Source organism: Neobacillus sp. DHD-1R, assembly GCF_057747995.1.
The window spans coordinates 2701618-2759288 of record NZ_CM173232.1 but is presented as its reverse complement, the minus strand read 5'-3'; the positions used below and the strand labels follow the sequence as shown (position 1 = coordinate 2759288).

Below are 57671 nucleotides of genomic sequence, written 5' to 3'. Positions count from 1 at the left end.
TGGAAAAAGGCGGGTTTTATGCAGATTTGTATAATAGTCAATTTACTCGTAAAAATGTAGGATAATTATAACTCAAGACTGTTCATATTGTTGAGGCGCTTAAGGAACATTTGAGCTACTAAGCGCTTTTTTTAGTTTAAAATCGTCGCTGAAAGAAAAATACATACAGAGGTGGATCTAAAAAGATTTAAAACGCTCTAAAATTAAAATTTTTTAATTCGTCTCAATATCTTAAGTATACTTAGATATTGAGACAATTCGCATTTTTGTTACCATAATATTATTATGTAAACTGATTTAAAATAAAAGCTGCCATATTTATGACAGCTAATTACCAGTTGGGATAGGTTTATTCCATTTGTTCTTTTGGCATATCCATCTTATCAACGGCAATTTTTAAATCATCATTCTTAATATGCGTGTATATCATTGTTGTTTGTATAGAGGAGTGGCCTAATTGCCGTCTTAATTTCGGTACATCATTAATCTCAGCATGATATCTAGTCGCAAATGAATGTCTCAGTTTATGTACAGATAACGCTGGTTTACCGAATGCTGCGGCATATTTTTCTATAAGTTTCTCCACAGATCTGGCCGTTAATCTTCGCGTTTTTCCTTTAGGACCCACCGGAGCAGAAATGAACAGCGCCTTATTTGACTTATCGACCTTGTATTTTGTCGTTCTTACAGCAAGATATTCCTGCAAGTCAGCCATCGCAACCTGGCTAAAATAAACGAATTGTTCTTTATTTCCTTTTCTAATTACTCGAACACAATACTTACTAAAATCAATATCATCTAATTCAATCCCAACTAACTCCGAAAGTCGAAGTCCAGAACCTAAGATTAACGAAACAATGGCGGTATCACGTTCCTTATTAAGTTGATAAAAGTTAGAGATTTTTTTGTTATCTTTATTTAATTCACCATAATCATTAGCAACAAATAAGCGAAATTTCTCATATTCATCGCCGAGAAGGATTTTTCCTTCCATTTTATTTGCTTTTGTTTCCATGCTATCCTTTACTTCGTTAAATTCAATTTTTGCCATGACATTTCGATTCATATAGGGCTTTAAATCAGGTGTTTCGGCAATGTTTTGCAGGTAATTAAACAGTGATTTTAGCGCAGATAACTTCCGATTGATGGTCAATTCTTTATTATTTAATTGATAGTGCAGGTAGTTTAAAAAATTCTCAACTTCCATTACAGTCATTTGTTCGAGTCGTTCTAATGGGATATCCTTGATCTGACCTTTATGTAATTGCTCGTTGATCATCCAATTGAAAAAGATTTTATAATCATGGCAATAATTAAATAAGGAAGCTGTCGAAAGTTTTCGTAATTTATGATTGATATATTCATCAACATACCAGGGTAATTCATTAAGGATCGCTTGCAGTTTTTTAAAATTTTGTTGTTTTTCCTGATTTACCATAAAATCACCTCACTTCTACATATTATCTGATCAACATAATTACGTCAAATTTATATTTTACGTAATTATGTAATAAGCATGACTCATGATCTTCTTCTGGAGATTTAGCTTAGTGACGAGTGACACAAAAGTCCATATTAACTAACATTTCGGGACGAAATATTAGTCCTTCCCTCTTTTATTCTTAGCCCCGAATAGAATTTAGTTTTATCCACTTTGAAGACTATAACCCAGAGTATATCATGGACTGGACTAATTATCAGACTGTTTTACATATGTACACGCACCGATACTGCTCCCATGAAATAAACCATCATGGGAGTTTATTCCCTTGAAAATTAAACGTATCGAAATCAATAAATCCTTTTTGGAACGTATGTCCATTTTATTCTTCAACTATCCTCCCTCAATGAAGAAAGGAAAATCTCCCGTTTTCTCCTGTTTTCTTAGATTTTCATAGTAGTTTACCTTACGGTAAATGTTTAATAGTTGGGGAATAATCACTGGAAAGGATAAAATTGGACTTCAAAAGAAAAAAGAGCCGTTACCCACTAACCAGCCAATTACAAAAATTGGTGGGTGAGTCAAAATATGATTGCACTGGTAGATGTCCACATTTCTCATGGAGGTCAACCCTCCCATGTCTCACAGAGTCTTCGCTCTCAAATTCCTTCGTCCAACCTTACCATGAGGATGTCGGCCATTCTGCCCCACAGGGTCTTAGCCCGTAATTTAGTTGCTTTGCCGACTAATCCGTGCTTCGAATGTCCCCAAAACCATAAAACAATAACTATTATTTATCTAAACAAAAAACAAAATTAAGCGGCCAATTCTGCCTTCTTTAATACTGACAAATGAGGGATGTCTTTTAACATCTTTTCTTCACTAAACTCAAATTTCTTTTTACCTATACTAAAGAAGATACGGATCAGTTTATTACATAAAGCGATAAGAGACTGCATCTTCTTTAATGGATTATCTGTACGTTGAGTATAGTAAGCATGTAATGTCTTAAATGCAGAATTTTTGGCGACGAGAATCATACAAACCCTGTATAACAGAGCCCTCAGTTTCTTTCGTCCTCTTTTTGTGATGGTCGTTTTTCCTTTGTGCTTACCAGATGTATTTTCTTTTAAGCTTAAGCCGGCCAGCTTAATAATTTGCCGGGGATGAGAATATTCTCTAAGATCACCAACCTCCGCAAAGAAGTCGGCAATTGTATCCCTTCCCACACCTTTTATGGCTAACATTTGTGGTACACCTGGTATTTCATCGAGTAAACCATCTATTTTTGCATCCAATTCTTCGAATTTTAACTGAATTAATTTATATTTAGCCAGAATCGTTTTTAGCTCTAATTTAGCCATTTCGGAGCCTTGTCGAAGTCCGATGGACTTACTGGCTGCTTGCTTTAACTCCCGAATCTTACTTAATCCCACACTCCGTGTTACGGATTTTCTTAAATGGGAAAGCAGTTCATGTTCAGAGAAATTTACGATTTCATGAGGTAAGGCATAGAGCTTTAAAAATTGTAACGCTGCCTTGCCCTCCCACTTCTTAAAGACTGTTAGAAATTCAGGAAAGTACCGATCAATCCAGTTGTGAACCTGCCCTTGGACCGTTTGGAGATCCTCTGTTAAAAGATCGCGTATTTTCTTTGCCACACGGAGTTCGGCATAAACACCTTGTGGTATCGTAGGTTCGGCGTATCTTCCGTCTTTGACCAGCTGGGCTATAACTTTAGCGTCTTTCAAATCATTCTTAGTAGGTGAGTTATCATCCAACACCTTGCTTTTCTTGACGTGCAAGGGATTTACAGCCACAAATTTAATCCCGTTTTCTTTTAAAATATGAGCGAGATTAAACCAATAGTGTCCTGTTGGCTCCATGCCAACCATGACTTTATCCATATTCTGTTCTTTTTTGATTTCCGAAATCCATTGTAGAAAAAGCTCAAAACCTTCTTTTGTATTTTCGAATTGACATGGTGATCCAAACTCTATACCTCTAAAATCCTGGGCACGTGCCACATGCTTAAATTTAGCAATATCGACTCCTATAATAAGAGTTTGAGAAGTTATTTGAGCAATCTTCTTATTCTGGTTATAATTCATTTTAAAGCCTCCTGGTATTTTGAGAGATTTGTCCTTTTTGCTGGCCAGCGTCAGGACTCTTTCATTCTACCAAGAGGTTGTTTTTTTGTTCAAACTCCATTTTCCTTAATTACAGGAATGCTGCCCCTTTAGTTCAATAAAAAAGAAGGCTGCCGCAGCAACCCTTTGTTCCACTAAAGAATTACTATAAACCATTAAAAACCTGTATTGATTTATAAATCGATACAGGTTTTTTAATAATGTTTATTGTCAATTTGATTTCCTATTATTTTTTTCTTCCGTTCGAATACATTTTATAAAGGACTTTTTTTTGAAAATATTTAACTCAGACGAAAGGTGATGATATGTTTTCCATTCTTACATTTCCAAACCCAATTTTGTTTCAAAAAGCAATGGATGTTGAACACATTTATAGTGTAACTCCACTTTTGAATGAAATGAAAACGTTCGTGGAAAATTCGCCACATGTATTAGGAATTTCATTACCGCAAGTCGGCGTATCAAAACGGGCTTTTGTTGCTCGATTTACAACAGGAACAGAAATTTTAATCAATCCAAGTTTTGATATACTTGATCCAACACCCAACTCATTACCATCTGGCGAAGGATGTATCTCTCTCCCAGGGATTATAGGGATTGTTCAGCGCTACCTCATGATAAGGATTTCCTATTTATCAATCTTTGGTGAAAGGATATTCCGTGAGATGGGAGGTATGGATTCGATTATATTCCAGCATGAATTTGATCATTTGGAAGGAATTCTTTTTACAAGCAAAACTTTGCAGGCATTTTAAAAAGGCAACGGATTTTGGGGCTGTTGACAAAAATAATAGGATTTTCTAAAACCTGAATAGAATTTTTTCTATACAGGTTTTTTATTAGGGGAATTTTTTCGGTCGTAAAGATGAATATCAAAGTAAATTTGAATTTATTGATTTAAATATGTTTGTTCCTTCAAATCATATTCTTCGTTAAATTAATGAAAAAATAGATTTCTGCCACGGTAGTGGAACAAGAAAAAAGGCTGCCGCAGCAACCTGGTCTTATTCAACTCTAGCACCCGATAGTTTAAGTACAATCCTTCACAAATTCATAAATCGTGAATAAGAAAAAGGCATTACCTCTTGTAAGAGTAATGCACAGTTAGTTAAATAAGGATAATAATATACTTATTCATCATTATTTATTTTCATCTGTATAATTTCTTCTTTACCATTCCACTTTACGATTACCTTAATTACTTCTTCTTCACTTTGTATATCACCACCACTACCTTCTGAACTGGTCCGAATATACTTTGTACCAGGAGGGCTTTCAGACCCACGTTCTGACCCTCCGCAAGATTTATAAGAATAGCTTACAACTGAGTTGGAGATATCCGTATAATCACCTTTGTATTCAAGTACAAAATCTTTTTTATATTCACCATAATGGGTAGAATTACCCCCTCTACCTGAAAAATTTAAATTTGCCGTCCAGTGGTTTCCTTCACCATAAAACTTATAATTATGTGTAACACTTATTGTTTCTTTGCTATTACACCCTACTAAAAGTGAACAAAAAATTATTATTAATAAAACCATTCTCTTCTTCATTTAATCACCCAACCATAATGAAAACCCCGAACCAAAGCTAATACATTTGGGTACATATTACTTTTAAAATCAATCATTCTTTCCAATTCCTCCGACTTCTCTATAACCATTTTGGTAACTTTATTCTAACATAACCACAAATCATTTGGTCTTTATTTCCATTCTCTCTTACTCTAACCTGCCCCTTTAGTTCAACAAGAAAAAAGCCGCCTAGTTCGGCAGCTGGTTCTTCCAACTCTTACACCCGTTACTTGAAAAAAAAATGAATTAATTATAAAACCTATTATGATTACAAGGATAAGTATCCCTGTCCCTTTCCAACCTAAACTTCCTACTAAATCCACAAGACCTCCGCTGTTTGCTCTATTAAAAGCATCGTTTATATTACCTGTTGGGCTGCTTTTCAATTCTTGTTGTCTTAATCTCTCTCTTTTTTGTTCAGGAGTTTCTTTGTTATCTTGCATTTAAACACCTCCAGTAAATTAAACAATCATTCCTCTTAAATTCTATAATGAAAGTCCATTATCCTTGTTGAACTAAACTGCCACGTTAGTGTAAGTACAACAATTCACAATCTTTTTCAAAAATATAAAAGCGACCTCATCAAATGAAGAATCACCCCGATAATTGAATAAGTTAAACCTTTAACGAAAATGGATTACCAAGATAACGATTCGTTCTTATTGTTTTGTTAATGAATTGCCTTTTCTTATTATTTAAGTCTCTCTAAAAAAAAATAACCCAGTAAAATGAATTTACTGGGTTTATCGATTGCCTCTTATTATTCAGGAATATACGCTAATTCCCCTTTTTTAGGTATATTGATGACATGTGTATCAGTGTAAGCAAGAAGGCCTTCCTTACCATATTCGCGGCCAATACCGGATTGTTTCACTCCACCAAATGGGAAGCGTACATCTAGACCTTGAACAGCTGCGGTATTAATCATAGTTGTTCCAGCCTGAATCTGTTTCGCTACCTTAATAGCATGTTCTTCCTTGCCCCAAACAGAGCTTGTCAATCCATAGATGCTGTCGTTCACTAGTGAAATCGCGTGTTGATCATCATCAAAAGGTAGAATTGGAAGAGTTGGTCCAAATTGCTCTTCTACAACGATTCGATCGTTGTAATCTGCGCCTAAAACAAGTGTTGGCTGCATGAAATAGCCTGTATTAAATACGTCCTCATCCAAAACTTTACCTAATTTGATGACTTTAGCACCTTTACTTTCCGCATCATCAATTAAGCTTTGAACATATTCAACTTGTCTACGATTGTTTACAGGCCCAATGGTTACATCTTTATTAAATGGATCTCCGACTCGAATCCATTTATTGGCTGCTTCAATATATTTTTCAACAAACTGATCATAAATAGCACGATGAACGTATACTCGTTTTGCAATCATACAAATTTGGCCAGCTGTTAAGAAATTAGAGATTACTAGACGACGCATCGCTCTTTCATCGTTCACATCGAAATCTTCTAAAATAACCGCCGCATCGTTACCGCCTAATTCCAGTGTCATGTTTTTGATGGTGTCAGCTGCAGCTTTCATGATATGTTTCGCAGTTTGAGTTCCACCTGTAAAGGCGATCTTGGCTACTTTTGGATTAGAAGTTAATTCTATACCCACATCACTTTCACCATGAACAAGGTTGAGAACACCGTTTGGAAACTCTTCTGCAACAATTTCAACTACTTTGCTGACAGCTAATGGTGCTAATGGACTTGGCTTTAAGACCATGGTGTTTCCTGCTAATAGCGCAGGTGCTATTTTGATAGTAGAAAGTGACAATGGATAGTTCCAAGGTGTAATCGCTGCAACCACGCCAAGGCCATCTCTGGCAATAATCGTTTTTCCACTTTCATGTTCCTGAACTTCGTCTTTTAATACTTCAACCGCATTGTCGCAAGCAAATTCCATCCAAGCTAATGAAACACCAATTTCACCCATTGCATCATATAGAGGTTTACCGTGTTCTCTTGATAACAATTTAGCGATTTCTGTTGTTTGATCTTTGATTTTTTGGATTGCTTTTCTCATCCGTTCCACTCGTTCTTCAATGGATGTTTGGGTCCAACTTGAAAATGCATCATGAGCCGCATCGATTGCACGAATGGCATCTTCCCTTGTATTTACTGGTGCAAATCCAACAATCTCATTTGGGCGTGTTGGATTTGCACGAGGTGCTTGTTTTTCTGATTTTACTTTTTCGCCATTAATAATGGCATCAATAACTACTTGTTTTTCTCCCATTTTAATGATCCCCTTTTTTATTTAATAGATTTATTCATACAGTTGCTATAGCAACTGTTGACATAACAACTATACTCAAACTGATTTATTGGGTCAAATAAAATGCTTCACTTCACAAATTCATCTTATTTACTGAAATAAATGGTCAATACTGATTGTATCTTGCAGAATCTTCAACTAAACTAGTTTGTATAGCAACTATTGAAATAAGGCGTGTGAATCCATTGAATTTATCTTTTCAGGATTTTATTAGTATTAAACTTCATCAAACCGATCTCAATCTAACGAATTATATAAAGGCCCAATTGGAGCCCTATCATCTAGCCCCTGAACAAAATTTAATTATGATGCTGCTGTGGGAAAAAGAAGGCTTAACGCAAAACCAACTGGCAGAATTTCTTAATAAGGATAAAACAAATATCACGAGAATGGCGTTTAGTCTTGAAAAAAAAGGACTTGTAAATAGAATGAATTGTAAAGATGACCGCCGTTCCGTACGTCTTTATCTGACTGAAATGGGAAAGAAATTAGGTGAGGAAGTCCTTCCCATCATTGAACAGTTTAATGAGACTGTCTGCAACGGGATAACGAAAGAAGAACTCTCCCTTTTGGAAAAAGTCCTTGCGAAAATCAATCAAAACGTACAGAAATAAGATTAGCGTTTGTTAACATTTCAAGCTCTCTTTAAAATGGCCATTATGTAAAACAATATACAAACATTAGCCTTTTAATATTTAGGCTCTGTTAAACGATAATGTTGATTTTTGTGCAAAAGAAAAGAGACCTCTTATATGAGGTCTCTTTTCCTCATTCCTTGTTAAACTAACGCACCCGTTAGTTTAAGTGTACCACTTCACAAAGACATCGATTTTAACATATATACATTAAAACTTTTCTTACTCACATTTCATTTTATATCATAAAGAGTACCTCCCAGAACAGAAGGTACTTTATACACACGAATCACTCATTCATTTTTTTCTAACTAGTAGTGAACAACACTCAACATGTGTTTTGGCTGTGAAGTGATACTGAAGCGCGTAATTATTGTGCTCATACCCAGTGGGTCTTTGTAGGGGGCGGGGGTCGCGGAATTAAACAATTTTGAAAAATAACCTATCCTTAAATTATAAAGTATAAATCTTTGGAGTTGATAGAATGAAACAGCTTATTGAGAAGGTTAAACTACCCGTTGTAATCGAATTTTTCTTCTGGTTCTATAACGCTGTGTTGAACTCCTTGTTATTCTTTTCCACTAAACTCTAAAATATTTAAACCCTCGGTTGCTTCTGGTGCTTCAAAAAATTTAGTAACATGAATAAACACCGCTTCCGTGTCAAAAGCTGCTCTTTCGGGTTGTTCGTTACGCCTTTGTGCAATTTGACGTAAGCATTTCTCGTTATTAAAATTAAGGAAAATTAGTTGATGGTTTGCATTGACCTCTGACGCCATATCCAAAAACCACTTTCGCAGTTTTTGAGTGTTAGCTGGAAAATCCATCACTACATCTGTACCGACACTTAATATGTTTTGGACATGCTTTTTCACCAACGGCTTGAGCTGCGCTGAGAATTTTAGATAGTCCTCAAATGATGTGATCTGATTGGGATAAAGAGATGAAAGCCATTCATCCTCAGACAACAGTACCGCATGTTTATCTATAGCCAATTGTTTTGATTTAGTTGATTTTCCTGCTCCAATTTTTCCACAGAAAAAGTATAGCGTCCCCAATTGTTTCATATACTTTTAACCCCCCGGGCTTATTTTAGTGGTTGTTGCCCCACCTTGTAAAACTATAATTTACAACCTAGGTTATTAGTAATAGTAACTGTCTTCTTTAAATAAATTTATTCAGTTTCAAATTCAATGTCTAAATCTGGTCTTTTAAGTTTGAATTTAATTTTTTTATGTTTTAGGATATAAAGACCCCCTAAGACCCCACCTATACCTAATGCTTTTTCAGGGTGTTTCCTTATCGCATCCCCCAACGGCTACCCCTACTTCTTTCATCTTTTCAACATTAGGAAAAAACTTGTCTCATCAACTAAACCAGATGATATAATATTCAGTTACTATCTAGAGGAATTGAATTGGTTATCAAATTACGAGGTTGCTTTATTTAATAGACCGAAATCCAAATATGTTTCCGTTCACCTAAAAGAGGTCTTCTTCAAAGATTTCTTTAATTAATTTTAATTGTGTTATCCATGTACCTTTGACTTAAACGTGGGATCACTAATTTAGTGGAACTCTATCATTAGTTTGAGGACATTGTTTTTTTATTGCCAAAAGTGCTAAAAATATAATTGTGCAGTGACCTTTACATGATTCTACATTAAAGTTGGAGCTAAAATTCTAGACCTCTTATATAGGTGTGAAAGGACAATTTAGTAAACTTTATGGGATAGATATTTAAAACCATGATACTGATAGTTTTGTCTTCTATACATTTCTCTAGGTGTATCTTCACCATCCGCAACTAGAATGATGGTCTTATTAGAAAATTTCTCCATAACAAACTTCTGCAGCCTGCTTCCTATCCCTTTTTTCTGAAAGCTTTCTTCCACCACTAAACCATCAATTTCAGCTGTATGATTGGCAATAATAATATCAACTATACCAGCAGGAGTTCCTTTATATGTAGCAAGCAGCTGCTCTATATTCCGATTTTTAAAATTTCGTTTAAGTAATTCTTGCTTTTGATTGGCAAATTCACTACCATTTATTAAATCTAGCTGATACTGAAATGTAAGAAATGTCTCAAGATTCTTTTCAGTCACAGCATGAATCTCAATATCTGGGTTTTCTTTGACAAAAGGAAATTGATTGGGTTGAATCGCATATAGTTCGTGAAAACCAATCTCATAGTCTGAATGCTTCATATAATCAATCAGTTCCACTCCAGGTTTTTCAATTGCGGGAAAATAAAACCTTACATGGTCTTGCCCCTGTTTTAAATGGAATTCTCTTAAGTAGCTTTCAGTATTTTTAAATTTACTTAGCGTCGGCATTTTTTTAAACTCAATAAAATTACTATCATATCTAGTTAACATTTCCGGATAATGGATATGTTTGTATTGATCATCTTCAAATACAACATGGCCAAGTGTATAAATATTTTCAAATGTTATTTGCATTATTGATCGTTTCTCCTTTAGTCAATCACTCTTGCCACGTTATGACCATATTTTTTTACATTTCCCTTCCAATACAATTCCACTAGAAATTTCTTTGACTGTATAGTTTTCAATCTTCACAACATCACTACAAGAACCGCACCAAACATTTTGTTCTAATTTTCTACGGATATCTACAGGAATCGAAAGCCATTGTTTATTTGCAGAAAAAGAGATCACTTCTTGATTTGGTATTTTTACCTGTTCTTCTACTTTTTCCAACCGATCGAAAACTTCTTGAATCCTCGTCCTAACTTTTTTATATTCAATCGTATGCCATGCATCTAGGATTGTGATTAACTCTTTATTGTCTGATTCTGCAATTTTATCTAATAAACGTAGAATCAAACCACGATTCCGATCTTTTAAGGATTCAACAAACTCATAAGATCTATTTTCGGCAGCATCAATAAGCTTTTCCAATAATTCATCCGCATAGGTCTCACGTTCAATTTCCCAGCCTTTATCCGTAAAGACTAGCAATGGAAGTCTGCCGTTATAATCGATGGCTAAATAATGATGTAGAATCAACCAATCTATTTTTGCAAGTATCTCTTTTTGCGATACACCGTTAAATGCTCCGTATACCGGGCTGTAGTTCAGTTATAGTTCTAATAACTTTTTATCCTTCGATCCAGCAAGAATTTTGGCAAGCATAGCCCGGCCACCACTCATGATCAAGTCGTCTGCCCCACGCAAAATGGTTTTAATTTCATTGATTGGCAAAGACTTAATTCCGTTTGGATTAAGCTCATATTTCACTTGCCTTCCTTTTTTAACCATCGTCATCCCTCATTTACATATAACTCATTACAAGTATAACCATGAATAAATTTATTTAAAGGATGGGATGTCAATCTACTCATCCAATTCATCCATGCGATAATTCTAAAGGAGTTACCTCCTTATACTTCCCTTATTAAATTAACCAAATTGCTATTACTACTATTATCCCATTATAGTCATATGGTGAAAATAGGGAAATGAAACAGACTGTACATGGATGTATGAATGTGCGGCTCAGCAATAGAAAGCAAGATTAGGGGAGGAATTTTCATTCAATTCGGTTAAAATTAAAATAAGTATTGAATAGATAAAAAAGAACGAACATGCAGCAACATGTTCGTTCCAGCAATATACAGTTTCCTCAAAAGGGTCGGCTATTGTGAGGTTTTAATCCACCCGAGACTCTAAACTCAATGGAGGATTATTTTTGATTAAATGACTGTGCAGCAAAGGATAGACTAACAAAGGCCATGCTCTTTCCCTGTTTATTAATTTAATTTTCAGCCTATCACTTTTGTTTTGATTTCTCTCGATCAAAATCTGTTCCAAATACTGTGTAAATTCCGATTCACCAGAGTCCGATAAGCATAGATATTCCTTAGCTCTAGTCATCCCTATATAAAACAAGGACACTTTTCTCTCTTTGTCATCTTCTATCGGAAATGGCATAGAATCAACAGTGACAATAAAAACCGATTGAAAATCAAGTCCTTTACTGCTATCAATCGTGTTTATTTTCATCTTGACATCTTCATTTTCAAATGAACGTTTTGTAACATCATTTTCGGAATCCAATAATAAGGTAATCTGTGTTCTCTTCAACCTAAAAGGTTTATACCTCATCAAGAGGAACCTTTCTCTCCTCATGCAGCTTTTTTATCTGTCTGGAAACTACTCTCATCTCATCATAGAAATTCGCAGCTTTGATGATACCTAGTTCAAGCCCGTTCCGTTTCGTACTTTGCGGTGCAATAATATCTCCTACAAGGTTACGATTCACGACCTTGGTTCTTTTAGCCGACTCATACAATCCAAAAGTTTATTATAAATGATCTCCAGAATCTGCTTGATAATTCGCAAATCAGCGGGGTTGGTGTTTTTGTGTTGTATAACTTAATTTTTTGTAAAACTAAGAAAAATGTAATGGTAAAATTAGCCTAATAAGGGTATAATTTACCTGTTTTTATGACTTTTAAAATAGGGGGATCTTTTATGACTTGGTTTACCAAATGGGCATTGCGGAACAAAGCGGCATTGGTTTTCGCAGTAATTGCCTCGATGATTTTTGGCATTTTTAGTTACAGTACAATTCCAATGGAACTGATGCCATCTGCCGACCAGCCATACGTAACCATATCAACAGTTGGAAATGGTTTGGATGCCGTAAGCATGGATGAACAAGTAACACAGCCAATTGAAAAGGCATTGAACGGTGTCAGAGGAAAACAAAATGTAGTTGCACAAACAGGAAATAATTTTAGCCAGTTGACAGTCACCTTTGAATCTAAAATTAATGTAAAAGAGGCTAAACAGCAAATTGAAGAAAGAATTTCAATGGTTCATCTCCCCAATGGGGTTATGAAACCATATGTTATTAACCTTAACACTTCTGAAATTCCGATTGTTGAATTAGGTCTCACCTTTGATAAGGAAATTGGCAACCATGAACTAAATATCGTAGAAAACGAGATTATGCCGATGTTTAAAGACCTAAAGGGTGTCGGCAATGTCATTACCAATGGCGAAAGTAATAAACAAGTGATGATTAAAGTCGACACGAATAAATTAGCGTCAGCAAATTTCCCGCTTGAAAAACTATACACGCTCCTTCAAGGGAAAGCGGCTTCCGTTGCGGTGGGCGAACAAACGATTAACAACGAAGCAACAAGCATAATCGTAACAGGAAAATTAGAAACGCTCGATGAACTCAAAAACATTCAGTTAAACAGTAAGACAAAATTACAGGATGTTGCTGATATTTCCTTGCAAGAAGATACCGAAAATATCATCCATCTGAATGGAAAGACCTTTATCGACGTTGTCATTCAGAAGGATTCCACCTCCAATGCGGTAACACTTGGAAAACAGGTGGAAGACACAGTAAAAAAAATGAATAAGGATTACAAGGGAACCCTTCAAGCAACGATCATGATGAATTTAGGAGATACTGTTCTTGATTCCATTAATTCGATGACAAGAGAAGTATTGACCGGAGCATTATTTGCCACCCTTATTATCTGGTTATTCCTGCGCAGTTTCCGAATGACCCTGATCACGATTATCAGCATACCATTGTCCCTTTGCATGACGATGATTCTACTCTCCTTCTTTGGTGTTACCTTAAACATCCTCACACTTGGAGGTGTTGCAGTATCGGTCGGACGGCTAGTGGATGACAGCATTGTGGTAGTAGAGAATATTTACCGAAGAAAGCAAAATAATGAATTAACCCCTGCCTTTCTTATCGAATCAGTAAAAGAAGTGGGATCAGCCATCACGTCATCCACTCTCACAACAGTAGCAGTATTTCTTCCAATGCTAATTGTTTCGGGAGGATTGAGAGACTTAGTTGCTCCGTTTGCCATTACGATTACTAGTTCATTACTTTCTTCACTGCTTGTTTCACTGACAGTGGTCCCAGCACTCAGCGCCCGGATGATGAAAAAGGTAAAAGTGAAGGAACACAAGCCAAAATCATTCTACCCTTCTTTGTTGAAATGGTCACTGAATCATAAATGGCTGCCAATCACGATTGCGATTCTGGTTGTAGCCGGGTCTGTTGGGTTATTTATAAGCATGCCTAAAGGTTCTGTCGATCAGAAAGATTCCGCCTACATAGCAATCGGCCTTCACTATGATAACGGAACGCCATTTAGCAAAATAAAAGACGGTGTTGCGAAAATGGAGAGCATTCTTTCAGAAAAAGAAGGGGTAAAAACCCATATTACTGTGGCAGGTGTCAATAAGGAATCTGCGCAATATGGCAACCTGCAAGATGCAAACGTTGTTCGATTTATGATTTTTCCTAAAGAAGGGATCGATTCTGCCAATTTTGTAAAAGACATCCGAAAAACAAAAGACCAGTTTCCAAATGCGGAGCTGACGGCTGAAACAGCAGGCCTGCTCGGAACCAATACAACGACTGTTTCCATTGATGTCATCGGAAAGAACGACGACGACATCAAAAAAGCGGCTGATATGGTTAAGAAGGAAATAAGCAGCATGGATGGCGTGGAAAAAGTAGAAAGCAACGATCAAAATACAAAACCAACCTTTACCATTCAGGTAGATTCAACATTATCAAATGCCCAGGAAGTCGCCCAATCTATTACTGCAATGATAAAGCCTGCAGTGATTGGAAACATTCAGATTGACGGACGGACCACTGCCGTACAATTGGGAGCACTAAAAGAGATTCAAACGGTAGACGATTTAAAAAATCTGCAACTGATGACGCCAGATGGGCCTGTTGCTTTATCAAGTATTGCGAAGGTTAAAGAAAGCAATGAGCTAGGGACCATCTTTACAAAAGACGGGCATCATTATCTACAAGTAACGGCTCAAGTGAATCCGGATAAAATGGTAGACGTTGCCAGTAAAGTTCAGCAGCAGCTCCTAACTTGGAACAAAGATGAAACATTTTCCAAAGGAACAAGTGCAGAACTTACCGGTTCTTCCATGCAGTCCTCCGATCAATTAGGGGAACTCGCTAAACTGTCTATGTTATCAATTGGAATCGTGTTTATGATTTTGCTCGTGACCTTAAAGTCGTTCCGTGCAAGCATCGCGATCTTGCTTACATTGCCGCTTGCAGCGATCGGTTCGCTGTTAGGTCTCGTAATCACCAACTCAAGCATCAATATTTCTTCTGGTATCGGGATGCTGATGCTCGTTGGGATTGTGGTAACCAATGCCATTGTGCTCGTTGACCGAATCCGCCACAATGAAGAAACAATGACCATCAGGGAAGCGATTATGGAAGCAGGAACTGTACGTCTGCGGCCGATCCTTATGACAGCACTTGCCACTGTCTTTGCCATGTTGCCGCTTCTCGTTGCACATGAATCGGCGATGAGTTTAAATCTTGTTTCAAAGGGACTCGCTGTGGTCGTGATTTTTGGACTCATCGTGTCTACCCTTTTGACGCTGATTATCATCCCAACATTCTATGAATTATTCCACTTCCGGAAAGCAAAAAAACAAAGGGTGCAAGCTAACCAAGTAACAGAAACAATAGGTCAATAAATTGCCAAAATAGAAACAGTTCAGTTTGTCTACCCAACTTATGGAGATAAGAAATGAAAAATAAAAGAATCGCACATATTGTGTTGGTAAATATGTGCGATTCTTTTAAAACACACTCCCCCTTACTATCCTTTCTCCCTTTAAATGTAATCTGCAGTTTTGAACTCATCTCCGCGCTCCGTTTTCCTTCGACAGAAATATATATCCCTCGTGTGATGACAGGATCTGAATAAATCAATCTCTTAGTACCCTTTCAATCAATTCTATTGCACCATGTAATCGATTTTCATAGTTCCCGCTTAAAATGTGATAGTCAATGTTTCGTTTATCTAATAATGACTTTACGTGCTGATTGTTTTGAATTCTGGCTGTTTCCTCTCCATGAACTCTTAAGCCATCATTCACCCATGTAACATCTGGCTCAAGGAATAGCCAAAGATCATATTCCTGTAGTTTCGCGATTTCATCTAGAACGGGTTGATGTTCATTGTTATATAAGTTGGAGTAGAATTGAGTGACGATCGCTTCGGAGAACTCTAGAATTTCTTCTTCTTTGGTCATTATTACGCCACCTCTTAACAAACTATATTAACTTGAAAAGAAACAACTATATATTCTTTAATACATCCCAATTATTTAAATGATCAGTTACATCTACGGTGTTTTCTCTTACCTCTTTTGCTTTTCCATCCTTAACAATGAAGTAAAGGTGAAGAATATGGTTACTACTTGATCGGTGATCATCATAATACATGCCTATCTCCTCTTGATCATATAAGAAGTAACTCCAATCCCCTTTCGAATCAACAAATGAAAGTAAACAATAATCAATAGGAGTCGCAATCACATCATCTAAACGAACTACATGCCATCCATGTTGACCGTGCCGTGAACGATGTTCCTTACTATGGTAAAATTTAATAAATGTTGGCTTTTTAGAACTAGGTTTGGGAGATATTATTTTTATTCCGCTCCCTTCTTTCCGGGAAGCTTTTTCCACTATATACTCAGGAAATTTGTCTTTAATTATATTAATCGCCCTATCTCGAGCTTCTGACCGGGTTATTTCATCTTGTTCACCAACTTCATCTTCTTCATCAAAATTAACTTCAAAATCAGTTTCTAAAATTGCTATTTTTTCATTTAACAATGACACTTGCTCTTCCATAACTTGAATGCGATTCATTAACTCTAAGATAATTTTATCATAGTTCAAAATAAACACTCCTTTTTTTATCTTAATTTTATTATAAAAAACAATCCACATTTTGTAAATGATAAAATTAGATAAAATAGATAAAATTATGATAAAAAAGATAAAACAAAACAGGTAAGAGACGTAATTTGGAATATTACCATAAAGGGTTTAATATGTCCCATATAACTACTTGTAAGTTTAAATGCATTACTTCACCTGATCCTCTAAAAATGAACACCTTATTGCTCAGTATGTGTCAAATAAGAAATTAAGCGAGGCACTCTACAATGTATTTCTGTAGAGTGCCTCGCTATTTTATGTTCTATTTCATTCTATACCATCAAGATTCATTTCCCATTTATACTTGTATAAAAACCTATGTGCTTCATCGTCACTGGCAATCCATTCCTTGTCATAACGACTATCAGCCCAAGATGTTTTTCCTACAGCACGTATATGAAGAACTCCACCTGAGATTGTGTATATTCTTTCTTCTCTGGAATTAATTTCCTCAAAATAGGTTTTCCTAGTAAAACCCTCGTTATGCTCTAAGATTCTTTGCCTCGTAGAACTTGTTAATCGCACCATATTTCCCTCCTTGCAGAGTATAGGTAATGTTTATGTATCCAATCATTTATAACAAATTTATCGTTTACCCTAAGTCTTTTTCCTAAAACCTTGGAAACAGACTCTAATATCATTATCTACCTAGTTTATTATCAATCTCAGTTGTATCTACATTCTCACCAAATAAATCTTTTAGTTTACTTTTGGCTTGCATTTTAATTTCATCATCCACATATAAAGCCACTTGAACTAAAGCGAATATTACAACACTTAAGTCATCCGCATATCCTACACCAACTGCTAAGTCGGGTATAATATCTAAAGGTAAAATAAAGTAACCTAAAGCCCCAACAATGGTTGCTTTAACTTTTAACGGTACATCTGGCTTTTGAAGTGTGTAATAAAGTAATAGAACGGCGTAGACTACAGAAGTTCCGGCTCTTTTAGAAAAGTTTTGAACCTTAGTCCAAAACTTTTCCTCTGAGAAATGCTCTTCGTGTTGGTTTATATCTTCAGCATTCAGTTTTTCTGCTTCATCTTTTAAATCAGCAACTAGTTCTTCTTGTATTGCAATTTCATCATCAATATTAGATGCGGATAATTCGTCTAAATCTTTTTTCTTCTTAAATAGATTTTTTAACATGAAATCACTCCAAGGATCAGTAAATTACAAATACATTTTACACCATGATTATCCATTTACCATCTTTTAAAACACTAGTATTTCAAATAAATAAGCTTCTATGCGACAGCGAATAGGTTAGAGATGAAGGTAGAGCCCGTTAAGCTAGGATAACTCCTTCTTAGCTTGGTGACCAATACACATTCTAGAGATTGTCTGTCAAGTGCACTCCTTGACTGGCAATCTCTAGAATGGAACAATTAGAAAAGCTAAGAAGGGGTGGGTATTTTCTTTGCTTGAAATCTATTACACCCACACTAAATAGCAAAGAGCCAAAAATATTTGGTTAATGATTGTCGATTTCTACAATAAGTAGAATTTGACAAACCTCTATTGCTCCCCCAGTAAAGGCCTGTCCAAGTATGAGCAGGCCGTCATATTAGTTAAACGTGACATTTACCGTATAATCAATATTCTTAAAAAATTCCTTTAACACTTTTTCTGCATTTTTCTCTGCAGTATCTAGTAAACCAACAGAGATGGCCTCTTGACGAATTTGCTCTTGTGCCTCAGCGGCCTTGTCAAACCCCTCATTCATTTTAATATCAGCACGGAAAAGCCCACCATTGTCAACGGCTTGTATTTTATCCATCTGTAGTGATGGGTTCTGGATGAGCTTTGCATGAGGAAGGGTAATATCTATTTCTTTTGTTTTCTCATTAATAACCAGGTCCTTAGAAGTAATCCCTTTCAAATCAACACCTGCAATAACCGTCGCAGGTACAACTAATAGAAGTTCTCGCTTTGTACCTGGTAGATTAATATTCAAAAAATTCTTACTATCCTCTTCGTGTATAACCGCCTTCATATGAGCTTCAGCCGTTGCCAATGTGGCTAGCTCTTGAACGTGTTCAACAAACGTGACAGACTTATGTTTGAAGGTACTGACCCCAGATAGCCAAATTACTCCTAAAGTGATGATTAAAAGAACAAGGATGGCCAAAATAATCTTAAATACACCAGCTTTAAAGAAAAACTTAAATATTCCTTTCGGTGGAGATACAGATCTAAAGTTATGATCTACCGCAATAGTTGCAGCACTTTGCTGTTGTGCTTCCTTTAATTCTATTAATAGTCTTTCTAGCTGTGCGATTTTTTCGTCTTTTTCTTCTAAAATTTCTCTATTTGTATTCATTTTTTCACCTCTCATTTTTATCATTACAATGCTTATCCTTTAAATCCACAAATCTATTATGTTAGAAATTAGTTAAATAATAGCACCACATAAAGAAATTTTTTACTAATAAAATAATAATTTTTTTAGGAAACGTTATCTTCCTATTTCTACTTGTGAAATTGATAAATTTAGTACCAGACCCTTTAATCTAATGCTCATAGAACATTGGGATTTTCACTGGAAGTTCTAGCCCTTTGTACCAGATCTTCCAAGTATGTGAAACTTAATGGTGATACTAAGGAAACAGAGATATTATTTCCTCTATCTAGTTGCGACTTCCATTTACTTAGTATCCTTTTCGAGGTTAGAGCACCATAACTCCATGTTTCATTTGCACCATTTCGTCATTTACATTGCTGACCCTCTTGTGTACCATCCTTATAACCGTTCCAATGGTCAACCCCTTTCTCATCATCACCTGTTGCCTCTAAAGTAATGTAATCAACCTTTTCTTCCAGAACTTTGAGCAATTGATAAACACACCAGTTAATTTCATATCTATTTCTCTGTTTATCAGCTCTTCCAGCTTTTTAGTATGGCATATATAATCACCTCAGATTTACCCAATAATAGAAACCCAATTTCTTTGCAAAATTTGTCATAAATTATATTCTTTATTCTGTTCTCATAAATCGATGCTATGAGAATTTTGTTACTGCAAATATTCGACAAATTTCTGTAAGAATCCTCCAAAAAAAACATATTAAAAATAGCACCCATCACTGAGTGCCGTTTGTAAGTGCAAACTAGTAAAATAAGGGTAAAATAAGGGTAAAATAAGGGGACGGTTCTAGTGTTTACTTCGTTTTGCGAAACAAAAGAAACATGAGAACCGTCCCGATGTTTATGGTTTGTTCGAACGGGTGCTTTTGGCGCGTTCTCAGGCAGACTCAGATAATTGGCACCTACACGATAGCCGCTGTGTATCAGAGTAAGAGAACGTACGTCCTTGTAGCATTTTATCGTCTGAGAAGTCCATTCCATCCACCAGAACCCCCGTACCAAAGGCAGCTTGCTCAATCTCTGCATGGAAATCAACGAGATTCCAATCAAGAACCATACGCCCCACTGGCAGCCATGGGAACTTATCCTCCGGCCAAAGTTTTGTATCATCGAGTGGATCAAAATCCAGCTCTGGATGGTAATCGTCCTCCATGATCTGCACAAAGAGCTCCCATTCTGGATATTCTCCCCGCTCAATCGCTTCATATAAATCTTGTGTCGCATGACCAACGTTTTTCGCTTGAATAGTGTTTGCCTCTTCCTGTGTTAAGTTACGAATCCCCTGCTTCGGTTCCCAGTGATACTTCACCAACACAGCCTCGCCCTTTTCATTTACCCATTTATAGGTATTGACACCAGAGCCCTGCATGTGGCAGTAGGTCGCAGGAATCCCCCATGGAGAAAATAGAAATGTAATCATATGCGTGGCTTCAGGTGTACGGGAAACGAAGTCAAACATCCGCTCTGGATTGGGCACGTTCGAAGCAGGCTCTGCTTTAAACGCATGAATCATATCAGGGAACTTCATCGCATCCCGGATAAAGAAAATTTTCAAGTTATTCCCAACCAGGTCCCAGTTACCTTCTTCCGTATACATTTTTACCGCAAATCCACGTGGATCTCGGGCTGTTTCCGGCGAGTCTTTGGCTCCTGCCACCGTGGAGAAACGGACCATTAAGGGGGTTTTCTTCCCAGCGCCAGAAAATACTTTCGCGCGCGTATACTTCTCTACCGGTTCATCGCCCACTTTTCCATACGACTCAAAATAACTAAAGGCTCCAGTTCCTCGTGCATGGACCACACGCTCTGGAACCTCTTCCCGATCAAAGTGTGATATCTTCTCAATAAAATGGTAATTCTCAAGTGTCGCTGGGCCCCGGTTGCCAATGGTACGGATGTTTTGGTTATCCTTCACAGGATGGCCCTGGCGTGTGGTCAACGTCTCTCGTTTTACGTCTTGTCCTTTTGATGCATTCATATCATTGTTTTCAACCAAAATAAGTCCTCCCTAAAAACATTCACCCTTATCTTTCCTTATATTAGTGAATTTATCCATAATAAGGAGATTTCCGCCTTAAAATAAATGTTATTTTATAGTTATGATCCTTTACCTCTTTAGTTTAAATCCTTTGAATTGTTATAGATATAGTAGAACAGAAGTGTTATTATATATCTATAACAGAGTGGAGGGAACGAACATGATTATTCGAATTGAATCGGAATCCGATATTCCCATTTATCAACAGATCACCAATCAAATTATCGAAGGAATTGCCAGAGGGTCGATTCTGCCAGGTGACTCTCTCCCATCCGTAAGGGCGTTTTCTGCAGACCTGGGCGTTAATATGCACACCGTTAATAAAAGTTACCATCAATTAGAAGAGAAGGGAATCATCCTAATCGTCCCAAAATCCGGAGCAGTGATTTCGTCTCCACAAGATTTCAATGCATCAGCACTTGGTCGATTGAAAACTGATTATCAATTACTCATTTCTGAATCGTTTGTTGTTGGAATGAGTGAACAACAAATTCACGAGTTCTTCACTTCTATCATTAAAGAATTAAAAAACAGCAATAAAAAGCTCAGTTAACAAGGGAGGAATTAAAATGACTGTTGCCATATTTCTATTAATCGCAATGATTCTAGCTGGAATTCAAATCGCTATTCCTTTTTTAGCCAAGCGAACCGTTATATTTGGGATTACTATCCCAGAAAAATACTTTAAAAACCAAAAGCTTGCCTTCTTTAAAAAGCAATATACAATATTGGTTTCCCTTCTATCATTTTTATTATTAGCAAGCTATCTTCTATGGTACCTTTTCACCGGCCCCTCTGAAGAACAACTGGTCCTACTAGGAGTGGTCATTCAATTTGGCATCATTCTGTTCAGCCTTTCCCTCTATTTTTATTTTCACGCAAAGACGGATCAATTAAAAAGAGAAAATAATTGGACGGAAAATTTAAAACAAGTTAAAATCACTGATTTATCAGTCCGAACGAAGGATGAAATGCTTCCTTGGTATGTCTATTTATTACCAATCATCATTACATTGGGAGTCATCGGATATTCGCTCCTTCACTATGACCTTTTACCAGAACAGATTCCCACTCACTGGGGAATAAATGGGAAAGCTGATGCCTTCACTGAAAAAAATCACCTGTCAGCCATCACCTTGCCACTAATCCTATTAATCATGCAAGTTATGTACTTAGGAATACAAGCAGGAACCAAAAAATCCGGTATTAAATTAAGCGCAACCGCAACCAATGCCTCTCGGAAACGCCAACTTACTTTACGGAAATATACAAGCTGGTTTATGTTTTTCGTTAGCTTGTTACTCACGGTAATGTTTAGTTTTTTTCAATTGCAAACGATTCATCCAGATTTATTAGCAGGAACTATAATCTTGGCCACACCTATGATTTTCCTGGTCGCTGTACTTGCCGGAACCGTTGTGTTTTCCATTAAGGTAGGGCGTTCAGACAAACAGACCACCGATGAACCCGAAGAGGACCTAACCGATTTCGACGAGGATTCTTATTGGATCGGTGGTCTCATTTATGTCAACAGACAGGATCCATCCATCTTTGTTGAAAAAAGATTTGGCGTGGGTTGGACCATAAATTTTGGGAACCCGATGGGCTATCTCATAATCATAGTGCCAATAGCCGTCATCTGGGTGTTGAGTTTTTTGTAGGGTCATTGTTAATTAACCTAGAACTTAGCTAATCTTGGATAATAAACTATTAAAGAGGTGTATCAGTGAAAGAATTACAGGAATTCGCAAAAAAATATCATGAAGAAATGAAATGGGAAATTAATAAAGATAATTATGAGAGAACTCGTTCTTCCCTTCTAAATAACTACATGCTTTTAACAACAGAAGTAGCAGAAGTAGCAGAAGAACTTCGAAAAGCCTTTAATTTGACAAATAGTCACATATTAGAAGGTAAAGATGAAGTAGAGGCATTTAATTTAGCTAAAGAATCTATCAAAGAGGATTTAGGGAAAGAATTTGCTGATTGCCTAGCCTATATTATTAAAATGGCCAATTACTTTGAAATTGATTTAGAGGAAAGCTTTTATTCAAAAATGGATGAAGTGAAGAACCGAAATAATAAAGATGTCGGTTTAGTAAGGTAAGGAATTAGCTGGAAATATGTAAGAATAGAGTAGCCATAACAGAGAGCTACTCTATTTATATTACTTTGAGAGATCGCTAAGTATTGCGGCTAGTTTGAGCCATCTGTGCGGAGTTTTGAGCCACCATATTCGGATGATTAAGCCACTTAGTGCAGGATAAAGAGCCATTAGAACGAAATTTTTCATCCCCTTCACATGCAGGCAGTGGATTATTTTTATTATTTAATTCATTTTTCTATTCTTTTGCATGCCTTCAGGCTCCTTCGTTTTCGTTCAACCAAACACCTTCAAGTCTATCAAAGAATGTATCAAATAGAAAAATGCTAGGGGAGTTCACTCTTATTGATAGACAATAATAAAATATTGACAAAATACTACAAAACCTGGGGTGTGACAAGCACCAAGGTTACTATAAAGTCTAGAGCATGGATACATTTAACAAAAAATGAATCTTAATCATTTTATCCTCTCAACTTAACGACACTCGCCATAATCTTCGCTTTTAAGCCAGCTTCATTAACCGCCGGTACTACTTGAATAGCCCCCATCAAGTAGCTCTCATGAAAATCATCCTGGAAGTACCTCATACCCTCAGCTAGTTCTGCTCTGGTAGGTGTTAATATATAAACCTCCTGAACAGCTCTTTTTCTAGTCAGCCGATGTATGATTCCATCCCTATATTTATGCATCTCCCCAAGAGCAGTACCTAGATTATCTGGTACCCTATATTTTGGGTCAAAAACTATGATTCCGTTTTCTCCTTCTAACACAATATCGGGAATCATCTTCTGCGTATATGTATGAAAGGTTTTTGTATTATATTGATAGGTTCGTTGATAGTATAGTGACATCTGACCTTTCAATTTAATTTGACTCTCTTTATTTTCAGCCAAATCTAGAAAGAGTCCGTTTTTGGTAGTTCGAAATAACCCGCTCGTATCTTGAACAAAACCCTCTTCTCTTAGAATCTTGACTATCTTCATGTAACACCACATTTCATACAATTGAAATGTATCCTTAAATGAAATGGAATAGCCAAATCCAATACCTTCTCGATCATGTTTATTGAGGCGCTCGAACCATTGATACCAGAGACGATAAACAGGATGCTTCCGAAATTTTTGTGTAATGGTAAAAGGACCTTCGTTTTCGATTATTTCCTTCAGAAATGGACTATTCAACCAACGTTGTACAATCGCTGTATACCGCACAGATTTTCGAGCTACAGCCTCATCCTCAATCATCTCATATTTTTTAAGAAGCCTGTACAACCCTTTCAACTGTTGCTTTAACACTTGATTTTCGTAAAGATTCATAGTCTCGAATGTCTTTACATTTTGTACATTTTTTGGAATGTCTCCCCCATATCCTTTCAGGTCAAGCCAGCGTAATGTTACATCTCCTGTATGTTGCACTTTCTCTCTTTTAATCATCATAGGAAACTTTTCTAAGCGTCGAATAGGATGAAATTCAATTTTAGAAAAAAATTTTGTTTTAACTGATAAAATGAATTCTCAATATAGAGCCACTGGGTCCAAGAAATGTCTCGTGTTCTCCCAGAAGCATTTACATTCGTCTGTAACCCGCTGATCTGAAAACAGCTATTGGCCTCCTCCAGTATTTCTGCTAGCATCCAATCGAACTGCTCTTCAGTCAGTTTGCGATCATCTGAGTAAACAAAAGTTTGAAAGTTTTCATTTTTTATAGAGACTTTTAATAAACCGCATTGGAATGGCGTGATGAACGTAGCAAAGAATTTATTTTGTTCTTGATAAAAAGGAACCGGTATCCCCTGGATCCGGACATCTCCAAGATGTCCTGAATATCGAAGCTTATATTCAGTCGCTTCTCTTAAATAAGCCTCATTAAAAGGAATCCAACCTTGCTTAACATCCCATAATTCAAGAATACTATCTCCAGAATTGTGTTGCTCCATAGTATTCCAGCTCCTCCTTCATCCGCTTTACATGTTGAAGTGAGATGGAAGAAGGATTTAGATTTTCAGCCAACCACTGCTCGATCTTTGCCAGCATTTCCGAAATCCGCTCATCTCCACGGACTTTTGTTAACACCTTTTCCGAGATGACCCGATCTAATGCCTCCATGGCATCCATCTGGTCATCCTCCGAAAGCTGATAATTGGCATATAGTTTTTGTAGCATTTCGCCCATCGATCGATATCCAAAGTGTAATTCATAGGTTGATAAAGCTAAATGTAATTCCTTCAATATCTGAAATTCTTTCGAAAGAGCTGCTCTCAAGTCTTGATCGACTCTACTCCAATACGAATCAAAATCCACATCAGATAGTGTCATAACAAAGGCACGATCTAGGACTTTATCAGAGATGGAGTGAGTTGTTTCATCCACATTAATCGTTCCCAAAACATATACATTTGGAGGAATGAATAATTTCTTAGGGATATCAGTAATAGTGTCATCTTGATGCAACGGAATTTCTTTTCGCGATTCTACTGCACTTAAATAATCACTCAAGTAATACTCAACACGGGCCAAATTCATTTCATCTAGTAAAATAAAATGAGGTTTTTCCCGTTCTTTTAAAGCATTCAATAGAACAGCAAGAAACTCTGTTTTTACATACCGTTTTTCAAATGAACTAAAGTAACCGAAAAGCGCCGAAGCATCCGTCCAATCTGGGCGGACCGGAATAATCGTAAAATACGGATTCTCACTCTCATATTCCAGCCCATATACCGCATTTGCATATAAGCGGCAAAGCTGCGTTTTTCCAGTCCCTGAGATACCACTTAACAAGACAAAATGCTTATCATCTAATGCGGTAAGATTCAGATGAAAGTCACGAATAATATCTTTTGAGAAGGTAAATTGACTGTTAGTAACCATATTAAAAATTTCATTAAATTTGAAATTAGGTTCCAGACTATCTGAAGTTTCTGAACCCTCAACATCTACTGATTGTGATTCTTCATCTTCAGATGGTAACTCTAACTTTTGCTTGGCATGTGCAAATAATATTGCTGCGTCTATAAAATTTTTCTTTACTTGTTCTGCACCCTCTACAAATGTCTTGGTATCATTATTGAAATCTCCAACACAATATGATGTTCCATTCACTGGTATACCATGCTCTTGTAACAGTCGCATAGCGTCAGTCATAACGGTCATGTTGTCCTGAGTGTGAGAAGCTAACACTTTCGTTATCCACCATGTTTTTGATCCTTCACCTATTATTTCTCTTGCACTGGTGAAAATATGGTTATGTCCTTCAAGGCTAACAATAATCGTTTGAAATGGTGAATTCTTATCATGGTATTCAAGGTAAGATATAAAACCTTTTGTTAGCATTTGGTCATCATCATAAATATTAAAGGCTTGGCGTTTTCCACTAGATTTATAATCTTCTAAAGCAGAAATATCAACGGAATAATCATGACCCAATAATAACGTTGGTCCATATGATTTCACATTGCTACGTAAATACTCAATTAGAGATTCCTGTTTAGAGCTTGAGTTCATTTGAACGATATTAAATTCTAATTCTTGACGAGTGAAATTTGAAATCGTGATAACGACCTTATCTTTGGCCTGATTTATCAAGGATAGTTCATCTCAGAAACCTTTTGCCTGAAATCGTTCTGGTGAGATAATCAAAAAGAAATACTTTCCAGCAGCGAAATCTTTAAGTCTTCTACTTGATTCCTCGGGAGAAAGGTCACCATTTATAAAACTTGCATGTGTAATATGATGTTTTCTATTTAAGGTTCGTGCCTCCGATTCCAATGGCCAATCGCAACCTGCTCAAGCATTCTGGGATGGTAAGGGATATGGCTATAATCAAGTTTCACAGATAAAAGTTGAAATAGAATAATATTATCTACTAAAGGTTACGAGTTGCTTGAGATAGGGAAAGATACATACAAATATAATAAGGGGGTGACGGAGTGGGAAATAATAACAATGAATCAGTTGAAGCAAATAAAAAGATGGATGATGTGTTCAATCAAGCTGGGTCCAGAAGCTTGTCTGGGGATACTGAAGCAGAAACAGCCAATCACCAAATCCAAAAACATTTTTATGGAAATGAAAATGAAAGCAATTCGCTTCCTTTTCATATTGATGTAAACAATCCGCCAATTAAGAAATAAAATTTATTGAGCCCCTTTGCAAAAGAAGGGCTCCATCTCTCACATATTGATATAATGATAAGGTAGTATTATATCTACTTATTTGCTTTTTCGTCTAATTCTTTCAACGCACCAGTCAATTGGTCGTTTAATGCCCCTAATGCTTCTTGATCAAGTGTAGCCGCTTCTGAACCAGCGATAGTTGGGGCAAGATATGTTTCAATTTTTCCATAGAGGTCTCTATGATCTTTTTTCACATCGTCTTCAAATGATGCCCATTGATCTTCTAATGTTGGGTCAATTTCTTTTACCTTTATTTGGTTGCCACTATCTTTTGCAGTTCTTTTTGTTTTCTTCATAAGGTAGGATTCTAGTAGAAGGTTCTATTTCGAGTACATTCGACGATTTCAGGTATACAGTCACTGAATAACTTTTTATCAATAGGCATATTATGGTTCATTCCATAATATGTTCTCAATTTGTTTCAAGTATAATTTTAACTCGGTTGTTATTGATATCGAATTCTTCCATCAGTGATCTAATATTTCTCAAGATTGACTGTGCACTTAAATTAACCTCCATATATAATTCAGCCTCTTCTAGGTAATAAGCTACACGTAAATCCTTATCACATGTTGCAAAGTAGTCTCTTTTTTTACCTTTTAGTTTGGTGTTTTTAAGCAGTGTCACATTTGTTGAACAAAGAAATTTGCAAAAGCTAATATAAACCAACTTCCAGCTAGCTACTTCATACTCTTCATCATCGATAACCAATCTTTTTGGTTTTTTACCAGTCACATTTGAAGACCAGTCCATTATTTTTTCTGACCCAAGAAAATCTCTAAAATTTTCAGTTTTACTACTTGTTTCTACGTAAGTCTCTTCTGCACTTGCTAATACATTCTTTAGTTCAGAAATGTTTTTCACCTCGTCTAAATTGTAATTAACGACTCGGTTAATCTTTAACCCATTTCCAACATCCACTAAAAATTCTTTAAAATCTTTGTTAATTTCAAACAAATTGTTCACTGTATCTCCGTCAATTTCGCCTCGTCTATTTGCTTTACAAAGTATATAACAAGATTTAGGTTCTTCGATATTTAGCTTTATTATTCCAATGCCAAAGGAGTTTGATAGTCTATTCATTTTTTGCATTAGTTTATCGTTATTCGTATCAATTTCTGCAGCCACTAAGTAGCCTTCATTCGCCCAACTTGAGTTAGAAACGGCTTGAAAAAAAACTTCTCTGAGATTAGACATAGTTATTTCTTTTTTCAATTCAAATGAGTATAGTAAAACCTTTGGCATATTGTACTGTTCTGCCAATGAAACCACTTTTTCATGCCAATTCTCCGTTGTTAAGCTATAACCAACCATATCAGGATGGATCCATTCATTTTCTCCTTTGGTAGTATTAATAGATCTTTCCTGATAAATAGTTTTTGCAGCAATTTTTAAAGTATGATGTAGATAGTAATTGAAAAAAGGGTGTAGTTCCCTTTCATGAAAATCATTTAAATTTATTTTATTCATCTTATCTCCCCATTACATAAAGCCTCTTAGTTCTAATAATGTCCTATTATCATTAATATTAGAATTGGTTTTAAAATTTAAGTGGTTCCCTTTATATTTTAGCATTTTATTAAAATAGATTTAAGTTCTTTTAAATTCTCTTTTTCAATAACAGATGGAAAGTATTTTTAACATGGAACCTCAAAATAAATGTCCATTCTTGTAGGCTCTTACAGAATTTTTTTTTAAAATTGTAGCTTTATATATAATTAAATAAAAAAAAGAGTTAAAGCAATTAATAAAATGCTTAACTCTTTAAAATAATTGCTTGCAGTTATTTCCAAACATGTACCGCTATTTCTGCAAAGTAATTTTGTCTTTTTTCTATTTCCTTATAGTTCCATTCGTCTATATTAAGTAATAATGTTGTTATTTTAAATTCTGAATCCCTGTAGTTAACTTTCTTTTCTTTAAACGATTTATTTGAAGCTTCTCTATTGAATGTCCCACATAACAAAGTCAAATTACCAATTCTGTCAACATATTCATGGTAATCACCATTGAGACTTTCAAGATAAGCTGTCCATTCTGAATTAGGGTTTTTGGGTAGTATGTGTTCCACATGTACCATTTCAGAATTACTTGATATGGTTTCGCCTGTTCCTAAGTGATAATTTATTTTTTCTAAAATATATCGCTGAACCTTTTGATTTTTTATCACTTTATCTGCAAATTTTTGCTTAAAAAAATCATCTTCAGGTGAATACTTTTTAATATTTTCAATTACTTCATTAAAAGTGTTTCCCTCTATGGTTCTTAATTTTTTACATATTTCAGCGAATGCATTCTCAAGATCACTAGGGCTATGGTCGGTAATTGTTATATACTTAAATATAAAATTCTCACATGATATTACCAGTTTTCTAAAATCCGGTTCGTTTAATTTATTAAAACCAGTTAAAAAAACGGGATAAGCAGCTTTATAATTTAGTGTGTTAAGGTTACTAAGGGATGCATAGGTTTTTTTATCTGTCCATATCTCTGGGGATGGGTAAAGTAAATTCATATACAAAACGGCATTTTCGTATAAGTCTTGAACAAAACTATATACATTACTTGTAAGAAGAAACTTTTTAATTTTTTCATATAATTTTTTCTCAGTTACTTTTTCGTACTTTGCCACCCAATAATGTCGTAAAAAATGAGTGATATTAACTTGATTCAAAACTGTGGTCATATTTTTCCAAATACTTTGAATGGATGAAAGATCGTTCTCATCAGCTTTTGAAAAAATATAGTTTTTTAACAAATCTGAAATTGATAAATCCATACCTCTTTCATTTAAAGTTTCAAATATAATAAATGCGTCACTATCAGAGTTGACATTAATACTAATTAATACAAAATTATCTGTGACAGTAGATACTAATTCGATAAGAAATCCTTCATTTTCATTATAATCTGTACCACAGATCGATTCTAATTGTGTATGAAAAAATTGATAAGCATCCCATAAAGCTTTATTTGCGGGAGATAAGTTTTTTTTAGGTATGTTATTATAATCTGATTCATATTTTCTTCTTTCTTCACCGTAAGGAACTTGAATAAAGTTTTTAAAGAATTCTCTACTATCTTCTCCTAGTGTTAATTTATATGTATCCCTACCCGCTAAATCTTGCTCAGCAATAAATTTTTGGTGAATTCTTTCAGCAGTGCGGTGTTTTCCCAGGTTTATTAATAAATCACGAACTACACAAAGGAAAATAGTAATCGTAGTTAGTCTTTGTTGACCATCAATTACTTGAATGTTGTTCTTATCTTCTTTGTTTAGAACAATAGGTCCTAGGAAGTATTCTTCCTGCCTTTCGTTCCTAACCATCCTTAAGTCATCCATAAATGGAATTAATTGATCCTTGCTCCATGAATAACCTCTTTGAAAAAATGGGATTTCATAAATATATGAAAGCACTTCTTTAACAGTTTTATCGCTTGCTTCAAACTTACTCAAGCTATGTACCCCCTATAAAATATCCTTGTTTTTTTATTTATCAATAACTTATACTGTTATTATAACTATTTTACCACATCCCGAAATTATGATAATATTCATAATAGGATAAAATCGGGCAAAAATGAGATGACCCCGAAAAGCTAGAGTTTTATATTAAGCAGCTACTTGGCTGGTATGGATGGGTATTAAACCGGACTTATGCCTGCCATTTTTCGCTTTATACGCTTTTTATTAAAATAATGGATTTATTCTTCAATTCTCTTTTTTAATTCCTCAAACGGGTACATTGCATCTCCGTAATACATTTCTTGTTTCAGTAATCAAAAAAGTTCTCCATAGGTGAATTATTTAAACAGATTCCTTTTCGCGACATACTCTGGAACACCGTGTATTCCTTAATTGTTTTTACCCATTTATGATGTTGATAATGCCAGCCTTGATCATATATAGTGGTGCTGTACCTTGAATCTTTTACTATTTCAAGAGCTTCGTCCAGAGGTTTGAGCGCTAATTCTAAGGTTGGGCGAATACTTTTTCCATACGAATGGACTTCACCGTTGAACATGTCCGTAACGGGACTCAAATACATTTTTACACCGCATGAACACTTTAATTCTGTAATATCTGTTGTTAATTTTTAATGACATTTATTTGTGTGAAAATGACTATTAATGCCGTTATTGTAGTCCCTTTGCAAGAACTGTACTCTCGTGATTTCTTCTAACTTATCTCCTTTTATTCCGAGTTTGTTCATAATGCGTTGCACCTTCTTATGATTCACTTTAGAACACGGTTCTTAATTCCAGCTTGATGCGACTATAACCATAATTGCCGTTATGTTCGTCAAAAATAAATTGAATAAACTTTACTGTTCCTCATTTGGATTTTCCTTCTTAATCGCTTTTATATGGTAGTGATAGGAGAATACCGGAATACCGACTTGCGTTAAACATCTTTTAATTTGAAGGATTCTTTGAGTTCGAATGATACGCTGCTTGTGCTTGCCGAGATAGTCCTCCGGGTCCACCTGAAAAGCTGGCAACTTTTTTAAATATTCTACCTCCAAACGGAGAAGCTCATTTTCTCTTTCCAATTTTTGTTCTTACGTCATTTCCTTTTGTTCTACTGTTTTTTTATTTTTTCTGGTCTTAGCTTTATTAGACATGGGTGGTCTTCCTACCCCTCTATCCAGGGCTTCAGCATCTCCCTTCAAAAAAGCTTCCTTCCATCAAGCTATCATAGGGCTGTTTCGGTCTCTGAAGATCCTGCTGTGACCGTCAAGTAGAATGACACAATTTCTGCTAATTAATTTGAAACACTTTGGTCACCAAATATTGTTTTTCGATGTTTCATTCGCCAACTATCTTCATTTAAATGAATAATCTCTACTCGATGCAAGATCCGGTCCAATATGGCAGTTGTGATTGCTTGGTCCCCCAATAGCTCACCCCATTCTTTTGGTCCTTTATTTGAAGTCAAAATAATAGATGTTTGGTTATAAAGGTTATTTATTAGATGAAAGAACATATTAGCTTCTTGCTTATCCATAGCCATAAACATCAGATCATCTATAATAACTAAATCTGCTTCTCTAATTCGTTTCATTCTTGTTTTCGATTTTCTCGTTATCTCTTCTGTCTTTAATGTATGAATTAAATCTCCCATGGTTGTGAAAATCACTTTATAGCCTTGATTTAAAGCTTCTATTCCTAAGGTTTTACCCACACCTAGCGGTTTTCAAATCGTAGTCTTCAACTGTGCTATGAAAGGGAAATGTCGCCCATTTAAATCGCTTCTCTAGTTGTTTTTCATCTCTTCGACTCTGCTCATATGTTGCTATTTCAAGGAGAAACTGAGTAAAGGACAAATCCTTTTTCTCAGCCTCTCTGATTAGGTGTGGTAAATGATTTGCAGTTTCAGACAAGTTAGGGTAGGATCGCCTAGGAACTTGCCCCATTCGTTTGGCCCTTTATTGGAAGTAAGGATAAAAGCTCCTTTATCATACATTTCATGAATAAATTGGAAAAACAGGTGGGCATCCTGTGGCTCGTAAGCCATGTACATCACATCATCGATAATAATAATTCCCGAAGATAATATTCGCTTGTAACGGTTTTCGATTTACTAATGTACTCCTTGGACTTAAGGGTATAAATAAGTCTCTCCATGGAGACAAAAGAGACCTGGTATCCATGCTCAATCGCATGAATACCTATGGCTGTTGACAAATGGATCTTTCCGACGCCCGTTGGGCCCATCATATTTAGTGTGAAACACTCATCCACCCAAGACATTTCTTTTAATACATTGAGTTGCTTTTCTCCAATTGCAGATTTCTCTGACAAACGTAAGCCTTCAAAAGTAAGAAACTCCGGGAATTCTGCCCACTTCATCAGCTTTTCGCTGTTCTTTCTTTCTCTACAGCTCATTTCATAACTCCAGCCTTTTGCCTCAGCTTCCCAAAGGAACTTAGGAAGTTCTTTTGCCGTCTCAGCCAACCGTAGGGTTCTACATTTTTCCTGCAATTCCACGTAGGGATGACTCATTTTCTACCACCCCCCGTAAGCACCGTGATGTAGATATCCTCTTTGCGTTCCGGTGCCACCAAGTCTTTATACTTCTCATTTAAATGACCAACCTTACTCCTGTTTTTATGACTCTGAATCTCTAGTGAGATGGCAATGTCCCTTAGATCATTGGCACTGGTCAACTTTAAACGTTTCAATTCAAGTACTGCCTGATCGACATAAGATGGGTACTTGAGTATGACGGATTGTACTACTTTCAACTGGTCCACCAAGTGGCGTGGGTATAGGTTTCGATTAACCACTTTCCAGCGTACTGATCGGTAATTATCCCTTCAATCTGCTGAACCAAGAGTTCCCTCTTCGTTTGATTTCGCTCTCTATGAGAGGGGTCAGATATGATGACTCCTCGTTCTTTAGATAGAGGATGTTTTGCTAAAACATTGCCGTTCTGTTGAAGACGTATGTATAAGTATTTATCATCCGTCTGAATGTAGGCGATGTTAGGGGCACCTATTCGATAGGTCCCGAGAGGGACGCTATATCGATTTCCTCCATGCCGAATCACAATGTCCTTCTGTATGTTTCTTGTTATACTAGAAACATAGACATTTTCAAAAATGTAAGTACCATGGACCTTCTGTAGGTGTTGCTTTTCCAGGGCGTGCACCTCAGTGGGTTTTTCTTTGTATTATGATGAACCTTGTAGTTTTCTGTTCGATTTAACCATTTTAGACAGGATTCCTGCCAATCTGCCAAGTTATCAAATATTCGATTTTTGGCGAAATTGTTCTTTACATATTTAACCACTTGCTCAAATTTCCCTTTTGATTCAGGGTCCGATTTCCGGCATAGATAAACCTTAAACTTCCGGGTCTGTTGATACCTAGTAAACTCCGTTGTCATAATCAAATCTCCAGCATTTTCACTTACTGCTAATAAGCGATCCTGGTCATAGACCATCTCCAGTGGCATTCCTTCGAAATAACTGAAGGCGATCTCGTGCATATGTATGACGTCAGCTGCACGGAAGGGGCGATCCAGCCATTCAACATATTTAAATCTTGAGTGTGCAAGGACAAATCCTATGAAATAAAGTCGTTTCCTTTCCCCATCAGTTGATGGAACTCTTAGATGCCCAAAGTCCACCTGAACCTGTTGGCCCATTGGTATTTCTAGAACTGTCACATATTCTCGCTGAGCAGTTTGTTTTGGAATATAATACGCATCTCTTATATCATTCACATAATTCCTAACGGTATTTTCTGTAACCTCCTTAAAATCCAGTTTCTCTTCCAGCCAATCGAAAATTTGTGCTCAGGAGATGTCAGGGTGTTTCTTAACCCACTCTACTATCTCATGGTGATAAGGATCTAATTTCTTCCCCCTACTTTAAAGAGATAATGCAAACTGATGGAACTCCTCAGGACTCATCTTCAAATAATTGATCACCCTATTCCTGGATATGTTAAGTTTCCTCGCGATTGCACTATTGGAGAATCCATCCTTGAGAAGCCTATGAATCTCGCAATATACCATAAATCTTTCCACTCCTCATTCCTCACTTTCAATAGACTATCTCTAGTTTATTGAAAATAAAGGTACTCGGTAAACTGTTCATTCTTAATTGTGGAAAACCGCTTACTTTTATTTGTGAGAAACTGTTTATTCTAGTTTACCGTTTACAACCCGTTGTTAGCCCATCTTTAGTGCTGATTACTCCTGCACTTGCATTAATAATATTGACTATTTCAAGAATGGGAATAAATATTTGGTATTCTATGCGGATAGATATTTAACCAACAAAACTCTCAACAAATAAAATTATTAAAAGTTAGTCCCTCAACGTTTTTCATAGTTGAGGGATGATTAATTATATAGTTCTATAAATATCATAGCGTTTTATTGCAATAAATGTTTTTTAAAGACATATTGGTGCTGTTAAAAAAACAAAAAAGCTTAAAGCCCTTGATAATAGTAGGTTTTAGACTTCTTAAAAGTATTACCTGTGAGGGGTTTGAACCCCCGACCTCAACCCTGTCAATTCAGAATTGCGTGTTTCCAAAGATTTCTCAAAGTATCCCCAAACATTCTTGTACTAAGGGTTTGGGGACTTTTGTTATATTGTTTAATTCCTTTTGTATTCGGGAGTTTTCTTGAGTGTGTGACCAGCTTGGTGACCAGAATTATTTATAAAACTTGTTTAATTCTCATAAATTAACTCTAATAATACTCTTTGAGCATCATTAACATACCACTCTATAGATTTATTTTGATGTCGACATAAAACTATATATTCTTCAATAATATCCAACATTTCTTTACTACAGAATAGTAAATATAATTTCTGATTCTCATTCATAGAATCTTTGTATTTATCATAGAATTTTTTATAATTATTAGAATGTCTAATACTGAAATGTTTATTTAAATCTCTATTGCTACTACATAAAAGTGTATGTGCTTCTTTGAAATTCTCCATTGCTGGTTCTAAAGAAATATCATTAGAAAAAATAGATTTTTCTAATTGGTATCTAGCGTAATGTGTGTCAATTTGATAAGTATCATAGTTGCTTCTTTGATGCTCAGCATAACTATAGGAATTTTTGAAATATACACCAGCAGCAACGTAATCACGTTGTTCAAGTTTTTGAATTGCGTATTGAAGCCAAAAGAAGTGATTTCTTTTAGCAAATGATGTATTTTTAATAGACTCATAATATTCTACTGAGTAACTATTAATAATGTCTCTATCTCTACCGTTAAATAAAATTTTAAAATTTGAAAACGATACTAACTCTCTACAAAAGTAATCATATCTTCCATTAATATTTAACTTATTTGCTTTTCCAAATAATAATTGCAACATTTTTAACAATTCATCACTTTGGACATGTGATTTCAAAATCTCTTTTGAAGCAATACTAGATTTAATTTTTATTTGATTATTATCTATATCAACAAATTCTTTAAAATTAACCTCATTTGCTTCACTGTCAGTTAAATTTAGTCTATCTAATAATATTAAAATATCTCTTAACTGAATATCGGATCTAATTACATTTACAATTAGTAAGGAGGTAACAATCTCTCTATTTGAAGAGAATTTCATGTTATCAAAAATACTACCCAACCGTTGAAACATACCGTTAGATCTTAATATTTCAAACATTACATTACTAAATCCTCTTCGTGAATTCCGTTGAAGCATTTGTTTTTTGCGACTCGAATTGTAATAGGATTTATCTCCCCATAATCCATGATCATCTATAATTCTATATAATTGGCCTATTTCATTTTGAGAAATAATTTCAAGTGAAACCGTTTGTGATCTTTCAACATAAAATCCAGTTTTTATAAACAAATCTTCTTTTGTATTAAAATGTATAGCACTTCTTCCAGTAACTATGACAGTAACTTTAGATTTATTTAGCCCTAAAAATAATTTCAATTCAGTTTTAATTGTATAGTAATCTTCAATAATTATTACAATATTTTTATCTTCTAATTCATTTATTTTTTTTATATCTGCAGCCAAATAACTTTTATTACTATTAAACATGAAAACGGATATGCCCATGCTAACAAGTTTATATTTTAAGCTTTCAATAAAAACCGTCTTACCATTTCCAAAAGATGAATGAACCATTATTAAATCAATCTCAGGATTATTTACACCGTCTATCACTCTTTGTTGGTTTTCTCTTATCACTGTATACTTTGATTCAATGCTACAAAAATCTTGTAAAATTGGTTCTTTAAAATCTCCTTTAAAAAAGAGATTCATAATATCTGAATCTTTAATATGAACCAAATTAGTAGTACTCTTAATTTCTTTAAATGATAATAAATTTCTTAAGTTCACATCTTTTGGAACATATTCTTTACAAATTTTTTCAATTAAACTTGCAAACTCATTTGTATCAAGGTCTGTTACATTCCCAAAATTCTCTAAGTCTTCTTTTATAATTTCATCTTCTATTTTCCCATTAATGAAAAACGTCTTTTTCCTGAACTCTTTATTCGCCGAAATCATTCTTGAAATATCTAAATCATAATTTAACGAAAAACCTACAAAAAATACCGCTTTGGCATTAGTTAGATCTAAGGAAAATAAATTACTCCATTTAGAGTCTTTTAGAGTATCACTAGCATAACTAGCATTAGTTAATTTTGTATAATTCTTCAAACTGTCAGGGGTCATTTGATTTATGTATCCATTTAGATGAACAATTAAATCATTACTAAAGGCATAATTATCTGCATTATCCATAGGAGTAACTGAATTTTTGCTTATCCTTGCGTTTTTAGTAATTTTTTCAAAAATATTATCGTAATTGGCTGTATAAATTCTTTTCCATTTCTGTATGGAAATAACCTCTTGAGAAGGAGTATATTCTTTAACCGCAAATTCTTCTTTTAAAAACTTTATTAATGCTTCTTCACCCAATTTTCTTATGAAACGATTAGATATGACTGGAAGATCATATTGACTGGCGTTTTTAAGTCCCAAATTTTTACCAAGTCTTTCTTTTAAACCATTAGCAGTAACGTAGCCTTCAGCATTCTGGTTAAATGCGCCTAGAGAAAAACCAGCTCCTGTAAAGAGAATTGCGTCGCCATCAAATATATAATTAATTGCTTCATTTAAATTCATAATTTCCTCCTTTGAAATCTCAACAAAAAAATTCGTGTATAGCAAATTATTCTTAAAAAGAACCTCAAATTAAATAATTCTTTAAAAAATTACTTCACTTTAAATCTTATATTTCTGCCAATAAGATAACGTTGTAAAAGGATACAATTGTAGATATTTCTTTTTGACGAATTACTTTGATTAAAAATCGCTTCACCAGATTTCATATTGAAAGTTAATAATAAAATAGCTTTCAATAATATCTACATCATGAACTTGAAAGTTTCAAGTTATATATATCTAAATTTATCCTTAAACCTAAAGCCAATTATATCAATGGGATAGGGCTTTATTATTAAATTAACCATTGATTAAGGTTTCTGAATTCCCACCTTTTGTGAAATACTCCTTTTAGCAAGTTCTTGACTGCTCTTCTCCGCACGTTGATCAAAGAAAACGTCGTAATCATCTTTCCAAATACCGAAAGCATCCAGAGCGTCTATAAGGTGTGTTTTCATTGCTTTATCCAGGTCTTTATTCCTTTTATCAAAAATTTTCATGTATTTAGAAGGCACTTGTGCACGGATTCTATTTTTGTTTAAGAAGTCATCGACGATTGTAATATTCACAATATGATTAATATAAAATTCATTTTCACATTAATTTTTTAGATAAGTTCGCGGGAAGAAGTGATGATAATTGCGACTATTTGCTTGCTTGAGCCAATCATTATTAATTCTTACAATTGAATTATCATTAAATGATTTTGGCTCCTGGTATGCCATTAGACATAAAATAGCTTTTATAAAGCTACGATTAGCACTAAACCAACCATTGTTTATAATATTTTCTTTACTTGTATCTGGATGAAATATCCAGGGAGTTGATTTTTAAGTATCTGATCAATCCTTTTAATATCTTGAGCTGATTTTGTTTCAACACCACTTGAATAACGTCCTGTCAATGATATACGCCAAAAGAAATCATCGAGATACTTCTTCATTTCGTTAACTGGCTATTTCGATGATGGTAAAAAAAGTATGAAAATGAAACTATCAAAGCATTATAGGGTAAAATTTTTGTAACAGGTATACGATAATAATTTCTAAAATATTCAACTGCCTTTTCAAGCGCATCAACTGCTTGAACCCAAATATTAATTAATGATTGTTTATCTATTCCAAAATATTTTTCTAGCACATTCACCCACTAGAAGAATAGAAATTGTTTGCAGTATAGTAATATCGGAAATTGTTTCATAACCGACCTGTTCTAGCCTCTCAATCAGACCTTCAAATTTTTCTGCTAATTCAAAATCTTGATCCGCATCATATGTTTTAGCCACCATAATCTCAAAAACAGTTAAACTTTTTCCACCAACATTTAAACAAGTAAATACTTCAGTCCAACGTCAATTGAAGCACCTCTAAGTAGAATAGTTGAAGCGGTTTTTATAATCTTCTAATTTTTGATACTCTAATTTTTGATACATGGATGTAGTATATGCTGCTAAAACTGATATACCTCCATGGAGTAAATTTTGTAATGAAATTACTTCCGATGAATCCCCTTCTTCAACTGATGTAATAATGATTGGATCATTCTCATTAGCAACTTAGTCTACATAAATGACTGAGAAATCATCTGATCCTTTATCTCTTTTAACATTTAAACTAGCATACAAACTGGTCATATGCTGCTGACCATCTAAAACATACTGAACCATAGATCCTGGAGGCGTATCAGGTAAATTTGTTAAACCTATATTTCGTACCGTTCTGAGCTTTTCTTTAGACTCCCACAGTATAAACGTTCCGATTGGGTACCCCTTAATAATACTGTCAATCAACTTGGCAAACTGATCTAATGTCCAAACAAAGTCTCGGTGGAATTGTGTATTTTAATTATTCCCTTATCAATATCATCTATTAAAGTAGAAAAAGTTATTGATTGTGGTTCTGGTTGATACATTTCAATTCCCTCCTAATCGTTTTCATTAGTAAATTTTCCTCATAATATTCAAGGAACTGTTTTTCAAATTCATCTTCCTCAGTAAGCACTGCTTATTTGGTAAGTTCAATTTCTATTTTATAGTTTTGTTTATCTCCCTCAATCGAGATAAACTCAAAATCATTGACAAAAGATATCCTCATAATTTCATCTATTCTAAATTTATGTATTAAATAACAATATCCATAAGTCTCATCTGAATAAAATTAAATTGAGTTAGTACCTGTAATGTAGTTTTTTTCAGTAAGATTCTTATATGGTGTAAAAAAAACACAATCATACAATGTAACTTCATATGTTCAACATTTTTACAAGAAAGCTTATTGTATCTGAATCAATATAGTTTTTAAGAAATTCCTTAAAACCAAGATCCATGGATTTTTGAAGGTATATATTTTTTATTTCTAATTCATCCACATCTCTTGATTCAATTTTATTTCGAAAGAAACCTTTAGATGTTATATTCTTATATTCTGCTTCTAACATTCTATTAAACATAACTTTTGCCCCATCAGTAAGGAGAATTTCTTTGTGGCTTTCTTTATCAACGAAATAAACTCAAAATTATCTCGGTCAACCCTTAGACTCCCACTAATATATTTATTCTTATCCAAATCTGTTTTTAGCATATCTTGACCGCTAGATAGATCAATATCACCTTCATATGTTTTTTCTATACGATAATAGGTCAGCTTTACTTCATCATGAAGCTGCAAACCAACTGTGCTATTATTAGGTAGCTTCTTTACAAGCATTTGGACATAAACCAAAAGCTTATGAAGGCCTGCGTCTTTGAAAGGAGCAATTTGACTAATATATGAATACGAACGAACATATTTACTCAATGCACTTTTACATTCAGCTTGTTCTGTCTCAGGCAAGTCATTATACCGATCAACTACACGATCAACGATATGATGTAGCTCAGCCAATTCACCTTTTCTCTGACGCAGTTGAGGGCGGAAAAAGACCTCTGCATACTCATCTACTTCTACTGGTACAGATATCTGATACCCATAGACACGGTATTTCAAGTCATAGATCAAGTTAAAGTCAGTGACATCAGACAGTTTGGTAGCTTCATAATATGGTTTAAATGATGCAAATAAATCATCAGCTTCGTTAACAAAATCAAGTACAAACGTGTCCTGTTTCGCTAGGTGTGTACGGTTTAAACGCGATAATGTCTGAACTGCTTGAATGCCAGATAGCTTTTTATCGACGTACATTATATGAACAACGGCTGATCAAACCCTGTTTGGTACTTATTACAATTAAAAAATGATACTTCGTCGATGCAAACAGCTTTGGTAACTCACTTGCAGCAAAACCATTAAGTTGAACCTCTGTACATCCCCACCTGATACATCCTCAAATTTTCGTACAGCTGTTTTTAAATTATCAAGGAGACCCTATGTAGGGTGCCTTCTAAGAATTCAAACGCATAGACAAAACCATCCAGGAATACTTCCTGTTTTTCATGAAGATACGCTCTGACAAACCTTATACGCTTGCAGAGAGCTGAACGCAGAAAAGGAAAATGCGTTGTTTTCGACACTGTAGAATAATATCCGCCTCTCCCCAGTCGAATTGAAATTGGAAGTCCAGTGGAATGAAGGCTTCCTGAATTTGTTGCCTGCGTTGGGCTAAGATTTTACGAATGTTAGTGGCAGAGCCTTTAAAATCATATTCATCTTGTAACCTCCTAAATATTTTAATGGCGGTATGCTTTTGTTTTCTCAAGTTCTTTTGATCGTCTTCTAATCATTGGTCAATGATTGGAATTACCCCCTTTGTTTTTGGAGAAAATTCTTTTGTTCCGTAAACGTTTTTTTCTTAAGACTGCTGTCGGTGCTGTATTGTTTTTAAGGTATTTACTTACAGTGCTACTGGATATTCCAAGTTTTGTAGCTATTTGTCTTTGCGATAAACCTTCAACCTCTTTTAAGAATTTGATATTATGAAATTGAGCCCTTTCGATCGTCCTTATCGTCCTCTCATATGAAGTAAGTTTGGTCACTTCCTATCATCTGAGAGGTTAATAGAATTGGAAATCATGTGGCTCATTTTTATGTGATCAAATCATGGAAAAGTGGCTCAATTAGATTATCAAAAACATCTAACCCTAATTATAAGTAATTTATTTAAGAGCCTATCTGCAATACTTGAAGGAGAACAGACATATAAATCACAAAAACCAACTAATGGATTTACAAGAATATTATACCATCAAAAGAGGTTCATTGTACTATTGTAATGGTATTCTATATTAAGGAGGAGTGATGCGTGCTTTAACAATAAAATTTCCACTTGATTTCAGAAAAAATGAATCTTCAAGACTGCAAGTTCATATTTAGATTTTTATGGAAAAATAAAAGAAAGGAAGTTTGCTATGCAACTATCTGATAGAAATAGTCGATTAGTACTTGTATTATCTGGTATAGGACCTTTTCCAATTGGTGTGGAACAAGTAACCTCAATTATACATTTTGTAAATGCACTAATTATTCTTTGGGTTGGAATTTTATATTATTACTTTGCACTTCATAATTATGGTAACTATGATGATGCTGAGAGCAATAAGGTCATTGAAAAAGCAGATAAGTACTATCGACTTTTGTTGAACATTAGCTATACTAGTTTTCTTATGGCATTATTTTTAATAATGATTCTTTTTGCTATAGTTCCACTTTTTATGGCATATAAATTAGTGTTTTTAATTTTTGTCAACACCGGTTTATTTCTCCCCAATTTCAACGGAATAAAAATCCCCATTTTAAACGGTTACCTTACTTTGGCAGGGAGGATCTTTGCCCTCTTCTTTTCTCTCAATCGATAGGAATCACCCTTAATGTTAAAAGTGACAGAGTGAGGAAGAAGGCGGTCGAGAATAGCTGTAGCTAACACATCATCCCCAAATACCTTCCCCCATTCTATAAATGACTTATTAGAAGTGAGAATTATGACACCGTGCTCATAACGCCTAGACACTACCTGGAAAAATACATTAGCTGTAGCTCATCAAACGGAAAGTAGCCGACCTCATCCAGGATAAGCAAATCTGGACGACTCCATTTATTCACTATTCGTGCAATTCTTCCTTTAGATTGTGCCTTACGGCATTCTCCTACCATCTCGTCTGCCGTTAGAAACAGGGCAGTAGCTCCCTGAGTGAGTGCTTCGATGGTAAAAGCAATAGCTAAGTGGGCCTTTCCAACCCCACGGGGACCTAGTAAAATTCTGTTCTCGCCATTTGCAATTTATCGACTGGTCAATGTTTCTTTTACTCGTTGTTCACTTATGCTTGGCTGAAAAGAAAAGTCAAAGTCATGAATGGTCTTGGTGTAAGGCAACTTCACTCGTTTGATTCTTTTGGAAAGTTGACTGGCTTCACGTTTTTTCCATTCATGAGAAACTAGGGTGCCTAAGAAGTCAAAATATGATACATTATTGCTAGAAGCGTTCTCTAAAGTCCTTTTGATTGCAGAGTTTTATTGAAGAATAAGGTAAATCAAAGAAATGATAATATGCTAAACCTAAGAATAAGACAAGCAAAGTTTCCATTTCCAAAAACTATTGATTCGTTTGACTTCACGGCTGCCCCATATATTATTAAACCGAAGGTTTTAGGACTTCATAGAAGTGAATTCATTGATAAGAAAATATTATTCTTATAGGGAACTCAGGAACGGGCAAATCTCATTTTAGTATCTCATTAAGCTATGCAGCTTGTCACAACGGCTACAGTGTACAATTAAGAGAACTTAATTGGATGGAGCAACAATACAATATTATTCTAATAGGACCGCCTGGTGCGGGGAAAACTCATATTGGAATTGGCCTAGGAATAGAAGCCATTTCAAGTAAGGCCGACTAGTACACCTATTAAAAACAGAAGAGTATTTTCGGAAAATCGCAGATGCAGTTAAAAAGAATAAAAGAATCAGATTTAGTAATTATTGATGACCTTGTATTTGGCAATGGATCAACGTGAAGCTAACCTGTTCTTTCATCTAATTAACCATTTATATGAACGAAGTTCCATAATCTTGACCTCTAATAAAGGACCAGAAGAATGGGTTGAATTAATGGGAGATCAAGGAATCACAACGGCTATATTGGATCGTTTGCTTCACCGAGTTGAGGTTATTCAATTAAATGAAAATGACAGATATAAATTAAAGCATAGATTTACCATTTTTGGGAAGGAAAGTGTTCAAAATTAATCAGCAAAAAGTGTTCAAAACAACTTGACGATTACAACAATCTGAAACGAAACTATTAGCACTAGAAAAGCGCTGGCTAAAGGCCGATTTAAATATTCTAGACGATGTCGGATATATACCTTTTAGTAAAGCTGGGGCTCAACTATTGTTTCAGTTCTGTGCTTCTCTTTACGAAAAAGGAAGTATGATTATAACTAGTAATCTTGAATTCTCTAACAGGACCCAAGTTTTCGGTGACGATCAAATGACTGTTGCGTTAGTCGATCCCTTAACTCACCGTTCTCACATTCTAGTCATGAATGGTGATAGCTACAGTTTTAAAGAATCATTGAAATCCAAAATACAATAGTATCATCCCCCAACTTCGCTAACCAAAAACTTTACCACTAAAGTTGGGTTTTTTTATAACTGTGGATGGTCAATTATTCATTAGCGAGGTGGTCAACTTTTTGATTGACAAAAACAAGTATTTTATTTAATTCAATTTTGCGATTATAAAGGAGGTATCCATGATCAAATGAAGAGTACTATTCCTTTAATAAGTACTCTCTAACCATTTGCAATGATGTCCATAACTTTTCTGTTATTCTGTTCGTTTTTTGATTTCTCTCATAACTTCATACCATTTTTTTCTAACAACATCTATGTGCCTCCTTAACCGTTTACTTGCTATCGGTAAAGATTCGTATACGGATAGATGTGCAAATTCAACTGTTATTATATATTCTAATAGTTTTACTTCCTCAATTGACCAATTGATTTCTTGCTCAAGTTTAATCTGTTTGAATGAATCTCTATATTGTTTAGGAACATGATTGTACCAATAACTATGACATTTATTTGCTGATATTCCGATACTCCTACTGACATCCTCCAATATCGCATTTAATGTACGGCCTTCTCTTGTACCCTCTAAAATAGAGGTAATCAGTATCTGCTCTTTATTTTCGTCCCAATCACTCGAAACAAGGTTCTTTTCTAATTGAGGAACTCTCTTTTTTAATGTCTCGTTCTGTGTAGTTTCAACCGCTTTATTATTAGCTAGAGGTTCCTCTTTAGTATTGACATCCTCATTTTTCCCAGAATTTGCAATTAAAAAATAGTGTTCAATTGCCTTTTCAATAAGTATTGATTTAGTAATATTATTCATTTCGGTATATTCATCAATTTCGTTGGACAATTGTTTATTTAAATATATTTTTATGTCTCTTTTACCAGGACTCTCTTCTTTTTCAACTTTCCTTTCACTTACAATCTCTTTTAATATGGAATACTCCTCATCATTAAAATTAAAAGGTGAATTAGATTCCTGTATTTCCTCTGTTTTAATAACACTCTGATCATGATTAAGGTTATTTGAGTTCCTTTCTTTAATAAACTCAGATTTTTCTTTTAAGATATTTAATTTATACTCAGAATTTTCATACGTAAACTCATATCCAACCAATAACAATTGTTTAATAAGTTGAAATTCAGTTATACTATATTGGATAGCCAGGCTCTCTATTGAACTTGTATTACTAAAAATATCTTCTGCGAATTTAACTAGTAAATCTTTACGATTTATGTTAGTCCAAATTTTGAACACGTCATCATATCTATATCCTTCCGAGCTTAGAATTGTTAATAATTCGTTTTCTTTTATCCCTGTGTACTCTGCAATTTTTTTAAGTGTCTTACCTTGGTTGAGTTGATTAAGAATTTCTTCACTAGTAATGACCTTCGGTTTCTTTGAGTCCTGTGAAGTTATTTTTTTCTCCTGTTTAGTCTCTATTAAAACCTTACTACTTTTTAATCCATCCTTCGTTTTCCACCTATTACTATTTTTGTCAAATATATAGCCTAAGTCCTCTATTTTTCGATTTAACTCATCAACAAACTGCAGCCTTTTCTTCTTACTTTGTCTATACCTTTTTGATAAATCAAATAATGAAATCCCATTATTTAATTCATTAATTGCTTCTTCAACTAATTTATCTTCTTTTATATCAGTCCATAAATAAAAGAACTTGTCAAATCTATAACCAGCATCTTGAAGTTTCTTATAAATTTGGTCAATGTCAGTATTAAATGCTTTAGCTATAGAGGCGATTCCGACATTGTTATTTAATCTTTCAGCAATAAGTTTCACATATATTCCACTTTTATAAGGTGATGTATTTTGGGTCATATCTTGTGATTGTTTCTCTATACTAACTGATTCAACAACTGAAGTAACTGATTTACTTGGGCTGTCCTGCTTAGAGGTTTTCCTTTGCTGAAGTTCAGCTAGTAAAACATCTTCTATTTCTTTTATTTTTTTATTGTACTTGTAAACAGTTTCTGTTCGTTGTGATAAAAGATATAAGCCACGATCTGTAAACAATAAATCCTCAGATAAATATCTTAAATAGGGTAAAGCGCGGAGTATTTCCAATTTTTTACCTAAATATTGCTTAGGAAAAATAAAATGAGTATTTTCTTTTAAATCTTTATAATATTTATTAAAGGCATATTTAGCATCAATATTTAGAATTTGAGTAACTTGCTTCATTGTAAAAAGATTTCTACCGTTAGCTATAAGAACAATTGGCTCACCAGTGTTTAAATTATAAACTAACTTTCTATTATCAATGGTAGAAATTCCAAATGGAGGTATAGTAAACTCTTCAAGCATCCAGATTTTTTTATATTTTGCTCTTTTTAATTCTGCCTCAATAATGCTTATAGTTGTACGTTCATTTTTAGCAATGTCATTAATGTCCATTTTAAGACTATTCAATTGATTTAGGTATGATTGCATTGTTGTTGATAATCTCGGAGAAGCACTTTCTCCTATATACGTCCATCGGTGCCTAAAATTATTGTTTTCTAAATTCCTAATTATTACTTCTTCATTTGTAAAGTATCTAAGTGATATTGTTTTTAAGTCAAGTTGTTCAATGAACATGGTCGAAACAATATCTAACAATATAGAGAAGGGTAGCTCTTTACTTTCTTTTAGCCATATTTTTTTATAATAGTCAAACATATAATCCGATTTTAATAATTGTGCTCTAAAAAATTCATCACTAACATTTAATTCACCAAGTATTTTTTCAATTGGTTCATTTTTATTAAGTCTGTTAGCAATATTTTCAAAATCAATGTCAGCCGATTTAAGGTCCTGCTTGTTTTTAATATAACTGTTTACAATATCTAAAATATCCATTTTTATTCATTCCCCTATTCAAGAAAACAGAAAAGGTTTGATTGTAAGTGCTCAATCTATCTCCAAAATTTAAGATAATGTTCAAGAGCTTTTTCTATTAGGTTGGATTTTGTAATATTATTTTTCTCTGTATAATCTTCTAACTCATTTAACAAATCTGTACTTAAGTATATTTTTATAGCTTTTTTGCCATTTACAAGTTCATTATCTTTCTTCTTCTCTTCTAATATTTCTTTTAAGAGTGTAATTTCTTCATTCGAAAATACAAATTCTTTATCTGGATTACTGGGGTGCTTAACTACTTCTGAAGGTTCATGATATGTTGTTTTTATATTTTCTTCTACTAAGTTTTCTTTTTCATTAATATTGAAACCTTGGAAACTCAATTGTTCTTCCAAATCTTTTTTTGTTACATTATAGTTGTTAGCAATCTCATCTATTGTATTTTTTTTATTAGTTATTTCAGCAGCTATCTTTTGTAGAATAGAATTTCTATCTTCGTTAATCCAAGTTTTAAAAAATCCATCATATTTGTACCCTGCAGACTTTAGCATGATCCTCAACTCTTGGGACATAATGCCCAATTGTTCCTCAATCGTTTTTAAGGATCCTCCCTGTCTAAGAATTTTTATAATTTCATCAATTGAAATTGTCAATTGTCTTTCAGAAGGTACATCATGTTCTTTAGAATTATTATTGTCAGTTACTTTATTCGTTACCTCAACTTTTAGATTTTTAACAACGTGAGAAGAGCCTTCTTTTAATAACCACTTTTTTGTTTTTTGGTCAAAATTATATCCACGTGATTCAATTTTCCTTCTTAACCTATCAGCAAAATGTAATCTTTCATTTTTTTTTCCTTTTCTATATTTATTAGTGAAGTCATATAAGGTTATACCTTTGTTTAATTCTATTATTGCTTCTTGAATTAATTTTTCCTCACTACTACTAGTCCAGATATTAAAAAAAGTATCAAACCTAAAACCAGCCTCCCTCAAGAATTTATTGATATATGTTAATTGAATTCCATATTCTTTTGCGATACTTGCAATCCCTTGATTCATATTTAACTTATTAACAATAATCTCAGCATTTAAATCTTCAAGATTTGGAGTTTTATGGTGTTTTTCATTTAAAGCTAAGCTAATATCTGAGATTATATTGTCTTTTTCATTGTGACCTAATTTGGACTCTACATTTTGTTTTTCAAGAAACAGTATATTTTCTAATTCTTTTACTATTTTGTGTGATAAAGAAGTTGTTTGGGTATATGTTGCGAGTAAATGTAAACCTCTTTCTGTAAATAGTTGTAAATTCCTTAAATATCTCATATGCGGTAGAGCCTTAAATAAATCAAGATTTTCCCCGTAATACTCATTTGCGTTAATAAAATGGACATTTTTTCTAAAATCTTCGTAATATTGATTATAAATCGGTCTCACATTAATTCCTAAAATATCTTCAATTTGTTGCAGTGTGAAAAGCATTTTTCCATTATCAATTAAAACAATTGCTTTTCCGGTATTAATATCATAAATACTTTTGTGATTATTAACAGCAGTAATACCATAAGGAGGAAAGAATGAATTCTCTAACATCCAAAACTTCTTATAATTTGCCTTCTTTAATTCTTCCTCAATCTCTAAAACTGATAAACCTTCACTCTCAGCCACTTGGGTTATGTCTTTCTTCATTGAATTTAATTGATATAATACATCCTTCATTCTATCTGAAAGATTTGCCTGTGGTTGGTCCAATTTCATGGTCCATCGATTCCTAAATTTCTTGTTCTCTAATTCCTTTATAATTAATTTTTCAGGTATTAGATAATTAAGTGAAATCGCTTTTAAATCGAGTTGATCTGTAAACATAGAAGATACTATATCTAATAGAATTTTAAAAGTGAGACCTGTACTTTCTTTTATCCACTTTTTTTGAAAGCTATCAAACATGTAACCAGACGTAAGTAGTTTATCTTTTAATAATTCATCACTAATATTAAGTTCAGTTGCAATCTTCTCTATTGATTCTTTATTATTTAGTTTGCTTACAATTGTATCAGTATCGATAGTTTCTGAATTTAACTCTTGCTTGTTTTTAATAAAACTATTAACAATATCTAAAATATCCATTGTCAATCCCCTATCTTAAACAAATAGAAAAGGAGATTTCCTCTCCTTCTCTTTTTATTAAAAAATCATATCAGCAATACCTTTTAGATTTCTCTCTTTTTCAGAAGTATCAGTTTCCATATTCATAATTAACTCAAATATATTGTTTAACATATACTTAGGTTGTTCTAGTAACTTCTGTTCTAAAATTTCAATACCACCCGCAGCATATTCCTCAAATATATTTAATTTCTGGTCAAATGAATCATCATCATCTTGAAGTATATTGACATCTTGAGTTTCAGCGAGTGCTACCATATTAATCATAGGTTCGTCTGTATCCAAACTAAAATTATCCCAAAGTAATCCTTCTGCGGATCCTGAGAAAGGCTTTCTCTTTTTTTCCATAAATCCAAGAGTACCAGCAATCATAAAAACCTCTTTATAGGAGTTAAAGATTCCAAATTCATCTTTATCTGTTAATTTACGATAGATACTATCCTGTTCCTTTGGACGTTTTATTCTTCTTCTGATCATTTACCTTACCTCCTGAACAGCAGTAAATTCATACGGTTTATCTTTATTTGTTCTAGGGTCGTTGTACATTAACTTATATTCCTTCCCTATGAGACTATGCATTTGTGCTTCGACCTCACCTCGCCACTGAGAAGTAGAAACGATGACGATTAACTGATCGGCCAGTTTGTATATATTTTTACCCACTCTCTCTCTGTGATCGGAGTCTAAGGCACCGAACGGAGAATCCATAACAATAGGGTAAATTCCACCTTCATCAAAGTCGCTTTTTGTTTCCTTCTTATATTGTTCTCTAGCGATATCAACAATTGCCCCTATAAAAGATAAACTAGTAATTTGTCGTTCTCCTTGAGACATCCCAACTAGATTTCCTTTACTGTTAACCACTTGTAGTTCATAGTTATTGGAAAGTTCTATACTATAATTTTTTCGGAGAAATTGACTATAAACTTTATTAATTTTTTCCTGTAGTTCAGTTCTAACCAAGCCTTCTCTAATGGTTAGTATTTGCTTCATTACTTCTTCAAGCGATTCACAAACCTCAACCCTTTTTTGTGTAAGTTTTGCTTTATCTGCTTGATTTTCTATTTTTGATTGCTCTTGTTTCTTATCTTTTAATTGTTTTTCATTATTTTTTTGTTCATTCTCCAATTGTCCTATTTTTCTATCAATATCACTTTTTTGTTGAATAAGCTTTTGCCGTTTATTTTCTAACTCACTGATTTCTTCTGAATCTTTCTCAGATAGTTTAAGACCTATTTCTTCAATTTCTTCATTTAGTTTTTTCTGTAGTTGAATTTTACTCACTTCAGTACTTTTCAGTTGTTTAAGTTCTTTAAATATTGTTTCCTTCTTCTCACGAATGACACCTAAATCCATTAAGGACTCCATTATTTTTTGTTCTACTGGTGTAGAGTTGATTATTTTTTTAATAGACAGCAAATGGTTATAATGGCTTGAATCCTCTCGAATATGAGTGCCACAAATACATGTACCTTGATCAATTAAGTTATCAATAAACTTATTAGATATACCTGTAATGACGTCATCACTCTTTTTTTCTTTTAGTATTAATTCAGCTCGTTGTAGGGCAGGATAGCTGAAAGCCAGGTACCCCTGTTTTGTTACGATATCTGAAATTTGTTTTTGAACTTCACTAATGTCCTTTTTATTTTCTTTTATTTCTGCATTTTTGGCGTCTCGTAATTCTTGAAGCTGCTTTGCTCCTTCAATGGTTTTTAATCGTTCCTCTAATTCTTTAATTTGTTTTTCAATAATACTAAAATTTTTCTTTTGTAAATCTAAATCGGTAACAAGCTCACTTTCCTTATTTTCCAAGTTTTCGATCTCTTCAATTAGATGATTCGTTTTTGAATCCCCAAACTTTTTCATTTCACTTCTAAATTTTTTCCGCGCGCTAGAAGTATGGGCAATTCCTCTTTCTAATATTTCTAGTCCCATTATTGATTTAATAGCACTTTTTATATCTTCCGTTCCACTATCCTTAGAAAGATTGTCAATTCGTTCACCATCAAAAAAGAAATAAGTACGTAAATCAGATGGTAAGGTTCTTTCCACTTCCATTTGTGGGTTATTAACGATTTGAGAAAGTCCGTCTTCCCTATACTCTAATCTTAGTTCCGGGTCATAATAATAGACACCATTTCTCCCTATTTCTGCTTTAATACTCCTTGTTACAGTATAAGATTTATTATTATGGTTATATTTTAATGAAACAAATGCATCAACATACTCACCATCTCTAGCCATGCTCAATGCATGTTCGTTTATAATCTTATCTTCATTTGGTAAATTTAATATTCCATATAGGCACCAGCTAAATGCATTTAATAGAGCGGTTTTACCCGAACCATTCTCACCATGAATAACTGTGATATTTCTTGTAGGAGAAGTAGAAAAATCAATCTTTTGAGTGTTAAAATATTGTCTAAAGTTCTTTAAGGTAATTGACTCAATTATCATTAATCCTTAATCCTTTCCTTAATAATGTTGACGATTTCACTTACGATTGTCGTCCCCTGTAGTGTCTTTTTGTGAAGAATGTCCTTTTCTGCTTGTAAAATTTCTTTCAGTATCAATGTATTTATATCTGGTAATTCACTTAAAATCGAATGAATTTTTTCTTTTTCCTTTTCCATTGTAATCCTCCCTTAAAAACTTAATAGATTATAATTCCTTTTCAACTCATTTAGCGTCTCGTGCGCTATTGGTCCATTTACAGCTAAATCCGCAAATTCTACTACTCTAACCATTTCCCTTTTAACTAGATTTCTTTCTGTATTAAATAACTCAGGCTCAAGTAGTTTGATTTCCTCTAGATTTCTAGGTACAACTATAAAATCATAAATGTATGAGTATCTTTTACCAGGATACTTTCTTAATACTCTACCTCTTCTTTGAATAAATTCTCTGGGATTAGTGCTGCTGGCTAGGATAAATGCTCGTTCAGTTGCTGGAACATCTACACCTTCATCTAAACACTTTATTGCAACCAAAGCTTGTAAATCACCCGATTGAAACCTATCTAATAACATTTTTCTTTGTTCTTTGTCTTCTCTCGAAGTAAAGGTATGAACCCTCATATCCAGTTCATTTCCTAATATCTTTACTACGGCATCTATCTGTTTTTCATCATCAACACTACTATCACCACAGTAAATAATATTATAATTTGTATCGTTCTTTTCTTTTAAGAGGTCATAAAGCTTGTTTAGTTTATTTCGCGCTGAACTAAGTACTCGAGCTCTTTCAATAAGCAATGATTCAAGAAGATGTTCCTTTTCCTCGTTTTTTTGATTAAATAGCTTACTTATCTTTCTTGTAATTTCAAAGTATTTATCACTCTCATCTTCGTCCAGGGTAACCATAATTGGATAATAAAAGTATTCTGTTAAAAATTTTCCAATTGCCTTATCAAGACCAAACTCAAATACTACTTTATTCCCAAAATAATACAGTAGTTCATTACTGCCATCTTCATCATACCAGCGGTTAGGGGTAGCACTTAATGCCAGTCGATAAGGGATGGATTCAATTAAACATTTCCTTTGATTTTTAGCTCCTAAGTGGTGTGCCTCATCTGCAAGAAAAACTGTATCTGAACTTAATTTATTAAGTAAATTTTGCATTGTACTTGTAGAAAATGTTGCATTAGTCATAATTACGCAAAAATGATTAATTGCTTTTGCATTAAAAGCAGAAATATTATTATTTAACTCTTCTTCCCACAAGCTTCTTGAGTGATAGGCAATAATTGGTGACATATTAAACAGTTTTAAATCCTTTACCCATTGATCAACCAAATGAGTATAGGGGCAAACGATAACCACCGCTAGTCTATTTATAACCTCGAACAATTTCGATACAGCAGTTATAGAAGTAATGGTTTTACCAGTTCCTGTTGCCATTTCAAGCAACCCTTGGCAGTTATTTTTGAACCAGTTTTTGATAGCTTGTTTTTGATAGTCTCTAATATCCAATGTTTCCGGAATCTTAGGGAAATTTATTTCTTTTATTGCTTCTTCATTTTCTTTCTTATCTGCTTCTGGATCTAACAAAGTATAAGTGGGTTGTTTATATGTTAATAACCTCTCTTTTACTGATTCTGGGAAGTCATAAACATGAACTCCGTCTGTCTTGTTTTCCCATAGGAACTGGAAATTTTCAGCTTTCTTTTGCACCCTAATTTTGTCGTTACCACTCCATGAACAAAATACATCAATGGATTCGAAATTTGTGTGCAAACCGCCTTCTGTTTCATTTGATGAACCTGAGAATGCAATCTTGTTCCCTTGGCTATCTTCCATTATCCCAACCTTTTCATGGAAAATACCTATGGTTGGATTATTTTTTAAAATAGCAATCTTGATATCTAATTGATTATTTGCAATTAACCAGGCAAGATAATTTAAACGGTCTAAATATATTGGATCACTTATTTCGTTAATTTCCCTAAGTAAAGTTCGTTCGATAACATTTTCTCTTGCTTCATACCCTTTTATGATTGCCTCTACATCATCATGATTAAGTTTAGGTGATGCAATGAGCTGCATTCTCCCACTACAATTCATCAATTCCATAATTCCTTTTGCAGCTAGTGATAAAGAGTGACTAGAAAAGTAGCCCACTGCACGCTTATATGATATCGCTTGTGAAAGGACAGGAATATAAAAATCATTTATTATATTTCCGTCTTCATTATCAGAACGGTATTGGTAGGAAATATCTAAGTCTTTAAAACTCACTACCTTACCTCCCATATTACAAATATATTACATTTATTTTAACATAAATATATATAATTCTTCTATTTGCGAAGTAATTTCCAATAAATTAACTTTTATAACAAAAAATGCTCATAAACATGCTTTGAATTTTCCAGCAATGTTACGAGCACAAAAATGTAAATTATTCTATTATATGCGAGTTTACCCATTCTATCCAACTAGTAATTGTTTTAGCTCTTCTATTTAATGTAGAATCGGATGTAATCTTTAAATTCTCTTCGATCATTATTTCTAAAACTCGATTTTTATTGATAAGACCCATATCTATTGATTCTAAGAAGACCCTTTTAAATACTGCATGTTTAAAAATTGTTTTTATTATATTTAAATACACATCTTTGATCGCTAGGGAACAGATTTTTTTACCTTGATTTGTTAGAGTAAAGTATGCTCCATCCTTAGTACTCTTTTTTTTGACTAAACCTAGGTATATTATAGAATTTGTGTAGTAATCTGTCTGCCTAGTAGTATATCCCAAAAGAGTTGTTACCTCGCTTTTATTCATATCCTTTTCATTCAAATTAAGTAATAAATCAATGATTTTATCAAAATTATCAGCTTGTGGAAACGGGATTTCTTGATTTTCTTCAATTGATTCAGTTTCATAGGCAAAATTAATAATTTCAGATTTTAAATATTTAAAACCTTTCTCATAGCTAAAGTTCATAATTTTCCCACCTATAGTTAAGTTACAAAAAGCAACAAATATATTAATAATATAAATTATAATATGTATATAATAATTTTAAAACGAACAAAATATATAATTCCCAATAAAATTGAGCATTATAGACAATTCTCTCTTACATTTTCCTTTGAATCAACTTCATGGATGCCTTAAATTTGCTAGGACAATTATCCAATCCCCTATTTATCCAAACTTTTCTATGTAATGTCCTGATATGAGTGGTAAATTCTTTACAACCATACTTTGTTTAAAGATCTTTCATGCTTAAAAATAAGTCTACTTTAATAAACAAAAAAACGATAGTAAAAACTACCGGCTTGTCAATTATTAGGGTGATTTGTAATTAATAACTCGTTTATAAATCCTCTAGAACTACTTTTTGAATTTATATTTCTTCTGGCAGATACTTTATTTTTTTGTGAAATCTTTATAAAGATCTTCAAAAAAGTTATCTTCTGGATTAATATTATGTGGGTCTGAGTTATTTAGCATTAGTAACACACCATTCTTGTCAAGTTCTGAATAAAAACTCGCTAACTTCACTTGTTCTCTATCTTTGAAGTCGAACTTACTATAGGATGTAAAGCTAAAACTTGTATTTAATGGTCTGTTTGGTGGATAAAAATAGACAAATGTATCCGAAGACACTAAATGTCTACTTTCTTTATAATCCCCTTGTAATATTTTATTAACTGCTAAAAGGTTATCGCTATTACAAATTATAGGATTTTTATAATCCCCCATTGGAACAATAAATAATCCAGCCTTATTCACTCTGAAAAGTCCATTAAAACAGGTTCGATTTAAAAAAATAAATGCTGCCGCTCGTTCTATTTTAGCCTCTCCATATTCATTAAAATCAAAAGTATCCAGTCTATTATTAAAATCCTCACGCTGAGAATAATAATAATTAGATCGTGATTCTTTATCTAATGAAAGAAATTCTTTTTGTTTAATTTCTAGTATTTCTAATATTTTTTTCACGTCATTTTTTATTACCTCATAAACAGTAATAAGTTCTGGATTTGCATCAAAAATAAATGCTTCTTTGATATCATACCGTTGTATTAAATAAAATAAAACTGCATCGCTCCCAACAAAAGGTTCAATATATCTATTAATTTTCCCTTCCTTTAATTGAGTAGGCAATCTCCTTTCAATCTCAGGTATCAACTGGTTTTTTCCACCTGCCCATTTTAAAAAAGGGCTTCGCTAAAGTTGTATTAATACTCGCTTGTAGCATTTAATAGCAACATCCATTCTTAATTATTATATTGATTTAAACAATATTAAACAATAATCATATGAGAGTTTCACTATATGTGAAACTTTATCGAAGCAATTCTGTTGTAAGATTTAGATAGAGGTGTCATAAATGGGGGAAAAACACGAAATAAAATATATTATTATCGGTAAAACAATTAGAGATGAGCGAAAAAAAAGGAATTACCCAACAGGAACTTGCAGAGAGAATTGTTCTTAGTAAATTACATTAGCAAAATAGAAGCTCCCAATTGTACAAAATCTTTTTCACTAGAAGTATTATTTGATATTAGTGAAGCATTAAATATTCTAATTTATAGATATTTCTTTTTATCCTTGAATAGCTAAAGCGATTGGATTTTATTTAACTATTAATTAGAAGAGATCAATTATGGCAACAGGAAATTATTTCAGAGATGCTACAGGCATTTTCACCAGTTTTTCCCGTATAACGAATACTCATTGCCTCAACTTTCCCCGGGATTCGACATTTATTTGGTATAACGACGATGGCCCCCTGATTTTCTGAGCAGCCCATCCGCCAGGTGTTTTGTGCTGATGTATTAGCAGTCGCAACGTTTTTCCCCTATACAATAGCCCCGTAAGTAAACCGACTACATTTCCGAATACCACCAAGTAAATCGTAATCATTTCGGTATAATCGTAAGGTGTACAATAATAATTACTCAATGAACGCACTATGTACATTTTAGTCGAAATGCGAATTAGTTTAAGTTTTAGTAGATAGTTCACCCCCCACAAATCTTGGCATTTTCTATACTCCTGTTCTGTAATTCATTTGCCGCTTAGCACTTGTTCTTCATTCGGTTATTCACATCCATGGTGATTGGGTAAAGTTACTGATTGAGTGTTTTTGATAGATTCATTACATAACTACCCATCATATTTTTTTCTAGCAAAATAATTTCTCTTTTTTCCTAAATTTTATCCAAATCACTTCTCGTTATTTTTCCATTTATAAAGTAAATAGGTAGTATTTACTAAAAAATCGTTGTAATATATTAGTAGTTTTACAAATTTATCGAAAGGTGTGAACTGTATGAACTGCAAGCATTGTAATAAGCCATTGAAAGATTCAATCCGTATTGAGGGATATAAATCATGTCCGAATTGCTCACAATACAATCCCAATCAAAAACA

At 34.0% G+C, this 57671-nt stretch carries 52 protein-coding genes and 5 pseudogenes (1 of these 57 running past the window's edge); 11 read left to right on the top strand and 46 right to left on the bottom strand.

Going from position 1 to position 57671, the window contains the following annotated elements:
• Positions 1–65 carry the end of an ABC transporter ATP-binding protein gene (locus AC3ANL_RS13345; RefSeq protein ID WP_488324926.1) on the top strand. 1816 nt of this gene lie to the left of the window's left edge, so 65 of the gene's 1881 nt are visible here — the last part of the coding sequence; its start codon lies off the left edge, out of view; the stop codon is at positions 63–65.
• 284 nt (positions 66–349) lie between these two features.
• Here AC3ANL_RS13345 and xerS read toward each other — a convergent pair whose 3' ends face one another.
• Both xerS and AC3ANL_RS13335 read right to left on the bottom strand, forming a co-directional pair.
• Positions 350–1438: a tyrosine recombinase XerS gene (xerS, locus tag AC3ANL_RS13340; RefSeq protein ID WP_488324925.1), complete on the bottom strand. Its 1089-nt coding sequence runs from the start codon at positions 1436–1438 to the stop codon at positions 350–352.
• Between the two features lie 818 nt (positions 1439–2256).
• Complete coding sequence (locus AC3ANL_RS13335) at positions 2257–3552, bottom strand: IS110 family RNA-guided transposase (protein WP_488324924.1); 1296 nt, start codon at positions 3550–3552, stop codon at positions 2257–2259.
• Between the two features lie 344 nt (positions 3553–3896).
• Here AC3ANL_RS13335 and AC3ANL_RS13330 point away from each other — a divergent pair, with 344 nt between their 5' ends.
• Positions 3897–4346, top strand: a complete 450-nt coding sequence (locus tag AC3ANL_RS13330) for a peptide deformylase (RefSeq protein ID WP_168243875.1) — start codon at positions 3897–3899, stop codon at positions 4344–4346.
• A gap of 375 nt (positions 4347–4721) precedes the next feature.
• Here AC3ANL_RS13330 and AC3ANL_RS13325 read toward each other — a convergent pair whose 3' ends face one another.
• From AC3ANL_RS13325 to AC3ANL_RS13315, 3 genes and pseudogenes are all read right to left on the bottom strand, one after another.
• Entirely contained in the window at positions 4722–5147 is a 426-nt protein-coding gene (locus AC3ANL_RS13325; protein WP_488324923.1) for a hypothetical protein, read from the bottom strand.
• 254 nt (positions 5148–5401) lie between these two features.
• A pseudogene (locus AC3ANL_RS13320) lies at positions 5402–5611 on the bottom strand (DUF6366 family protein); the annotation flags it as partial.
• A gap of 317 nt (positions 5612–5928) precedes the next feature.
• The gene (locus AC3ANL_RS13315; RefSeq protein ID WP_488324922.1) at positions 5929–7407 is read right to left on the bottom strand and encodes an aldehyde dehydrogenase family protein; all 1479 of its coding nucleotides are present in this window, start codon (positions 7405–7407) and stop codon (positions 5929–5931) included.
• Positions 7408–7631: 224 nt separating this feature from the next.
• Between AC3ANL_RS13315 and AC3ANL_RS13310 the strand changes: the two genes are divergently transcribed.
• A complete protein-coding gene (locus AC3ANL_RS13310) occupies positions 7632–8060 on the top strand; it encodes a MarR family winged helix-turn-helix transcriptional regulator (RefSeq protein WP_488324921.1) in 429 nt (142 codons plus the stop codon).
• A gap of 589 nt (positions 8061–8649) precedes the next feature.
• Here the strand turns inward: AC3ANL_RS13310 and AC3ANL_RS13305 are convergent.
• The 7 genes from AC3ANL_RS13305 to AC3ANL_RS13275 form a co-directional block, all read right to left on the bottom strand.
• Entirely contained in the window at positions 8650–9147 is a 498-nt protein-coding gene (locus tag AC3ANL_RS13305) for a P-loop nucleotide/nucleoside kinase family protein (RefSeq protein ID WP_488324920.1), read from the bottom strand.
• 107 nt (positions 9148–9254) lie between these two features.
• A complete protein-coding gene (locus tag AC3ANL_RS13300) occupies positions 9255–9395 on the bottom strand; it encodes a hypothetical protein (RefSeq protein WP_488324919.1) in 141 nt (46 codons plus the stop codon).
• A gap of 399 nt (positions 9396–9794) precedes the next feature.
• Positions 9795–10544, bottom strand: a complete 750-nt coding sequence (locus tag AC3ANL_RS13295; RefSeq protein ID WP_488324918.1) for a GNAT family N-acetyltransferase — start codon at positions 10542–10544, stop codon at positions 9795–9797.
• A 39-nt stretch (positions 10545–10583) separates the two neighbouring features.
• Positions 10584–11135: an RQC-minor-1 family DNA-binding protein gene (locus tag AC3ANL_RS13290; protein ID WP_488329724.1), complete on the bottom strand. Its 552-nt coding sequence runs from the start codon at positions 11133–11135 to the stop codon at positions 10584–10586.
• 51 nt (positions 11136–11186) lie between these two features.
• A complete protein-coding gene (locus AC3ANL_RS13285; protein WP_488324917.1) occupies positions 11187–11366 on the bottom strand; it encodes a hypothetical protein in 180 nt (59 codons plus the stop codon).
• A gap of 390 nt (positions 11367–11756) precedes the next feature.
• On the bottom strand, positions 11757–12212 hold the full coding sequence (locus AC3ANL_RS13280; RefSeq protein WP_488329723.1) for a 3'-5' exonuclease: 456 nt from the start codon (positions 12210–12212) through the stop codon (positions 11757–11759).
• Positions 12202–12369: a hypothetical protein gene (locus tag AC3ANL_RS13275; RefSeq protein WP_488324916.1), complete on the bottom strand. Its 168-nt coding sequence runs from the start codon at positions 12367–12369 to the stop codon at positions 12202–12204. Before AC3ANL_RS13275 ends, AC3ANL_RS13280 begins: the two co-directional genes overlap by 11 nt.
• 212 nt (positions 12370–12581) lie before the next feature.
• Between AC3ANL_RS13275 and AC3ANL_RS13270 the strand changes: the two genes are divergently transcribed.
• Positions 12582–15614: an efflux RND transporter permease subunit gene (locus tag AC3ANL_RS13270; RefSeq protein ID WP_488324915.1), complete on the top strand. Its 3033-nt coding sequence runs from the start codon at positions 12582–12584 to the stop codon at positions 15612–15614.
• A gap of 234 nt (positions 15615–15848) precedes the next feature.
• Here AC3ANL_RS13270 and AC3ANL_RS13265 read toward each other — a convergent pair whose 3' ends face one another.
• The 7 genes and pseudogenes from AC3ANL_RS13265 to AC3ANL_RS13235 form a co-directional block, all read right to left on the bottom strand.
• On the bottom strand, positions 15849–16175 hold the full coding sequence (locus tag AC3ANL_RS13265; RefSeq protein ID WP_488324914.1) for an AAA family ATPase: 327 nt from the start codon (positions 16173–16175) through the stop codon (positions 15849–15851).
• Between the two features lie 46 nt (positions 16176–16221).
• The gene (locus AC3ANL_RS13260; protein WP_488324913.1) at positions 16222–16830 is read right to left on the bottom strand and encodes a hypothetical protein; all 609 of its coding nucleotides are present in this window, start codon (positions 16828–16830) and stop codon (positions 16222–16224) included.
• A gap of 309 nt (positions 16831–17139) precedes the next feature.
• Positions 17140–17400, bottom strand: coding sequence for a hypothetical protein (locus AC3ANL_RS13255; RefSeq protein WP_488324912.1), 261 nt, complete (start codon positions 17398–17400; stop codon positions 17140–17142).
• 112 nt (positions 17401–17512) lie between these two features.
• Positions 17513–18022: a YkvA family protein gene (locus AC3ANL_RS13250; RefSeq protein ID WP_488324911.1), complete on the bottom strand. Its 510-nt coding sequence runs from the start codon at positions 18020–18022 to the stop codon at positions 17513–17515.
• A 418-nt stretch (positions 18023–18440) separates the two neighbouring features.
• Positions 18441–19196 carry a DUF4230 domain-containing protein gene (locus tag AC3ANL_RS13245; RefSeq protein WP_488324910.1) on the bottom strand — a complete coding sequence of 252 codons (756 nt, stop codon included), beginning with the start codon at positions 19194–19196 and terminating at the stop codon, positions 18441–18443.
• Positions 19197–19582: 386 nt separating this feature from the next.
• Positions 19583–19708, bottom strand: a complete 126-nt coding sequence (locus tag AC3ANL_RS13240) for a hypothetical protein (RefSeq protein WP_488324909.1) — start codon at positions 19706–19708, stop codon at positions 19583–19585.
• Between the two features lie 367 nt (positions 19709–20075).
• Positions 20076–21219: pseudogene (locus tag AC3ANL_RS13235) on the bottom strand (catalase); the annotation flags it as partial.
• A 220-nt stretch (positions 21220–21439) separates the two neighbouring features.
• Between AC3ANL_RS13235 and AC3ANL_RS13230 the strand changes: the two are divergent.
• The 3 genes from AC3ANL_RS13230 (at position 21440) to AC3ANL_RS13220 (ending at position 23386) form a co-directional block, all read left to right on the top strand.
• Complete coding sequence (locus AC3ANL_RS13230; protein WP_488324908.1) at positions 21440–21832, top strand: GntR family transcriptional regulator; 393 nt, start codon at positions 21440–21442, stop codon at positions 21830–21832.
• A 16-nt stretch (positions 21833–21848) separates the two neighbouring features.
• Entirely contained in the window at positions 21849–22940 is a 1092-nt protein-coding gene (locus tag AC3ANL_RS13225; protein WP_488324907.1) for a DUF1648 domain-containing protein, read from the top strand.
• Positions 22941–23005: 65 nt separating this feature from the next.
• Complete coding sequence (locus tag AC3ANL_RS13220; RefSeq protein ID WP_488324906.1) at positions 23006–23386, top strand: MazG nucleotide pyrophosphohydrolase domain-containing protein; 381 nt, start codon at positions 23006–23008, stop codon at positions 23384–23386.
• A gap of 461 nt (positions 23387–23847) precedes the next feature.
• On the opposite strand, the gene AC3ANL_RS13215 is transcribed toward AC3ANL_RS13220, so the two are convergent.
• From AC3ANL_RS13215 to AC3ANL_RS13205, 3 genes are read right to left on the bottom strand one after another with little or no spacing between them, the layout of a single operon-like run.
• Positions 23848–24822 carry a nuclease domain-containing protein gene (locus AC3ANL_RS13215; RefSeq protein ID WP_488324905.1) on the bottom strand — a complete coding sequence of 325 codons (975 nt, stop codon included), beginning with the start codon at positions 24820–24822 and terminating at the stop codon, positions 23848–23850.
• An 11-nt stretch (positions 24823–24833) separates the two neighbouring features.
• A complete protein-coding gene (locus tag AC3ANL_RS13210; RefSeq protein WP_488324904.1) occupies positions 24834–25322 on the bottom strand; it encodes a hypothetical protein in 489 nt (162 codons plus the stop codon).
• Positions 25297–26967: an McrB family protein gene (locus tag AC3ANL_RS13205; RefSeq protein WP_488324903.1), complete on the bottom strand. Its 1671-nt coding sequence runs from the start codon at positions 26965–26967 to the stop codon at positions 25297–25299. Before AC3ANL_RS13205 ends, AC3ANL_RS13210 begins: the two co-directional genes overlap by 26 nt.
• Before the next feature lie 344 nt (positions 26968–27311).
• On the opposite strand from AC3ANL_RS13205, the gene AC3ANL_RS13200 reads away from it, so the two are divergent.
• The gene (locus tag AC3ANL_RS13200) at positions 27312–27515 is read left to right on the top strand and encodes a hypothetical protein (protein ID WP_488324902.1); all 204 of its coding nucleotides are present in this window, start codon (positions 27312–27314) and stop codon (positions 27513–27515) included.
• Positions 27516–27589: 74 nt separating this feature from the next.
• On the opposite strand, the gene AC3ANL_RS13195 is transcribed toward AC3ANL_RS13200, so the two are convergent.
• From AC3ANL_RS13195 to AC3ANL_RS13125, 15 genes and pseudogenes are all read right to left on the bottom strand, one after another.
• Positions 27590–27853 (bottom strand): hypothetical protein, encoded by a 264-nt coding sequence (locus AC3ANL_RS13195; protein ID WP_488324901.1) that lies wholly within the window; start codon positions 27851–27853, stop codon positions 27590–27592.
• 115 nt (positions 27854–27968) lie between these two features.
• Positions 27969–29027, bottom strand: coding sequence for a hypothetical protein (locus tag AC3ANL_RS13190; protein WP_488324900.1), 1059 nt, complete (start codon positions 29025–29027; stop codon positions 27969–27971).
• Between the two features lie 313 nt (positions 29028–29340).
• Positions 29341–31014 (bottom strand): DUF262 domain-containing protein, encoded by a 1674-nt coding sequence (locus AC3ANL_RS13185; protein ID WP_488324899.1) that lies wholly within the window; start codon positions 31012–31014, stop codon positions 29341–29343.
• A gap of 316 nt (positions 31015–31330) precedes the next feature.
• Complete coding sequence (locus tag AC3ANL_RS13180) at positions 31331–31600, bottom strand: hypothetical protein (protein ID WP_488324898.1); 270 nt, start codon at positions 31598–31600, stop codon at positions 31331–31333.
• A 722-nt stretch (positions 31601–32322) separates the two neighbouring features.
• A pseudogene (locus AC3ANL_RS13175) lies at positions 32323–32974 on the bottom strand (ATP-binding protein).
• Entirely contained in the window at positions 32908–33075 is a 168-nt protein-coding gene (locus tag AC3ANL_RS13170; protein WP_488324897.1) for an ATP-binding protein, read from the bottom strand. Before AC3ANL_RS13170 ends, AC3ANL_RS13175 begins: the two are co-directional and overlap by 67 nt.
• A gap of 5 nt (positions 33076–33080) precedes the next feature.
• Entirely contained in the window at positions 33081–33563 is a 483-nt protein-coding gene (locus AC3ANL_RS13165; protein ID WP_488324896.1) for an ATP-binding protein, read from the bottom strand.
• Complete coding sequence (locus AC3ANL_RS13160) at positions 33560–33742, bottom strand: hypothetical protein (RefSeq protein WP_488324895.1); 183 nt, start codon at positions 33740–33742, stop codon at positions 33560–33562. The genes AC3ANL_RS13165 and AC3ANL_RS13160 overlap by 4 nt, the downstream gene beginning before the upstream one ends.
• Positions 33743–33801: 59 nt before the next feature.
• The gene (locus AC3ANL_RS13155) at positions 33802–34110 is read right to left on the bottom strand and encodes a hypothetical protein (protein WP_488324894.1); all 309 of its coding nucleotides are present in this window, start codon (positions 34108–34110) and stop codon (positions 33802–33804) included.
• A gap of 23 nt (positions 34111–34133) precedes the next feature.
• Positions 34134–34787 (bottom strand): DDE-type integrase/transposase/recombinase, encoded by a 654-nt coding sequence (locus tag AC3ANL_RS13150; protein ID WP_488324893.1) that lies wholly within the window; start codon positions 34785–34787, stop codon positions 34134–34136.
• A 958-nt stretch (positions 34788–35745) separates the two neighbouring features.
• Complete coding sequence (locus AC3ANL_RS13145) at positions 35746–38199, bottom strand: SIR2 family protein (protein ID WP_488324892.1); 2454 nt, start codon at positions 38197–38199, stop codon at positions 35746–35748.
• A gap of 350 nt (positions 38200–38549) precedes the next feature.
• Positions 38550–38738 (bottom strand): hypothetical protein, encoded by a 189-nt coding sequence (locus tag AC3ANL_RS13140; RefSeq protein WP_488324891.1) that lies wholly within the window; start codon positions 38736–38738, stop codon positions 38550–38552.
• 1055 nt (positions 38739–39793) lie between these two features.
• On the bottom strand, positions 39794–40027 hold the full coding sequence (locus tag AC3ANL_RS13135; RefSeq protein ID WP_488324890.1) for a DUF262 domain-containing protein: 234 nt from the start codon (positions 40025–40027) through the stop codon (positions 39794–39796).
• A gap of 640 nt (positions 40028–40667) precedes the next feature.
• Entirely contained in the window at positions 40668–41417 is a 750-nt protein-coding gene (locus tag AC3ANL_RS13130; RefSeq protein WP_488324889.1) for a hypothetical protein, read from the bottom strand.
• 542 nt (positions 41418–41959) lie between these two features.
• Entirely contained in the window at positions 41960–42208 is a 249-nt protein-coding gene (locus tag AC3ANL_RS13125; protein WP_488324888.1) for a helix-turn-helix domain-containing protein, read from the bottom strand.
• 372 nt (positions 42209–42580) lie between these two features.
• Between AC3ANL_RS13125 and AC3ANL_RS13120 the strand changes: the two genes are divergently transcribed.
• On the top strand, positions 42581–43027 hold the full coding sequence (locus tag AC3ANL_RS13120) for a hypothetical protein (RefSeq protein ID WP_488324887.1): 447 nt from the start codon (positions 42581–42583) through the stop codon (positions 43025–43027).
• On the opposite strand, the pseudogene istB reads toward AC3ANL_RS13120, so the two are convergent.
• A pseudogene (gene istB / locus AC3ANL_RS13115) lies at positions 42973–43670 on the bottom strand (IS21-like element helper ATPase IstB). The gene AC3ANL_RS13120 and the pseudogene istB sit on opposite strands and share 55 nt — an antisense overlap.
• A gap of 221 nt (positions 43671–43891) precedes the next feature.
• Here istB and AC3ANL_RS13110 point away from each other — a divergent pair.
• Positions 43892–44414, top strand: a pseudogene (locus AC3ANL_RS13110) (ATP-binding protein); the annotation flags it as partial.
• Positions 44415–44508: 94 nt separating this feature from the next.
• Positions 44509–44763, top strand: a complete 255-nt coding sequence (locus AC3ANL_RS13105) for an ATP-binding protein (RefSeq protein WP_488329722.1) — start codon at positions 44509–44511, stop codon at positions 44761–44763.
• 234 nt (positions 44764–44997) lie between these two features.
• On the opposite strand, the gene AC3ANL_RS13100 is transcribed toward AC3ANL_RS13105, so the two are convergent.
• The 8 genes from AC3ANL_RS13100 to AC3ANL_RS13065 form a co-directional block, all read right to left on the bottom strand.
• Positions 44998–47604 (bottom strand): hypothetical protein, encoded by a 2607-nt coding sequence (locus tag AC3ANL_RS13100; RefSeq protein WP_488324886.1) that lies wholly within the window; start codon positions 47602–47604, stop codon positions 44998–45000.
• Positions 47605–47660: 56 nt separating this feature from the next.
• On the bottom strand, positions 47661–49736 hold the full coding sequence (locus AC3ANL_RS13095) for a hypothetical protein (protein ID WP_488324885.1): 2076 nt from the start codon (positions 49734–49736) through the stop codon (positions 47661–47663).
• A 57-nt stretch (positions 49737–49793) separates the two neighbouring features.
• On the bottom strand, positions 49794–50252 hold the full coding sequence (locus tag AC3ANL_RS13090) for a DNA phosphorothioation-associated protein 4 (protein WP_488324884.1): 459 nt from the start codon (positions 50250–50252) through the stop codon (positions 49794–49796).
• Positions 50253–52235 carry an AAA family ATPase gene (locus AC3ANL_RS13085; RefSeq protein ID WP_488324883.1) on the bottom strand — a complete coding sequence of 661 codons (1983 nt, stop codon included), beginning with the start codon at positions 52233–52235 and terminating at the stop codon, positions 50253–50255.
• The gene (locus tag AC3ANL_RS13080; protein ID WP_488324882.1) at positions 52235–52411 is read right to left on the bottom strand and encodes a hypothetical protein; all 177 of its coding nucleotides are present in this window, start codon (positions 52409–52411) and stop codon (positions 52235–52237) included. The genes AC3ANL_RS13085 and AC3ANL_RS13080 overlap by 1 nt, the downstream gene beginning before the upstream one ends.
• 12 nt (positions 52412–52423) lie before the next feature.
• Positions 52424–54517: a DEAD/DEAH box helicase family protein gene (locus tag AC3ANL_RS13075; protein WP_488329631.1), complete on the bottom strand. Its 2094-nt coding sequence runs from the start codon at positions 54515–54517 to the stop codon at positions 52424–52426.
• A gap of 163 nt (positions 54518–54680) precedes the next feature.
• Positions 54681–55226, bottom strand: coding sequence for a DUF7226 domain-containing protein (locus tag AC3ANL_RS13070; RefSeq protein WP_488329630.1), 546 nt, complete (start codon positions 55224–55226; stop codon positions 54681–54683).
• 429 nt (positions 55227–55655) lie between these two features.
• Complete coding sequence (locus AC3ANL_RS13065; protein ID WP_488329629.1) at positions 55656–56420, bottom strand: DNA adenine methylase; 765 nt, start codon at positions 56418–56420, stop codon at positions 55656–55658.
• Between the last annotated feature and the right edge of the window lie 1251 nt (positions 56421–57671).

Bases quoted from the DNA above. Each gene is read 5' to 3' on its own strand.
- xerS (WP_488324925.1), bottom strand. From the start codon at position 1,438: ATGGTAAATCAGGAAAAACAACAAAATTTTAAAAAACTGCAAGCGATC.
- AC3ANL_RS13335 (WP_488324924.1), bottom strand. From the start codon at position 3,552: ATGAATTATAACCAGAATAAGAAGATTGCTCAAATAACTTCTCAAACT.
- AC3ANL_RS13330 (WP_168243875.1), top strand. From the start codon at position 3,897: ATGTTTTCCATTCTTACATTTCCAAACCCAATTTTGTTTCAAAAAGCA.
- AC3ANL_RS13325 (WP_488324923.1), bottom strand. From the start codon at position 5,147: ATGAAGAAGAGAATGGTTTTATTAATAATAATTTTTTGTTCACTTTTA.
- AC3ANL_RS13315 (WP_488324922.1), bottom strand. From the start codon at position 7,407: ATGGGAGAAAAACAAGTAGTTATTGATGCCATTATTAATGGCGAAAAA.
- AC3ANL_RS13305 (WP_488324920.1), bottom strand. From the start codon at position 9,147: ATGAAACAATTGGGGACGCTATACTTTTTCTGTGGAAAAATTGGAGCA.
- AC3ANL_RS13295 (WP_488324918.1), bottom strand. From the start codon at position 10,544: ATGCAAATAACATTTGAAAATATTTATACACTTGGCCATGTTGTATTT.
- AC3ANL_RS13285 (WP_488324917.1), bottom strand. From the start codon at position 11,366: ATGGTTAAAAAAGGAAGGCAAGTGAAATATGAGCTTAATCCAAACGGA.
- AC3ANL_RS13280 (WP_488329723.1), bottom strand. From the start codon at position 12,212: ATGAGGTATAAACCTTTTAGGTTGAAGAGAACACAGATTACCTTATTA.
- AC3ANL_RS13270 (WP_488324915.1), top strand. From the start codon at position 12,582: ATGACTTGGTTTACCAAATGGGCATTGCGGAACAAAGCGGCATTGGTT.
- AC3ANL_RS13265 (WP_488324914.1), bottom strand. From the start codon at position 16,175: ATGACCAAAGAAGAAGAAATTCTAGAGTTCTCCGAAGCGATCGTCACT.
- AC3ANL_RS13255 (WP_488324912.1), bottom strand. From the start codon at position 17,400: ATGGTGCGATTAACAAGTTCTACGAGGCAAAGAATCTTAGAGCATAAC.
- AC3ANL_RS13250 (WP_488324911.1), bottom strand. From the start codon at position 18,022: ATGTTAAAAAATCTATTTAAGAAGAAAAAAGATTTAGACGAATTATCC.
- AC3ANL_RS13245 (WP_488324910.1), bottom strand. From the start codon at position 19,196: ATGAATACAAATAGAGAAATTTTAGAAGAAAAAGACGAAAAAATCGCA.
- AC3ANL_RS13230 (WP_488324908.1), top strand. From the start codon at position 21,440: ATGATTATTCGAATTGAATCGGAATCCGATATTCCCATTTATCAACAG.
- AC3ANL_RS13225 (WP_488324907.1), top strand. From the start codon at position 21,849: ATGACTGTTGCCATATTTCTATTAATCGCAATGATTCTAGCTGGAATT.
- AC3ANL_RS13215 (WP_488324905.1), bottom strand. From the start codon at position 24,822: ATGATGATTAAAAGAGAGAAAGTGCAACATACAGGAGATGTAACATTA.
- AC3ANL_RS13210 (WP_488324904.1), bottom strand. From the start codon at position 25,322: ATGGAGCAACACAATTCTGGAGATAGTATTCTTGAATTATGGGATGTT.
- AC3ANL_RS13195 (WP_488324901.1), bottom strand. From the start codon at position 27,853: ATGAAGAAAACAAAAAGAACTGCAAAAGATAGTGGCAACCAAATAAAG.
- AC3ANL_RS13190 (WP_488324900.1), bottom strand. From the start codon at position 29,027: ATGAATAAAATAAATTTAAATGATTTTCATGAAAGGGAACTACACCCT.
- AC3ANL_RS13170 (WP_488324897.1), bottom strand. From the start codon at position 33,075: ATGGCTTACGAGCCACAGGATGCCCACCTGTTTTTCCAATTTATTCAT.
- AC3ANL_RS13165 (WP_488324896.1), bottom strand. From the start codon at position 33,563: ATGAGTCATCCCTACGTGGAATTGCAGGAAAAATGTAGAACCCTACGG.
- AC3ANL_RS13145 (WP_488324892.1), bottom strand. From the start codon at position 38,199: ATGAATTTAAATGAAGCAATTAATTATATATTTGATGGCGACGCAATT.
- AC3ANL_RS13140 (WP_488324891.1), bottom strand. From the start codon at position 38,738: ATGAAAATTTTTGATAAAAGGAATAAAGACCTGGATAAAGCAATGAAA.
- AC3ANL_RS13130 (WP_488324889.1), bottom strand. From the start codon at position 41,417: ATGTACGTCGATAAAAAGCTATCTGGCATTCAAGCAGTTCAGACATTA.
- AC3ANL_RS13120 (WP_488324887.1), top strand. From the start codon at position 42,581: ATGCAACTATCTGATAGAAATAGTCGATTAGTACTTGTATTATCTGGT.
- AC3ANL_RS13100 (WP_488324886.1), bottom strand. From the start codon at position 47,604: ATGGATATTTTAGATATTGTAAACAGTTATATTAAAAACAAGCAGGAC.
- AC3ANL_RS13095 (WP_488324885.1), bottom strand. From the start codon at position 49,736: ATGGATATTTTAGATATTGTTAATAGTTTTATTAAAAACAAGCAAGAG.
- AC3ANL_RS13090 (WP_488324884.1), bottom strand. From the start codon at position 50,252: ATGATCAGAAGAAGAATAAAACGTCCAAAGGAACAGGATAGTATCTAT.
- AC3ANL_RS13085 (WP_488324883.1), bottom strand. From the start codon at position 52,235: ATGATAATTGAGTCAATTACCTTAAAGAACTTTAGACAATATTTTAAC.
- AC3ANL_RS13080 (WP_488324882.1), bottom strand. From the start codon at position 52,411: ATGGAAAAGGAAAAAGAAAAAATTCATTCGATTTTAAGTGAATTACCA.
- AC3ANL_RS13070 (WP_488329630.1), bottom strand. From the start codon at position 55,226: ATGAACTTTAGCTATGAGAAAGGTTTTAAATATTTAAAATCTGAAATT.